The organism is Polyangium sp. y55x31 (assembly GCF_029946505.1).
Lineage (GTDB): Bacteria > Myxococcota_A > Polyangia > Polyangiales > Polyangiaceae > Polyangium.
The window spans coordinates 57,672-115,342 of sequence record NZ_JARZHG010000033.1 but is presented as its reverse complement, the minus strand read 5'-3'; the positions used below and the strand labels follow the sequence as shown (position 1 = coordinate 115,342).

44 protein-coding genes and 1 pseudogene (2 of these 45 cut by a window edge) are annotated in these 57,671 nt (G+C 69.1%); 22 read left to right on the top strand and 23 right to left on the bottom strand.

Features of this window, described 5'->3' with window-relative positions; genetic code table 11:
- The 5 genes from QHF84_RS38415 to serC all read right to left on the bottom strand — a co-directional run.
- Positions 1-341: the beginning of an MBL fold metallo-hydrolase gene (locus QHF84_RS38415; RefSeq protein WP_281318520.1), read on the bottom strand. It extends 403 nt beyond the left edge of the window; the window shows 341 of its 744 coding nt (coding positions 1-341); it begins with the start codon at positions 339-341; its stop codon lies off the left edge, out of view.
- Positions 342-500: 159 nt separating this feature from the next.
- Positions 501-983: a general stress protein gene (locus QHF84_RS38410; protein ID WP_281318519.1), complete on the bottom strand. Its 483-nt coding sequence runs from the start codon at positions 981-983 to the stop codon at positions 501-503.
- 1,335 nt (positions 984-2,318) lie between these two features.
- Complete coding sequence (locus tag QHF84_RS38405; RefSeq protein WP_281318518.1) at positions 2,319-3,374, bottom strand: hypothetical protein; 1,056 nt, start codon at positions 3,372-3,374, stop codon at positions 2,319-2,321.
- 52 nt (positions 3,375-3,426) lie between these two features.
- Positions 3,427-4,863 carry a serine/threonine-protein kinase gene (locus QHF84_RS38400; protein ID WP_281318517.1) on the bottom strand — a complete coding sequence of 479 codons (1,437 nt, stop codon included), beginning with the start codon at positions 4,861-4,863 and terminating at the stop codon, positions 3,427-3,429.
- A 174-nt stretch (positions 4,864-5,037) separates the two neighbouring features.
- On the bottom strand, positions 5,038-6,126 hold the full coding sequence (gene serC, locus QHF84_RS38395) for a 3-phosphoserine/phosphohydroxythreonine transaminase (RefSeq protein WP_281318516.1): 1,089 nt from the start codon (positions 6,124-6,126) through the stop codon (positions 5,038-5,040).
- 117 nt (positions 6,127-6,243) lie between these two features.
- Here serC and QHF84_RS38390 point away from each other — a divergent pair, with 117 nt between their 5' ends.
- Positions 6,244-7,359, top strand: a complete 1,116-nt coding sequence (locus QHF84_RS38390) for a pyridoxal-phosphate dependent enzyme (protein WP_281318515.1) — start codon at positions 6,244-6,246, stop codon at positions 7,357-7,359.
- Positions 7,360-7,381: 22 nt separating this feature from the next.
- Here QHF84_RS38390 and QHF84_RS38385 read toward each other — a convergent pair whose 3' ends face one another.
- The 4 genes from QHF84_RS38385 to QHF84_RS38370 form a co-directional block, all read right to left on the bottom strand.
- Positions 7,382-8,947: a hypothetical protein gene (locus QHF84_RS38385; RefSeq protein WP_281318514.1), complete on the bottom strand. Its 1,566-nt coding sequence runs from the start codon at positions 8,945-8,947 to the stop codon at positions 7,382-7,384.
- Positions 8,948-9,078: 131 nt separating this feature from the next.
- A complete protein-coding gene (locus QHF84_RS38380; protein ID WP_281318513.1) occupies positions 9,079-9,708 on the bottom strand; it encodes a hypothetical protein in 630 nt (209 codons plus the stop codon).
- Between the two features lie 5 nt (positions 9,709-9,713).
- Positions 9,714-10,856, bottom strand: coding sequence for an acyl-CoA dehydrogenase family protein (locus QHF84_RS38375; RefSeq protein ID WP_348652915.1), 1,143 nt, complete (start codon positions 10,854-10,856; stop codon positions 9,714-9,716).
- 143 nt (positions 10,857-10,999) lie between these two features.
- Positions 11,000-11,200 carry a hypothetical protein gene (locus QHF84_RS38370; RefSeq protein WP_281318511.1) on the bottom strand — a complete coding sequence of 67 codons (201 nt, stop codon included), beginning with the start codon at positions 11,198-11,200 and terminating at the stop codon, positions 11,000-11,002.
- Positions 11,201-11,291: 91 nt separating this feature from the next.
- Between QHF84_RS38370 and QHF84_RS38365 the strand changes: the two genes are divergently transcribed.
- Positions 11,292-12,503: a hypothetical protein gene (locus QHF84_RS38365; RefSeq protein ID WP_281318510.1), complete on the top strand. Its 1,212-nt coding sequence runs from the start codon at positions 11,292-11,294 to the stop codon at positions 12,501-12,503.
- Positions 12,504-12,509: 6 nt separating this feature from the next.
- Here the strand turns inward: QHF84_RS38365 and QHF84_RS38360 are convergent, their stop codons facing one another.
- Positions 12,510-13,571, bottom strand: coding sequence for a rhomboid family intramembrane serine protease (locus QHF84_RS38360; protein WP_281318509.1), 1,062 nt, complete (start codon positions 13,569-13,571; stop codon positions 12,510-12,512).
- Positions 13,572-13,679: 108 nt separating this feature from the next.
- Between QHF84_RS38360 and apaG the strand changes: the two genes are divergently transcribed.
- A complete protein-coding gene (apaG, locus tag QHF84_RS38355) occupies positions 13,680-14,066 on the top strand; it encodes a Co2+/Mg2+ efflux protein ApaG (RefSeq protein WP_281318508.1) in 387 nt (128 codons plus the stop codon).
- 62 nt (positions 14,067-14,128) lie between these two features.
- Here the strand turns inward: apaG and clpA are convergent, their stop codons facing one another.
- The 3 genes from clpA to QHF84_RS38340 all read right to left on the bottom strand — a co-directional run bounded on the left by clpA (position 14,129) and on the right by QHF84_RS38340 (position 19,440).
- The gene (gene clpA, locus QHF84_RS38350) at positions 14,129-16,453 is read right to left on the bottom strand and encodes an ATP-dependent Clp protease ATP-binding subunit ClpA (RefSeq protein WP_281318507.1); all 2,325 of its coding nucleotides are present in this window, start codon (positions 16,451-16,453) and stop codon (positions 14,129-14,131) included.
- 5 nt (positions 16,454-16,458) lie between these two features.
- On the bottom strand, positions 16,459-16,782 hold the full coding sequence (gene clpS / locus QHF84_RS38345) for an ATP-dependent Clp protease adapter ClpS (protein WP_272423647.1): 324 nt from the start codon (positions 16,780-16,782) through the stop codon (positions 16,459-16,461).
- 102 nt (positions 16,783-16,884) lie between these two features.
- Positions 16,885-19,440, bottom strand: coding sequence for a glycogen/starch/alpha-glucan phosphorylase (locus QHF84_RS38340; protein ID WP_281318506.1), 2,556 nt, complete (start codon positions 19,438-19,440; stop codon positions 16,885-16,887).
- A 114-nt stretch (positions 19,441-19,554) separates the two neighbouring features.
- Here QHF84_RS38340 and QHF84_RS38335 point away from each other — a divergent pair, with 114 nt between their 5' ends.
- The 3 genes from QHF84_RS38335 to QHF84_RS38325 all read left to right on the top strand — a co-directional run bounded on the left by QHF84_RS38335 (position 19,555) and on the right by QHF84_RS38325 (position 22,638).
- Positions 19,555-20,286: a hypothetical protein gene (locus QHF84_RS38335; protein ID WP_281318505.1), complete on the top strand. Its 732-nt coding sequence runs from the start codon at positions 19,555-19,557 to the stop codon at positions 20,284-20,286.
- Positions 20,287-20,413: 127 nt separating this feature from the next.
- Complete coding sequence (locus tag QHF84_RS38330; RefSeq protein WP_281318504.1) at positions 20,414-21,463, top strand: hypothetical protein; 1,050 nt, start codon at positions 20,414-20,416, stop codon at positions 21,461-21,463.
- A complete protein-coding gene (locus QHF84_RS38325) occupies positions 21,463-22,638 on the top strand; it encodes a hypothetical protein (RefSeq protein ID WP_281318503.1) in 1,176 nt (391 codons plus the stop codon). Before QHF84_RS38330 ends, QHF84_RS38325 begins: the two co-directional genes overlap by 1 nt.
- Before the next feature lie 92 nt (positions 22,639-22,730).
- Here the strand turns inward: QHF84_RS38325 and QHF84_RS38320 are convergent, their stop codons facing one another.
- Positions 22,731-23,399, bottom strand: coding sequence for an OmpH family outer membrane protein (locus QHF84_RS38320; protein WP_281318502.1), 669 nt, complete (start codon positions 23,397-23,399; stop codon positions 22,731-22,733).
- A 126-nt stretch (positions 23,400-23,525) separates the two neighbouring features.
- Positions 23,526-27,434: a serine/threonine-protein kinase gene (locus QHF84_RS38315; RefSeq protein ID WP_281318501.1), complete on the bottom strand. Its 3,909-nt coding sequence runs from the start codon at positions 27,432-27,434 to the stop codon at positions 23,526-23,528.
- A 150-nt stretch (positions 27,435-27,584) separates the two neighbouring features.
- On the opposite strand from QHF84_RS38315, the gene QHF84_RS38310 reads away from it, so the two are divergent.
- From QHF84_RS38310 to QHF84_RS38265, 10 genes are all read left to right on the top strand, one after another.
- A complete protein-coding gene (locus tag QHF84_RS38310; RefSeq protein WP_281318500.1) occupies positions 27,585-28,748 on the top strand; it encodes a DNA alkylation repair protein in 1,164 nt (387 codons plus the stop codon).
- A 67-nt stretch (positions 28,749-28,815) separates the two neighbouring features.
- Positions 28,816-29,625, top strand: a complete 810-nt coding sequence (locus tag QHF84_RS38305; protein ID WP_281318499.1) for a hypothetical protein — start codon at positions 28,816-28,818, stop codon at positions 29,623-29,625.
- A gap of 312 nt (positions 29,626-29,937) precedes the next feature.
- Positions 29,938-30,306 (top strand): hypothetical protein, encoded by a 369-nt coding sequence (locus QHF84_RS38300; protein WP_281318498.1) that lies wholly within the window; start codon positions 29,938-29,940, stop codon positions 30,304-30,306.
- Positions 30,307-30,398: 92 nt separating this feature from the next.
- The gene (locus QHF84_RS38295; RefSeq protein WP_281318497.1) at positions 30,399-31,565 is read left to right on the top strand and encodes a hypothetical protein; all 1,167 of its coding nucleotides are present in this window, start codon (positions 30,399-30,401) and stop codon (positions 31,563-31,565) included.
- Between the two features lie 14 nt (positions 31,566-31,579).
- The gene (locus QHF84_RS38290) at positions 31,580-34,660 is read left to right on the top strand and encodes a tetratricopeptide repeat protein (protein WP_281318496.1); all 3,081 of its coding nucleotides are present in this window, start codon (positions 31,580-31,582) and stop codon (positions 34,658-34,660) included.
- Positions 34,661-35,293: a hypothetical protein gene (locus QHF84_RS38285; RefSeq protein ID WP_281318495.1), complete on the top strand. Its 633-nt coding sequence runs from the start codon at positions 34,661-34,663 to the stop codon at positions 35,291-35,293.
- 80 nt (positions 35,294-35,373) lie between these two features.
- A complete protein-coding gene (locus tag QHF84_RS38280; RefSeq protein ID WP_281318494.1) occupies positions 35,374-36,228 on the top strand; it encodes a hypothetical protein in 855 nt (284 codons plus the stop codon).
- An 81-nt stretch (positions 36,229-36,309) separates the two neighbouring features.
- On the top strand, positions 36,310-37,506 hold the full coding sequence (locus tag QHF84_RS38275) for an efflux RND transporter periplasmic adaptor subunit (RefSeq protein WP_281318493.1): 1,197 nt from the start codon (positions 36,310-36,312) through the stop codon (positions 37,504-37,506).
- Entirely contained in the window at positions 37,503-40,613 is a 3,111-nt protein-coding gene (locus QHF84_RS38270; RefSeq protein WP_348652914.1) for an efflux RND transporter permease subunit, read from the top strand. Before QHF84_RS38275 ends, QHF84_RS38270 begins: the two co-directional genes overlap by 4 nt.
- A gap of 35 nt (positions 40,614-40,648) precedes the next feature.
- Positions 40,649-41,251 carry a hypothetical protein gene (locus QHF84_RS38265; protein ID WP_281318492.1) on the top strand — a complete coding sequence of 201 codons (603 nt, stop codon included), beginning with the start codon at positions 40,649-40,651 and terminating at the stop codon, positions 41,249-41,251.
- A 4-nt stretch (positions 41,252-41,255) separates the two neighbouring features.
- Here the strand turns inward: QHF84_RS38265 and QHF84_RS38260 are convergent, their stop codons facing one another.
- Positions 41,256-42,737, bottom strand: a complete 1,482-nt coding sequence (locus QHF84_RS38260; RefSeq protein WP_281318491.1) for a C39 family peptidase — start codon at positions 42,735-42,737, stop codon at positions 41,256-41,258.
- A 171-nt stretch (positions 42,738-42,908) separates the two neighbouring features.
- Between QHF84_RS38260 and QHF84_RS38255 the strand changes: the two genes are divergently transcribed.
- A complete protein-coding gene (locus QHF84_RS38255) occupies positions 42,909-43,280 on the top strand; it encodes a hypothetical protein (RefSeq protein ID WP_281318490.1) in 372 nt (123 codons plus the stop codon).
- Between the two features lie 34 nt (positions 43,281-43,314).
- Here QHF84_RS38255 and QHF84_RS38250 read toward each other — a convergent pair whose 3' ends face one another.
- Positions 43,315-43,764, bottom strand: a complete 450-nt coding sequence (locus tag QHF84_RS38250; RefSeq protein ID WP_281318489.1) for a VOC family protein — start codon at positions 43,762-43,764, stop codon at positions 43,315-43,317.
- Between the two features lie 391 nt (positions 43,765-44,155).
- Here QHF84_RS38250 and QHF84_RS38245 point away from each other — a divergent pair, with 391 nt between their 5' ends.
- Positions 44,156-45,013 carry an alpha/beta hydrolase gene (locus QHF84_RS38245; RefSeq protein WP_281318488.1) on the top strand — a complete coding sequence of 286 codons (858 nt, stop codon included), beginning with the start codon at positions 44,156-44,158 and terminating at the stop codon, positions 45,011-45,013.
- Here QHF84_RS38245 and QHF84_RS38240 read toward each other — a convergent pair.
- Complete coding sequence (locus QHF84_RS38240; RefSeq protein ID WP_281318487.1) at positions 44,988-45,668, bottom strand: TetR/AcrR family transcriptional regulator; 681 nt, start codon at positions 45,666-45,668, stop codon at positions 44,988-44,990. The genes QHF84_RS38245 and QHF84_RS38240 overlap by 26 nt on opposite strands.
- A gap of 113 nt (positions 45,669-45,781) precedes the next feature.
- On the opposite strand from QHF84_RS38240, the gene QHF84_RS38235 reads away from it, so the two are divergent.
- The gene (locus QHF84_RS38235) at positions 45,782-47,275 is read left to right on the top strand and encodes a TIGR00366 family protein (protein WP_281318486.1); all 1,494 of its coding nucleotides are present in this window, start codon (positions 45,782-45,784) and stop codon (positions 47,273-47,275) included.
- 481 nt (positions 47,276-47,756) lie between these two features.
- On the opposite strand, the gene QHF84_RS38230 is transcribed toward QHF84_RS38235, so the two are convergent.
- Together QHF84_RS38230 and QHF84_RS38225 are read right to left on the bottom strand one after the other, a co-directional pair.
- Entirely contained in the window at positions 47,757-48,875 is a 1,119-nt protein-coding gene (locus tag QHF84_RS38230) for a metallophosphoesterase (RefSeq protein WP_281318485.1), read from the bottom strand.
- Complete coding sequence (locus QHF84_RS38225; RefSeq protein WP_281318484.1) at positions 48,872-50,053, bottom strand: hypothetical protein; 1,182 nt, start codon at positions 50,051-50,053, stop codon at positions 48,872-48,874. Before QHF84_RS38225 ends, QHF84_RS38230 begins: the two co-directional genes overlap by 4 nt.
- Positions 50,054-50,144: 91 nt before the next feature.
- Between QHF84_RS38225 and QHF84_RS38220 the strand changes: the two genes are divergently transcribed.
- The 3 genes and pseudogenes from QHF84_RS38220 to QHF84_RS38210 all read left to right on the top strand — a co-directional run bounded on the left by QHF84_RS38220 (position 50,145) and on the right by QHF84_RS38210 (position 52,919).
- A complete protein-coding gene (locus QHF84_RS38220; RefSeq protein WP_281318483.1) occupies positions 50,145-50,492 on the top strand; it encodes a hypothetical protein in 348 nt (115 codons plus the stop codon).
- Between the two features lie 467 nt (positions 50,493-50,959).
- Positions 50,960-51,238 (top strand): annotated as a pseudogene (locus QHF84_RS50315) (hypothetical protein); the annotation flags it as partial.
- A gap of 418 nt (positions 51,239-51,656) precedes the next feature.
- On the top strand, positions 51,657-52,919 hold the full coding sequence (locus tag QHF84_RS38210) for a tetratricopeptide repeat protein (protein WP_281318481.1): 1,263 nt from the start codon (positions 51,657-51,659) through the stop codon (positions 52,917-52,919).
- A gap of 319 nt (positions 52,920-53,238) precedes the next feature.
- Here the strand turns inward: QHF84_RS38210 and QHF84_RS38205 are convergent, their stop codons facing one another.
- The 3 genes from QHF84_RS38205 to QHF84_RS38195 all read right to left on the bottom strand — a co-directional run.
- Complete coding sequence (locus tag QHF84_RS38205) at positions 53,239-54,993, bottom strand: hypothetical protein (RefSeq protein WP_281318480.1); 1,755 nt, start codon at positions 54,991-54,993, stop codon at positions 53,239-53,241.
- A gap of 43 nt (positions 54,994-55,036) precedes the next feature.
- On the bottom strand, positions 55,037-55,798 hold the full coding sequence (locus tag QHF84_RS38200; RefSeq protein ID WP_281318479.1) for a hypothetical protein: 762 nt from the start codon (positions 55,796-55,798) through the stop codon (positions 55,037-55,039).
- A gap of 438 nt (positions 55,799-56,236) precedes the next feature.
- On the bottom strand, positions 56,237-57,671 hold the 3' portion of the coding sequence (locus QHF84_RS38195; RefSeq protein ID WP_281318478.1) for a multicopper oxidase family protein. It continues 41 nt past the right edge of the window; the window shows 1,435 of its 1,476 coding nt (coding positions 42-1,476); the start codon falls outside the window, past its right edge; the stop codon is at positions 56,237-56,239.

Genomic DNA, 57,671 nt, shown 5'->3' with positions numbered 1-57,671 from the left:
TCCATCCCGCCCTTGAGGCGTGTCTCCCACAGCCCCGCGAGCACGTCCGGGGCCGCATGGAGCCGGGCGCGTTTCCCCGTCACGAACCGCCGATAAAAGAGGAGCTGCTCGAGGCCCCCCACGTGATCGCCGTGCAGGTGCGTGATGACCACGTGATCGATGTCGGCGAGCCCGATCGGCGGTCCCCCGCGCGCGCCGAGATCCCCGAGCGCCCGTCCGAGCGCGGGCGGCGCGTCCACGAGGATCCGCGTCGACCCGGCCTCGACGAGGAAACAGGCATTGAAATAACGCGTGGTGAAGGCGTCCCCCACGCCGACGACGCGCACGACGAGCGAGCTCACGACGGCCTCCCGCCGTGCGGCGTCGTTCCCTGGGTGTTCCGTGGAGACATGAGCATGGCGCGCCCCGATGGTGCCCCATCACGGCGAGCCGAGCCAGCGGCCTTCCGCGGCCCCACGCGAGGGGAGCGACGGGCGCCGCTCCCCCGGCGAACGATAGGGTCAATGGGTGCCGCGTGCCTCACCACCCTTGCGCCCAATCTGGGCCATGTGGGCCCGATCGCTCGACACGGCCTCGCCGCCCTTGCGGCCGATCTGCGCCATGTGCTCGCGGTCCTGGCTCACGCGCTCGCCGCCCTTGCGGCCGATCTCGGCCATGTGCTTGCGGTTCTGGCTGACGACCTCGCCGCCCTTCTTGCCGGCCTGGCGCGCCTCGTCGGGCGTGAATTCGTGGGCCGTGCCCTTCTCGTGCGCCGCTTTGCCGCCCTTGCTCGCGATGGCGCGCTGCTTGTCGCGCTCCATGGCCGCGAAGCCGCGCTGCGAGGCGGGCTTGCGCTCGGTCGTCGGCCCGAGGTCGCTCGAAGAAACCGGCCCCTCGTGCTCCTCCGCCGCCGATTCGGCGCGCTCCTGCGACGCCTCCGCCTGCTTCATGTCCTCGGCCTCTCCGCTGTTCCTCGCGGTCTCGTGCTGGTCCTTCTCGATCATTTGCCCCTCCTTGGTGACGCCCCGCTCGATGCTCCAGCCGGGCGCCGTGTTGCTTCGCGGATTGCTGTTGGGCCGCGCGAAATGACGTCAAGCTGCGCTCGGTAGCGCGTGTTCCCGCTGCAATGAGAAATGGTCGTGGAGCGAGCGCTCTCGTGCGCGCCGGCTCGGTTTGCGCGCACGCTCGTGTTTTGCCGCGACGAACGGCGGAGCTCGAGCATGGTGGAATCGGGCCGGACAGACGACTTCATCGGGTTTGGCAGAGCCTCATTCTCGATGCTGCTACACGCGGGGTCGCTCGCTCGCCCGGTTGCTTCGGGCGAGCGGACGATCTCGACGCCTCATGGAAAGGGTCTGTCCCGTCCTTACCCGAGCGAGCGCACGACGGCGTGCGGGCAAGGAGGTGCACACCCCTCCGGCGCATACGCTCGCCAATCAAAGAAGGGACCACACGGCTTCGCCGCGATGGACGCTTCTGCAATCGGGCGAGCGCGACGGCAATCTTCGATGCACGAGCCCGCCCATCGGCTTGCGCAAGCACGGCTTTAGCGGCCGCCCTCGGCCGTGAGGTTTTTCGCGGCAGATCAGGCGCGATACGCCAAACCCGCCCCACATTGCGCCAAGCGGGCCGGGTTTTTCGGCGATGTGGAGTAAGGCGAGGGCCTTACGCCCCCGAGCGGGTGTCTACGAAGCTGTGTGGGCCAGAGCGATGGTGTGGATATCCGCGGGGGCCCGCCGGACGTCGAAGGCTGTTCCTCGTGGATGTGATCCCTCCGTCGGCGGCGCGCCGACGCCCCCCCGAGACCGTGCCTGGACGCTCATCCACCGCGTCGGGCCCGTGGTTCGATGTGGACCAGGCTGCGCCGATGTCGGTCCCGGGAGCAGGCGCCGGCCGCGCAGCGCCCTCCGGGCCCCCTAGAGCGCGCGGGCGAGCGGCGCGGGCCATGGGGCCCTCGCGGCCCATGGCGACGCAGAAACGGCCGAGGACGCGGTCCACGGCGGAGCGGCCGAGCCCGGCGGCCCTGGCCAGGGTGCGTCGGGACGAGCGGCGAGCGCTCTCGGGCGTGACGGGGGCGTGCGTCGCGACGTACGCGACGTCATGGCCGTCAGCGCAAGCGAGCACGATCTTCGCACGCAGCGTCCGCCTGTGTTCGTGCGTGTCCTTCCCGGTGGGGGCCCGGGCGAGCGCTTCGAGCCCGAGCGTTCGTCGGGGCTTGTCTCCATCGGCGGGTTCGTTCGTCCCCCCGAGGGTGAACATGTGCCCAGCCCCCCGCACGTTCCGACGTTTTCGTCAGACGACCGAGCGGGACCTCGACGCCGAGCGTTCGGGCGAGGTCGTCAGAAGGTGCCGCGCAGGCCGACGCTGCCGATGCCGACCCAGGGCTCGACGCTCGCCTTGGTGGGGGAGGCGGGCTTGGCCTTGGGGGCCGTCAAGAGGAGGACGACCCCTGCCGTGAGGCCGACGCCGCCCACGACGAACAGGGCGGTCGAGAGCGTGGCCTTCGTGTCGATGCTGCTCCGGAGGTTCACGTAATTGCGAGGCGAGACGGGGGTGTCGTTCGTCTGGCTCTTGTTCGTGCAGGGAGTGTCCCCGTTGACCTCGCGCTCGCAGAAGGCCTCCATGTCGCTGCGCGTGGAGTAGGCGCTGATCAGCGCGCCGAGGCCGCCGATCGCGGCCGCGCCGCCGACGCCGAGGCTGACGTAGCCGATGAGCCGCTGCGTCGCGCCGGGCGGCGCCTTGGTCGGGCTTTCGCCGCCGCCGGGGGGCGTGACGATGTCACCGCCGCCGCCGGCCTCGGCGCCGGTCTTCGGCTTGAGCTCCAGCACGGCGCGGGCGGCTTGCTTCTCGTCGACCTTGAGATCGATCGCGGCCGACGACGCCGGCGTATCGGCCTCGACGCGGTGCACGCCGGGGTTCAACGGCGTCTTCACGCCGATGAGCGCGCGCGGAAAAACCTTGCCGTCGAGCATGACGGTCGCGAGCTCGGCGCCGGCGCCTTGCACCGTGAGCTCGATCGTGGGGATGCGCGGCGTGAGCGCGGCGAGCTCCTTCGCGGCCGTCTCCTGCGCGTCGCGGAAGGCTTCGGGGGCCTTGTCGTCGAGCTGCAGGATCGTGATCGAGCGATACTTCTCCGCCGCCTCGACGAGGCGTCCGAGCTTCTCCAGCGTCCGCGCCGCGAGGAGTTTCACGGTGGGCGCGTTGACGAGCGCATCGGCTCGTTCGAACTTGTCGAGCGCGTCGGCGTACTTGCCTTGATCGTAGAGCGCGAAGCCCTCGTCCGCGAGCGCGCGAGCGGCGATACGCACTTGATCGTTGATCGGCTGCGCCCACGCGGGCGAGGCGCAAAGAGCTGCGCTCACGAGCAGCGAGCCGATCCCCTTCGACAACCGCATCGTTTTCCTCACGCTCCTTCGAGCCGTACGCAAGCGGATGCGCCCGCGTACGTCAGATCCCCCAGTCGGGCTTCTTCTTGTTCGTCGTACCCGTTTTCTTGGTCGTCGTCCCGCCCTTGTTGATCGGGTACCGCGTGGTCGACGTCGGCGCTGCGCTGGTCGTGGGTGGCGTGTCGGTGGTCCCCGCCGCAGGCTCGCTCGTGGGAGGCGGCTCGGGCGTGGGCGCGACCGAAGCCGTCGTCGGCGCGGCGACCGTCTCCTTCGGAGGCTCTGCTGCGGGAGACGCGGAGGGCGGCGACGCCGAAGGGTTCGTCGCGTCCGTCGTCGCAGGCGGTCCGCTCGTCGAGAGCAGCACGACCACCGTCGCGGCGCCGATCACCACGGCCGCGAGCGCGCCCGCGATCACGGCGGGCCGCGTCTTCTTTTGCGGGGGCTGCGTCTCCGCGACGGCCGAGACGAGGCCGCGGTGGGTCATCGTCGACGCGTCGGCGCGCGTCTTGGCGAATGCCGAAGGCTCGGGGCCGGGGCTCGAGATGCGCGCCTGCTGTTGCGGCACGACGATGTTCGGCAGCGACGGGTGCGTCTGGTTCAGCTTCCAGATGCCCGATTGATCCGGGCAGAGGATCCAGCGCAGCGACTCGGCGAGCTCCTTCGCGGTCTGGAAACGCTCGTTCGGCTCGCGCGCGCAGGCCTTGGCGAACCACGCGTCGAAGCCATCGGGGACGGGCGCGGCGGCGGAGGGCACGGGCAGAGGACGCGCGCAGATCTGCACGATGAGATCGCCGAGCGCTTCGCTGTCGAACGGACGCACGCCGGTCACGCACTCGTAGGCGATGACGCCGAGCGCCCAGAGATCGGCGCGTTGATCGATCGTCTTGTTCCCGAGCGCTTGCTCGGGGCTCATGTAGCAGGGCGTGCCGACGACCGATCCGGTGCGCGTCGCGACGCCGCCCTGGCTGCCGAGCACGCCGCCGCCGATGGCCTTGGCGATGCCGAAGTCGAGGACCTTCGCGATCTCGTCCTCGTCGTTGCGCACGAGGAAGACGTTGCTCGGCTTGAGGTCGCGGTGGACGATGCCGGCCTCGTGCGCCTTGCCCACGGCGCGCGCGATGTGCGTGATGATCGTGGTGGTCATCAGCGGCGGCAGCACCCGCACGCGTTCGATGCGCTGCTCGAGCGTCTCGCCCTCGAGCATCTCCATCGCGATGTACGGCAAGGCTCCGTCGTAGCCGTGATCCTGGATCTGCACGACGTGCGGCGTGCGCAGCGCGGCGGCGGCCTTCGCCTCGCGGAAGAAGCGCTGCACGATCTCGCTGTTCTCGTTCGCCCCACTCGATCCGAGGAGATCGACGTCGATGAGCTTGATGGCGACGGGCGCGCCGAGCGTCACGTGCTCCGCGCGCCACACTTCGCCCATCGCTCCTTTGCCGAGGAGATCGATCAGGCGATATTTCCCGGCAATCACGGCTCCGGGGCCCAAGCTACTCATGCTCGTCCCAGCTTACTCCAAGTCACACCGAGCGTGGAAGGATCGTGCTTGCGGAAAAGTACGATGGCCCCGCGCGATCTACGCCTTCACGCGACCGTCAACGTCACGCCGGTCCTTCCGCGCGTTTCAGGGGGCGGACCTCGGGACCGGGGTCATCTGCGATCTACGTCACCGTCATCCCGCTAGCTTCGCGAAGTCCTTCATGAAGCGAACGAGCACTTCGACGGAGGCGAGCTCCACGGCGTTGTAGAGCGAGACGCGGATGCCGCCGGTGACGCGATGGCCGGCGAGGCCCACCATGCCTTGTTTCGCCGCCTCGGCGACGAACCGCTTCTCGAGCTCCTCGGTGGGGAGCCGGAAGACGACGTTCATCACGCTGCGGCTCTCGCGCTCGACCGGGGCCTTGTAAAACCCCGCGAGCTCGTCGAGCGTGCCGTAGAGCAAGGCCGCCTTCGCCCGGTTTTTCCGCTCGATCTCGGGCAAACCGCCCTGCTCCTTGGCGACCGCGAGGACGTTCCGCACGAGGTAGATCGCGAAGGTCGGCGGCGTGTTGTAGAGCGAGTTGTTCTCGGCGTGCGTCCGATACTGGAAGATCTTGGGGATGTCCTTGCGGCCCTGCTCGACGAGGTCCTTGCGCACGACGACGACCGTGACCCCCGAGGGCCCGATGTTCTTCTGCGCGCCGGCATAAATGAGCGCGTACCTTCGGACATCGATGGGACGCCAAAGGAAATCGCTCGACATGTCCGCGACGAGGGGGACGTTGCCCGTGTCCGGGACGTCGTGCCACTGCGTGCCGAACAGCGTGTTGTTCGTCGTGATGTGCACGTAAGCCGCGTTCGGATTGAGCGAGAGCTCGCTCTGTCGCGGGATGCGCGTGAAGCGCTTGCCCTCGGCCGTCGTCGCGGCCACGCGGACCGTGCCGATCCGCCCCGCCTCCTCGTACGCCTTCTCGGACCAGCCGCCCGTCAGGACGTAATCCGCGCTTTTCTCCGGGGGCAGGAGGTTCAGCGGCACCATCGCGAACTGGTGGCTCGCGCCTCCCTGGAGGAAGAGCACGTGGTAGTCGTCGGGGATCGAGAGCAGCTCGCGGAGGAGCGAGAGGGCCTCGTCGTGCACGCCCTCGAACGCCTTGCCACGGTGGCTGTGCTCGATGATCGACATGCCCGTGCCCTCGAAGTCGAGCAGCTCGCGCTGGGCGCGCTCGAGCGCGGCGAGGGGGAGCGCAGCAGGTCCGGCGTTGAAGTTGTGCACGCGAGCCATCGATCGGGTCTCCTCCACGAAGAAGACGCGCCGGGCGGCGCGCCTCGTGGCGCGACCCTATAGCACGAGGGCGCCTCCTGGCGGAGCCGCGCGCAGGGTGCTCTACTCGAACCGGCAATGAAAAACGACGCGGCAGTCGGGACGGCCCCGGCCGCACTCGCGGAAGGCCCCCGCGAGCCGCGGCTCTTCGCCGAGTTCCCCGCCCTCGCCCGCGAGGTGCCATGGCTCCCGCTCCTGTCCGGTCCCACGCCGGTCGAGCGCTGCACGGCAATCGCGCGTTACCTCGGGCGCGACGACGTGTGGATGAAGCGCGACGACCTCGCGTCGCCGCTCTTCGGCGGCAACAAGGTCCGGCGCTTCGAGCACATCCTGGCCGACGCGAAGGCGCGCGGCGCGCGCGAGATCCTCACCGTCGGCGGCCTCGCCTCGACGCAGGTGACCGCGACGATCCTGTTCGGCCGCGCGCTCGGCTTCGACGTGACGAGCGTGCTCTTCGACCAGCCCATCACCTCGTTCGCGCGCCGATCGCTGCTGCTGCAAGCATCTGCGGGCGGGCGCCTGATCCACGGCGGCGGCTACGCCCGCACGGCGATCCTCACGGCGAAGGAGCTCGCGCGGGCGCGCAAGGCGTACTTCGTGCCGCCCGGGGCGTCGGGGCCGATGGCGAACCTCGGCTACGTCGGGGCCGCGTTCGAGCTGGCCGATCAGGTCGAGCGGGGCGAGATGCCGCGGCCGGATCTGATCGTCCTGCCCGCGGGGAGCGGCGGCACGGTGGCGGCGCTCTCGCTCGGCATGATGCTGCTCGGCTGGCCGACGACGGTGATCGCCGCGCGGATCACCGAGCGCTTCGCCTGCAACCGCGTGACGTTGCGGCTGCTCGTCGAGGCGACGGCGCAGAAGCTCGCGCGCCACGCGGGACCACGCGTGCTCAGGCGAAACCTGCCGGCGCCGCGCTTCGAGGTCGATCACGGCGTCGCGGGGCGCGGATACGGGCACCCGACGCCCGAGGCGATCGAGGCCGCGCCCGAGGTGACGCGCCTGCTCGGCGTTCCGGGCGAGATCACGTACAGCGGCAAGGCGCTCGTGGGCCTGCGCCGCGCGTGCGTGGCCCATCCGGGCAAGACGATTTTGCTGTGGAACACGCTCTCGGCGACGTGGCCCGAGCCTTCGATCGGGCCGGAGGCGTTACCTCCGGCCTTTCATCGGTTTTTCGAGGGGGACGTCCCGATCTAGGCGCGGAACGGTCTTCCGCCCGTCACTGGAGCGGGGGCGGGTAGGGCGGGCCGAAGCTCTGCTCGGCGATGTCGTCGTAGGTGAAGAGCGGCGTCTTCGCGGCCTCGTCCGAGTAGAGCGGCTTGACCACGCAGCCGCGCGCGCCGCACTGGTTCGACTCGCGGAACGCCACGTCCGCGACAAGCCAGAAGCGGTTGCCGCCGGACAGGCCCTCGCCGTCGGTCGGGGTGAACGTGATGGGCGTCTCGGGGTCGTAATAACCCTTCGGCCCGAGCTCCGCGGTCAGCGCGCCGTCGCAGAAGATCTTGACCGTCGGGTGGACGTCGTAGGTCTTGTCGTCGTTGCTGAAGTAGTGGACGCCGACGCGGAACCACTGGTTCTTCGGCGGGAAGTCGACGTTCACGTTCTCGGGCGCGCAGAAGTCGGAGTCGTCCGGGTTCGAGAGCGTCGGATCACAACTGATGTTGTCGAGGTCGAGGCGCGGGTTGTGGCAACCCTGGCCGAGGATCTGCCAGTCCTGGCCCACGCCGCGCGGCGCGAAGTAGCAGGTGTTCTTCTCGAAGACCGGGTCGAGGTACCAGGACACGGGCTCGGGCGGCTGCACGTTCGCCGGGAACCAGGACGGCGCGTTGAACGAGGGCGGCGGCGAGAAGTCGCTGAAGACGCAGTTCGACCACGCGCAGTCCTGCGGCGCGCCCGAGACGGCCCAGGGCTGCGTGTTGTTCGGCTGGTGCAGGTGCAGATCGAGATCCACGCCGTCGCCGCCGAGGTTGTGCTCCCACTCGAGCTCGACGCGCAGGCCCGGCGCGCCGACGAAGAGCGGATACGTGCACGACGCGGTCCCGCCGCCGGCGACGCCCTTCGTGTACGTCACGGTGTACTCGCCCGACTGGAGCGGCTTGAAGTCGTCGATGGGGTTCGAGCCGGTCACGCCGGGGCAGGGGCTCACGCCCTCGGGGCAGGTGACGGTCCACGTCTCGGAGCCCGGCAGCGCGTCAGCGCTGTAGTTCCCCGTGCCGTCCTTGAGGTTCACGTTGACGAACGGCGCCGTCGTCATCGGGTGACAGGCGTTCGTGTCGTTGAGGAAGCAGAGGTCGGTGGCGTGGACGCCGCCGATACACGACGACCAGTACCCGTTCTCGCTGCACTTCATGGTGCCGTCGAAGCAGCCCGGCGTGCCGCGGTACGACGGGTCGCCCTTGAAGCACGGATGCGCCTGGCCCGCGGCGCAGGGGCAGTTCTCGTCCGCCTCGCCGTCGCAGTCGTCGTCCGTGCCGAGGTGGTCGGGGTCGCAGAGTTCCTCGGGCCCGCACTTCGTGCCGCAGGGGTTCATCGGGACGTCGATCGGCGCGTCGGTGCCGCCGTCGTCACCGGGGATGAAGATGCCGCCTTCGCCGCCCGTCCCGCTCGAGCTCGACGTGGGTGGGCGGCCCCCACCGCTCCCGCCGTCCCCGGTGGAGCCACCTTCGCCGGGTTCGAACTTGTTGCCGGTGGACGTGGCCGCGCAGCCGGCGGCGATGGCCGCGCCGCTGGCGAGGCCCGCGAGTACATAAAAAAGCGGTTTCAAGGAGCGGCGACGGCGACGCATGAGACTCCTTCCGCCCCAACCGGGGCGCGATGGCTGAACGAAGAAAACAGTCGTGTGAGGAAGCGCGCCGCGGCCGGGGTTCGGGCGGCGCGGCGCACACAAGTGTACCGCGCCGTGGGCTGCGTCGAGGGCTATTTGGCGCGCAGGCTTTCGACGAATTTGTCGAACGCGGGCTTCGCGGCGGTGACGGTCTTCTCGGGGCCCGTGAGCTTGAAGAAGGTCAAGGCTCCATCGGTCTCCACGATCGCGCCGAGCAGCGCCCATTTCGGCTTCGGACCGGCCGGCGCCGCGCCCGGCATGCCCATGCCGCCCGAGAACGTGCCGTGGATCTCGACGACGGTCACGGAGAGTTCACCCACCTTGCGATCCTGCCGCGACGTCGTGTCGTCCTTGCCGCGTTCGAACTGGCCCGACCAGCGCTGGACGTTCTGATCGATCGTGCCGCCCGCCTGCGTGACGCTCATCTCGGCGTCCTCGGAGTCGCCCTCGGCGCGCGGGATCTTGAAGGTCGCCTTGCGCATCGGGCTCGGGTTCTCGACCTTCTGCCAGCCCTCGGGGACGTCGTAAGCGACGTCGGTCGGGCCTTTGCGTTGCGGCGCGGCCGCGCCCGGGCTCGCGCTGCCCGTGGGCGCCGCGGGGGCGGGGCGCGCCTTGTCCGGCGCGCCGCTCGGGGGAGGCTCGGGCGTCTTCTCGCACGCCGTGAGGGCGAGGATCGCGACGGGCACGATCAGAGCAGCGAGGCGTCGATTTCGCGTTCCCATGGTGGCTAGTAGCCCTCCGTCTTGCAGATGATCTCGTTCATGATCCCGCGCGTCCCGCCGCCGATCGGGTAGAGCCGCGCGTCGCGATAGAGCCGCTCGACGAGCGTCTCGCGCATGTAGCCGTGTCCGCCGAAGATCTGGACGGCCTCGTCGCAGACGAACGAGCAAGCGTCCGTCGCGGTGTTCTTCGCCATCGCGGCGAGGCCCGTGACCATGTCGCCGCGCAGGTGACGCGCGATGACGTCGTTCATGAGGGCGCGCGCCGCCGCGATGCGCGTCGCCATGTCCGCGAGCTTGTGGCGCAGCACCTGGAAGCCCATGATCGGCTTGCCGAAGGCGCGCCGCTCGCGCGCGTAACGCACGGCCTCGTCGTACGCGAGCGAGGCGATGGCCACGCAGTTGCCGGCGAGCAGCAGGCGCTCGACGGCGAAGTTCGTCATGATCGGGATGAACCCGGTGTTCTCCTCGCCGATGAGGTTTTCCCGCGGGACGCGGCATCCGTCGAAGACGAGCTCGGCGGTGTCCGAGGCCCACCAGCCCATCTTCGCGAGCTTCTTTCCCACGGAAAAACCCGGCGTCCCGCGCTCGATCACGAGCAGCGAGATCCCGCCGTGCCCTTCGCCTCCCGTGCGCACGGCGGTGGTCACGAAGTCGGCGCGGCAGCCCGAGGTGATGAAGGTCTTGGCGCCGGTGACGACGTAGTGATCGCCGTCCTTGACCGCGCGCGTCTGGAGCGAGGCGACGTCGCTGCCGCCGCCGGGCTCGGTGATCGCGAGCGCCGCGATCTTCTCGCCCGCGAGCACGGGCGGGAGGAAGCGCTTCTTTTGCTCCTCGGTGCCGAAGTTCAGGATCGGCGGCAGCGCGATCGCGTGGCTGCCGAGGCCGACAGCCGTGCCCACGGACGTGCCGCCGACGATCAACTCCTCGGTCGCGGCGATCATGTGCGAGAGATCCCCGCCGGATCCGCCGTAGGCCTCGGGGTAACCGACGCCGAGCATGCCGGCGCGAGCGGCCTTCTCGTAGAGCTCGCGCGGGAACTCGTTCGCCTCTTCCCAGGCGTGGGCGAAGGGCGCGATCTCACGGCGCGCGAAGCGACGAATCTCGTCGCGCAGCCGCGCGTGCTCGGGGGTCTCGTGGAGCGAGGGCAGGGATGTCACGGGGCACGATCCGTTCCGGGCGACGAGCTCACGACGAGCGAGCTCGTGCCGCTTGCATGCGGATGTCGCAGGGGCGGAGGTGGGGTTCGAGGCAGGGGATTTTCAGGCTCCGGACCGGAGCCTCGTCAACCGCCTCAACCACCTCCACCGGGCGCGGGAGCCGCAGCAGCGCCGGGCTGCCCGGCAGGAGCCGCCGGAGCAGGCGGGGGCGCCGGAGCCGCCGCGGGTTCAGCCTTGATGGTGATCTCGTCGGGCCGCGTCAGGGACGAACAGGCTGTCGCCGAGAGCGAAAGAACCACGACCGCGAAGGCCGTGATGGATCGTCGGGAGAGCACGGGGGGACGTTACCACCCGACGGGCCCAGGGATCCATCCCACTTCGGCCCCCTGCCGCGACGCACCCCGCTCGTGCTACCAAGGAAAGCGCATGGATCCCGCCTTTCGCCGCGCCTACAACGCCGCCTTCGGACCCAATACCTACGCGGACTACCTCGCGCGCCTCGAGCGCCGGGTGGGCTCGAAAATCCCCTTCCGGGTGGCCGAGACGCCGCTCTTCTTGCCCGAGGGGCTCCGCAACTACCTCGCGAAATCGGCGACCGAGATCGTGCAGCAGATCTCGCGGCCGAACGTGATCGAGACGATGAAGCGCGCGATCCCCGCGCACCTCGACGCGCCGGGGATGGACCCCTTGCCGAACTGCGTGCAGGTCGACTTCGCGATCGTACGCGGGTCGAGCGGAGAGCTCGAAGGCCGCGTGGTCGAGCTGCAAGCGTTCCCCTCGCTCTACGCGCTCATGGTGCTGCAGGCCGAGGTCATGGCCGAGACGCTCCGCACGATGCCGGGGCTCGATCGGAAGTGGTCGATCTTCTTCGGCGGGCTCGATCGCGAGGCGTTCGTCGCGCGCCTGCGCAAGGCCGTGGTCGCAGGCGAAGATCCGGCGAACGTCGTGCTGCTCGACATCGATCCGCCGAACCAGAAGACGTATCCGGACTTCCTCGCGACGAAGGAGCTCATCGGCGTCGACGCGGTCTGCCCGACGGCGCTCGTGCGCGAGGGGCGCAAGCTCTTCCGCAAGGTGAACGGCAAGCTCGTCGAGGTGCGCCGCATCTACAACCGCGTGGTCTTCGACGAGCTCGAAGCGCGCAAGATCGAGCTGCCGTTCCGCTACACGGAGGAGCTCGACATCACGTGGTGCTCGCACCCGAACTGGTACTGGACGTGGTCGAAGTACACGCTGCCGTACATCGATCACCCGGCCGTGCCGCGCGCGCGTTACCTCTCGGAGCTCTCGGAGATCCCGAACGATCTCGAGCGCTACGTGCTGAAGCCGCTCTTCTCGTTCGCGGGCTCGGGCGTGAATGTGGATCCGACGAAGGAGGACATCGCGGCGATCCCCGCGTCGGATCGGCACGGCTGGCTCTTGCAGGAGAAGATCACCTACGAGCCCGCGCTGCAGATGCCCGACGGAGCGGGCGTGAAGGGCGAGGTGCGGATGATGTTCCTGCGCGCGCCCGACGAACCCGCGCCCGCGCTCGTGCTGAACCTCGTGCGGCTCTCGCGCGGCAAGATGCTCGGCGTCGATCAGAACAAGAATCTCACCTGGACCGGCGGCACGGTCGGGCTCTGGCCCGTCGACTGATTCGAATCAGAACGGCCAAACGAGTCGGTACGGCAAGGCCAAGCGCCACGCGCCGAGGATGAGCGCGACCGTGGCTCCGAAGAGCCCCATCTGGAGCCACGGCCGCGGCGAAGGCCGCGTCTTGCGCAGGACGAGCGCCGCGCCGAGGCCCACCACGACGCCCGCGACGAACCCGAAGAAATGCGCGCCGAGATCCGATTGCGGGCTCGCGCCGAGCGCGCCGAGCAGCGCGAGTCCGCCGACGATCGGCGCCGCGATCTCCTGCATCGAGCGCTTCCGCCCCGCCGCGTGATCCCGATCGAGCGCGAGCTGCGTGGCCGCGAGCAGCCCGATCGTCCCGAAGACCGCGGTCGACGCGCCGATCGAGCGATGCACGTCGTTTCCCATCGCGTGATACAGGGCCGCGTTCGCGACGTTGCCGAGCGTGCCCGCCGTGAGGATCGCGAGCGCGGAGCCGCCTGGCCCGAGCCTGCGTTGCACCGCCGACGCGAAGATCGCGCCCGAGATGACGTTGCCGATGACGTGCGACGAGTCCGCGTGCAGCGTGAGCGCCGTCAGCGCGCGCCAAGGCTCCGCGCCGAGGACGAGGTCGCTCTCGGCGCGGCCGCGCTGGAACCAGAACGAGTTGTGCGCGACGGGCCCCGTGACCAGGAAAAACAGGGCGAGAGCAGCGAAGAGGAGCGGCGCGACAATCGAGGGCGCGTGCCGCGGCCGCTCGCGGACCTTCTGCGGCGGCCAATCCCGATTTTCGGTCTCGTACCGATCGATCGAGGTCGACGCCTGATCGTAGTCCTCGTCCCGCACGACGAGGACCCAGCCCCGGAACGTCCAGCGCATCATGTGCCAGACCGACATCGACTGCAGGACGAGCGACCAATCCCGCGCCTTGCGCTCGTTCACCGGGCCGATGGCCGTGAGACCCGGCAGCGGGTCGACCGGCACGAGCCCGCCCGGCGTCGGGGGAGACGCCGCTCCCGTGACCCCCGCGAAGGCGGAAGGCGCGGCCAGGGAAGAGAGGGACGGGGCGTGGGCCGCGGTCTCGCCTGAATGGTCGTCGTTGTCGTTCACGGTTCGGGGAACGTGCGAACGAGCATGAGGGCTGTCAACACGGCCCGGGTTTCCGACACCTCCGAAAGTCCCCTTGTGGACGGCCCGGGCGCGTGGCACGGCAGGGGCGTGTCCACCGCCATCACGAACGGAATCCGCGTCAACGTCACGACCCAGTACGTTCCGTCGCAGTCCATGCCGAGCGCGAGGCGTTACGTGTTCGCCTACACGGTGCGTATCTCGAACGAGGGCAGCGAGGCCGCCCAGCTCCGCACCCGGCACTGGATCATCACCGACGGCAACGGGAAGGTCGAGGAGGTGCGAGGGCCCGGCGTCGTCGGCAAGCAGCCGACCCTCCGGCCCGGAGAGCACTTCGAGTACACGAGCGGCTGCGTGCTGGAGACGCCGCGCGGCACGATGCACGGCACCTACCAGATGTTCCCCTCGAGCGGCGGGCCCGCGTTCGACGCGGAGATCGCGCCGTTCACGCTCGCGATGCCGTATTCGCTGAACTGAAACGAAAACGGGGGCTCCTCCCGTGGGAAGAGCCCCCGCATCGTTTGCCTGCGTGCGTCGCGTCAGGCCTGTGCCTGTGCCTCGGTCTCCTTCGGCGTCTCGACCTTCTTCTCGTCGGCCGGCGGCTCGTTCGGAACGAACGAGAACGAGAGCGCGCCGTCCTTCAGCTCGACCACGGCCTTTCCGCCGTGCTCGAGCTCGCCGAAGAGGATCTCGTCGCCGAGGCGAGGCTTGAGCTCGCGCTCGATGACGCGCCCGAGCGGACGCGCGCCGAAGGCCGGATCGTAGCCCTTCTTGGCGAGGTACTCGCGCGCCTCGTCGGTGACCTGGATGGTCACGCCCTTGTCCCCCACGAGTGCTTCGATCTCGCGGATGAACTTGTCGACGATGCTGCCCATGACGCTCGGATCGAGCGGCTTGAACATGATGCGCGCGTCGAGCCGGTTCCTGAACTCCGGGCTGAACACGTTCTTGAAGGCGCGATCGTCGTCGCCGACGTTGCCGCGCTCGCCGAAGCCGAGGCGCGTCTGCGTGAGCTCCCGGGCGCCGACGTTGCTCGTCATGATGAGCACGACGTGCCGGAAGGAGCTCTTCTTGCCGTTGTTGTCCGTGAGCGTGCCGTGGTCCATGACCTGCAGGAGCACCTGGAAGATGTCCGGGTGCGCCTTCTCGATCTCGTCGAGCAGGAGCACGGCGTGCGGCGTCTTCGCGATCGCCTCGGTGAGCAGGCCGCCGCGATCGAAGCCGACGTAGCCGGGCGGCGCGCCGATGAGGCGCGAGACCGTGTGCCGCTCCTGGTACTCGCTCATGTCGAAGCGGAGGAACTCGATCCCCATGACCTTCGCGAGCTGCTTGGCGAGCTCGGTCTTGCCGACGCCCGTCGGGCCCGTGAAGAGGAACGAGCCAATCGGCTTCTCCGGCGAGCGCAGACCCGCGCGGGAAAGCTTGATGGCGCTCGCGAGCTGCGAGACGGCCTCGGCCTGGCCGAACACCACGCCCTCGAGCTCCTTCTGCAGATCCTTGAGCTGCGCGCGATCCGAGGTCGAGACCTGGCGCGGCGGGATCTGGGCCATCTTCGCGACGACGATCTCGATGTCGGGCACGTCGACCGTGTAGTCGTCGCCGTGGGCGAGGCGCGCGGCCGCGCCGGCCTCGTCGAGCAGATCGATCGCCTTGTCGGGCAGGCGCCGGTCGCGGAGGTAGCGGTCGCTGAGCTTCGCGGCCGCCTCGAGCGCGGCGTCCGTGAATTTGACCTTGTGGAACTCCTCGTAGTGCTTGCGCAGGCCTTCGAGGATCTGGCGCGTCTCGTCGACCGAGGGCTCGTTGATCTCGATGCGCTGGAAGCGGCGCGCGAGGGCGCTGTCGCGCTCGAGGTGCCCGCGGTACTCCTGGAAGGTCGTCGCGCCGATGCAACGCAGGCGTCCGGAAGCGAGCGCGGGCTTCAAGAGGTTCGAGGCGTCCATCGTGCCGCCGCTCGCGGCGCCGGCGCCGATGATCGTGTGGATCTCGTCGATGAAGAGGATCGCGCCCGGCTGCTTTTCGAGGGCCTTGAGCACGCCCTTCAGCCGGTTCTCGAAGTCGCCGCGGTAGCGCGTACCGGCGATGAGCGCGCCCATGTCGAGCGCGTAGATCGTCGCGCCCTTGATCGCGTGCGGGACGTCGCCCTTGACGATCTTCATGGCCAGGCCCTCGGCGATCGCGGTCTTGCCGACGCCGGCGTCGCCGATGAGCAAGGGGTTGTTCTTGCGGCGGCGCGCGAGGACCTGGATCGTGCGTTCGAGCTCGATCGTCCGGCCGACCAGCGGGTCGATGCGCCCGCTCTCCGCTTCCTTGTTCAGGTTCACGGTGAACGAGGCGAGCGGATCGCGGCGGCTCTCGCGGCCTTCGCCCTCGGCCTCGGCGGCGTCCGCGCCCTCGGTCGCGTCCTCGGGGCCGACCTCGTCGTCCTGGCCGTCCTTGGCGATGCCGTGCGACAGGAAGTTCACCACGTCGAGCCGCTGCACGTCGGCCTCGCGGAGCATCTGCACGGCGGGCGAGTCGCGCTCGGAGAAGACCGCGACGAGGACGTTGGCGCCCTTGAGCTCTTTCTGGTTCGTGTTCTGGACGTGCACGGCCGCGCGGCCCACGACGTTCTGGAAGCCGAGCGACACGACGGGCTCGCTCTCGACGTGATCGGGCAGCGCCTCGATCTCTTCTTCGAGGAAGCGCTCCAGGCGCTTCTTCAGCTTCGGTAGATCTCCGCCCGCCTTGCGGATCACGTTCGCCGTCTCCTCGTCGAACGTGAGCGCGTAGAGAAGGTGCTCGACGGTCACGTACTCGTGCCGTCGGCGGATGGCCTCGTGCGTGGCCAGCTTGAAGGCGATCTCGACCTCGGGGCTGATCTTCATGGTTCCTACTCGGGTTCGGCCGAAAGCCGGAGGGGCATGCCGTGTTGCCTCGCGAAGCTCTGCACCTGGGTGACCTTCGTCTCGGCGACGTCCTTGGTGTAGACGCCCGCGACGCCGCTGCCCTTGTGGTGCACGCTGAGCATGATGTGCGTCGCTTCCGTGTCGGTCTTGTGAAAGAACTTCACGAGCACGAGAACGACGAATTCCATCGTCGTGTAGTTGTCGTTGTGGAGGACGACCTTGTAGCGGCGGACCTTCTCGACCTTGCGCTTCTTCTGGGTCGCGAGATCGCCCTCGTGGTCCTCTCGTTCACGCGGATCGTTCGCCATACGTCTGGGGGGGCCGAACAGAATAGCAAGCCAGGGCCCGGCGCGCCGGTGGTCGCGCGCGGGGAATCGATATGCTCGGGGCGGGGAGCGGGCGGCGAAGCCCTACTCGGCGGCGGGCTCATCGGGGGCGAGCCGGATGGGGCAGGGCTCGATCCCCCAGATTTCATTCGCGTATTCGCGCACCGTGCGGTCCGACGAGAAGCCGCCGACCCGCGCGATGTTGAGGGCGGCTTTGCGCGACCAGGCCTCCTCGTCGAGGAACGCCCGCTCGACGTCCTTCTGGGTGTCGGCATACGCGCGGAAATCGCTCATCACGAGGTAACGGTCGCGGCCGAGCAGCTCGTCGACGAGCGGGTGGAAGGCGTCGGGCTCGTCCGGCGAGAAGAAGCCGGAGCGGATGAAATCGATCGCTTCGCGGAGCTCCGGATCGGCCTCATACGCGGCGCGGCCGGGCACGCCCGACGTGAGGCGCGCCTCGACCTCCTCGGCCGTGAGGCCGAAGAGGAAGAAGTTTTCGGCCCCGACGGCCTCGCGGATCTCGATGTTGGCGCCGTCGTAGGTGCCGATCGTGAGCGCGCCGTTCATCGCGAGCTTCATGTTGCCGGTGCCCGAGGCCTCCATGCCGGCCGTCGAGATCTGCTCGGAGAGGTCGGCCGCCGGGATGATCTTCTCGGCGAGCGAGACGCGGTAGTTCGGCAGGAACGCGACCTTGAGCTCGGGGACGCGGCTGTCGCCGTTCACGACGGAGGCGATGGCGTGGATGAGCTTGATGATGAGCTTGGCCTGCCGATAGCCCGGCGCGGCCTTGGCGCCGAAGATGAAGAGCCGCGGGTGCACGCGCTCGCCGCGCTTGGCGCGCAGGTAGAGCGTGACGATGTGGAGCGCGTTCAAGAGCTGGCGCTTGTACTCGTGCAGGCGCTTGATCTGGACGTCGAAGATCGCGCGGACGTCGACCTCGAAGCCGAGCTCGCGCTTGACGATGCGGGCGAGCGCCTCCTTGTTCGCGCGCTTGATCGCCCGGAGCTCGGCGAGGAACGAGGGATCGTCGGCGCACGGCTCGAGCTCGGCGAGGCGCTCGAGCTCGGTGACGAAGCGCGGGCCGATGCGGGAGGTGACGAGCCGGGAGAGCCTGGGGTTGCAGGCGAAGAGCCAGCGGCGCGGCGTGACGCCGTTCGTCTTGTTGCTGAAGCGATCGGGCCAGAGCTCGTGGAAGTCGCGGAAGAGCGAGGTGCGCACGAGCTCGCTGTGGAGCTTGGCAACGCCGTTGACCGAGTGCGAGCCGACGACCGCGAGGTGCGCCATGCGGACCATACGCTCGGGGCCCTCCTCGAAGATGCTCATGCGCCGGGCGCGGCCTTGATCGTAGGGGAAGGCGACGGTGACGGCGCGGAGCAGGCGGCGGTTGATCTCCTGGATGAGCTCGAGGTGCCGCGGCAAGAGGCGCTCGAAGAGCGCGACGGGCCAGCGCTCGAGCGCCTCGGGCAGGAGCGTGTGGTTCGTGTAGCCGAACGCGCGCACGGTCTGCGTCCAGGCCTCGTCCCAGGAGAGGGCGTGCTCGTCGACGAGCACGCGCATGAGCTCGGCGATGGCGATCGCCGGGTGCGTGTCGTTGAGCTGGATCGCGACCTTGTCGCCGAACTTCGAAAAATCGTCGTGCGTCTTCGTGTACCGCCAGACGATGTCGTGGATCGAGCAGGCGACGAAGAAGTACTCCTGCCGGAGCCTTAGCTCCTTGCCCTTGTCGAAGTTGTCGTTCGGGTAGAGGACCTTCGAGATGACCTCGGAGGCGTTCTTCTGCTCGACGGCCTTGACGTAGTCGCCCTCGTTGAACAGGCCGAAATCGAAGTCCTCGTGGGCGCGGGCCGCCCAGAGGCGCAGCGTGTTCACGGTGCCCGAGCCGTGGCCCGCGATGGGCGTGTCGTAAGGGACGCCGAGCACGTGATCGGCCGGATGCCAGACGACGCGGAAGCCGCCGCGGCCATCCTGCACCATCTCGGTGCGGCCGCCGAAGCCGACGGTGACGGCGTACTCGGGGCGCTCGATTTCCCAGGGATTGCCGAACTTCAGCCACTCGTCGGCGCGCTCGACCTGGGCGCCGTCGCGGATCACCTGCTCGAAGATGCCGAACTCGTACCGGATGCCGTAGCCCTGGCCGGGCAGCTCGAGCGTGGCCATCGACTCGAGGATGCACGCGGCGAGGCGACCGAGGCCGCCGTTGCCGAGGCCCGCGTCGTGCTCCTGCTCCATCATCTCGTCGAGGTCGATCCCGAGCTCGCGCAGGACCGAGCGGTAGGTGTCCTCGACGCCGAGGGCCTGCAGGTTCGACTGGAGCGCGCGGCCGAGGAGGAACTCGGCGGAGAGGTAGTAAGCGCGCTTGATGTCCTTCTCGTAGTAGGTGCGCTGCGTCTGCGACCAGCGCTGCACGAGGCGATCGCGGACGGCGAGCGAGAGCGCGACGAAGCGGTCGAAGCTCGTCGCGGTCTCGAAGTCGCGGGCGCGCGAGAACTGCACGTGATCGGTGAACGCGCGGCGGAGAGCGGCGGGGTGCATGCCCGTCCTGTCATCCTCGACGCGGACGCGCGAGGCCGCGAGATCTCGGGTCGAGGGGGGAGAGGCGCCGTCGGGCGGCGCGGAGGGGCCCTGGAAGAAGGAGGTCATGGGGCGTGCATCATAGCGAACCTGCCGAGCCGCGCCGCAGGAGCTTGTCCCTCGGCGGCCGGGCTGTGGTAGACGGACCTAGGCCCGTGCTCTCGCGCGGCCAGATGAGGAACCATGAGCAAAACCCGTGGGGCGAAGGTGGGTGGGGCGCTGCGAGGCGGGGCGATGATCGCGCTCTTCCTCGGACTCGGGGCCGTTGGCTGCGGGCTCTTGAAGCAGGAGGAACCCGAGAAGAAGGCGTTCGGCGTGGCCTGCACGAAGGACACGGACTGCGCGTCGCTCCAGTGCGCGGCCACCGGGAGCATCTGCACGAAGAGCTGCACGTACGACAGGGACTGCGGCGACGGGCTCGTGTGTCGCGCCAAGGACACGGGCTCGGGGATGGAGTGCAGCAAGGCTCAAGGGTCCAAGGTCGGCGCGAGCTGTACGGCCGCGACGGAGTGTGATCACGGCTTCTGCCTGAAGAAGGCCGACGCGCCGAACGATCCGGGCTTCTGCTCGGCCACGTGCCAGGGCCCCGCCGAGTGCCCCGAGGGCTACAAGATCTGCGACACGCTCACGGCCAGCGACACGACGAAGATGTGCATCCTCGGCGACGACCGGATCCCGATCGGCGAGCGGCCGAAGTTCACGGCGCCCACGACGACCGTGAAGACGACGACGACGGCGACCTCGACGGCCACGGCCACGGCGACCGCCACGTCGACGGCGAGCGCGACGCCCACGGCGACGACGACGGCCACGACGACCCCGTCGGCGACGGCGACGGCGACGGCGACCGCGTCGGCGACGACGTCCACGGGGCGGCCGCGCATCAAGCTCGACCTCGGCAAGACCAAGAAGTGATGTTTGCCCTGCGGAACTCCCGCGCCTTCACTGCGCGGGAGTTCCGGCGCGCGCGGGGGTCGGGTAGAATCGAGAGCGCTCGCTGCCTCGAGGGGATCGCGGGCGTCGGGAGCAGAGCTCGATGAACATGTCTCAGCGAAGGGCGCGTCGCGCGGCGCGCGTGGCGATGATGGCCGGTGCCGCGGCGATCGCGCTCTTCTCGCAGGGGGATGCCTCCGCGCAGACGAAGGAGGAGCTCGACAAGGCGCGCACACTCTTCCGCGAGGGAATCGCGCTGAGCGCCGCAAACAACTGCTCCGGCGCGCTCGTGAAGTTCAAGGCCGTCGCCGCCGTGAAGATGACCCCGCAGGTCGCCTTCAACATCGCCGAGTGCGAGGAGAAGCTCGGCAAGCTGCTCTCGGCGCTCGGGAACTACAGGCTCGCGGCGAGCGCGGCCGCGGGCGACAAGAAGGCCGCGGACGTCGCGGCGGCGGCCACGCCGAAGATCGCGGACATCGAGGGGCGTTTGCCGAAGCTCACGATCGCGCGCGGCAAAGGCGCAGAGGCGGCCGTCATCGAGCTCGACGGCACCGAGCTCGGCGCGACGCAGGTCGGCGTGGAGATGCCCGTCGATCCGGGACCGCACTACATCGTGGCGAAGCTCGGCAACCGCGAGATCTGGAAGGACTCGATCAACGTCCCCGAGCGCGACAAGAAGACCGTGGAGGTCGTGGTCAAGGACGAGCCCGCGAAGTCGGACGGCCCGCAGGAGAACGAGAAGCCGCCTCCGCCGCCTCCGCCGCCCCCGCCGCCTCCGCCGAGCGGGCCGAGCATTCCGGGGATCGTGCTCACGGGCATCGGGGTCGCGGGCATCGGCGCCGGGCTCGCGCTCTTCTTCGGCCCGCGACAATCGACGATCAACGACCTCGAGGATCTCTGCGGCGGCGACACGTCGTGCCCGCCGTCGGCGAAAGAGACCGCGGATCGAGGGCGGCTGTTCACGGGGATCGCCGAGGCGGCCGTGGGCGTCGGCGCCGCGAGCTTGATCACGGGCGTCATCCTGCTCGCGACGAGCGGTTCGAAAAAGTCTTCCGCGCCGGCGCAATCGGCCTCGGCGGAGACCGAGCGTGGCGCGCGGTTCATCGGCGCTGCGCCCGGCGCGACGCTCGGCGGCGTGAGCCTCGTGGGGAGGTTCTGATGGCGCGTCGAACACGTTCGTCCGTGTGGCTGGCCTCGTGGCTCGTCGTCGCGGGGCTCGGCGTCGTCGTGATGCCGACCGCGTGCCTCTATCCGGCCTACACGTTCGACGAGCCCGAGCCTTCGGGCAGCGGCGCCTCGGGCGGGCAGGGGGGCCAAGGCGGCGAGGGCGGCGGCGGCATGGGCGGGCAGGGCGGAATGCCCGGCGTCGAGGACTGCCTGAACGGCACCGACGACGACGGCGATACACTCGTCGACTGTGCGGACGACGATTGCACGGCGGGGTTTTCCTGCGTGCCCGACGCGCCCGTCGGCTGGAACGGGTTCGCCGCGCTCTTCGAGGGCGCCGAGGCGCAGGAGCCCGCGTGCCCGACCGCGTTCGCGTCGACGCCGTACACGGGCAACCACACGCTGCTCACGGCGGCCCACACCTGCACGCCCTGCTCGTGCGGCTCGCCCACGGGACAGAGCTGCGACTTGCCAGACGTGATCACGCTCTCGGACAAACCCTGCGGACAGGCCGCGGGCGTGAGCAACCCGTTCAACCCGCCCGCGAACTGGACGGGCGCCTGCTTTGCGCAGGCCGGCTACGCGATCGATCAGGTCTGCGGCGGCGTCCCTTGCAACCCGTCCGTGAGCGCGCCGAAGCCCACGGTCGTGGGCGGGAGCTGCGACGCTGCGGGTGGCATGGCGAACCTGCCGCCTGAGAGCTGGGCGTTCCTCGGCAAGGCGTGCACGAACACGCCCAAGGGCGGCGGCTGCGGCGCGGGCGAGGTTTGTCAGCCGAGGGCGCCGCTGCCGTTCCTCGGCGGGATCTGCGTCTTCAAGGGCGGCGACAATAGCTGCCCCGACGGGCAGTACTCCGACCGGCACCTCTTCTACGAGGACGTCGCGGACACGCGCGAATGCACCATGTGCACCTGCGGCTCGCCCACAGGCAGCTCGTGCGACGCGACGGTCCAGGTCTACAGCGACACCGGCTGCAGCACCGAGCTCGCGAGCCTCACGGCGGGCCAGTGCGCGAACCTGCCGAACAACTTCGCCACGATCCTCGGCCGCAAGGCCGCGATCACGAACCCCCCGAGCGGCGGCGGCTGCGCCGTCTCCAGCGGTGGACAACCGACGGGCGCGCTCACGCCGCAAAACGCGACCACGTTCTGCTGCCGCGCCCTCTGATCGACGGTTTCGAAAGAACGAAGCCGGATCCGGCGCTCCTCGCGCCACGGATCCGGCTTTCGTGATGTCGACTTCGCCCGTGGGCGAGCCGCTTACTTCTTCTTCGGCGCGGGCGCGGGGGCCGCCGGCGGAGGCGCCCCGGGGGACGCGGGCTTGCCCGGCTGCGTCGTGGCGCCCGGTTTGGCCGGGGCTGCGCCGCCGCCCGGACGGCTGCTGTTGTACATCTGGATGGCGCGATCCGTGATCTCCAGGTCGGCGCGCGCGTAGGGGACGGCCGTCTTCTCCAGGATCATCTCGAAGCCGTCCTGGGCCGCGATCCGTTTCACGATCTCGATGATGCCCTGGTAGATCGGCGTCGTCGCCTTCGTCTCCTCGCGCTGCATTTCGCGCTGGTACTCCATCGCGATCGCCTGGAGCTCGGCGGCCTGCTTCTGCAGGGTCTCGAAACGCCGCTGGAGCTGCTCCTGCGGCACCTTCTTGTTCTGCGCGTCCTTCTCCAGCGCTTCCTTCTCGGCCTGGAGCTTCTGCTGCTTGGCGTCGAGCTCCACCTGCCGGCTGTCGAAGAGCTTCTTCAGCGTCGCCTGGACACGCAAGCCCTCCTCGGTCTCCAGCATCGCGCGACGCACGTCGATCACGGCGATCTTCGACTGCGCCGCGGCCGTCTCCTCCGCCGCGAAGAACCCGCCCACACCCGCGACGAGGGCGGCCGCGAGCACGGGGGCCCGCAACCCCGCGAGCCAAGACGAACGCCGAGGACTCACGAAACCAGTACGATCTGCACGCATCACTCCGGGGGACTAACCCCGAAGCCGTGTCGATGCAACGTTTTCTTGCGTGCTACCGAACGAACCTTCCGCGTTCGAGCGCAGAAGCGTGTCGCGCGCGGATCAGGTGCCTGCCTGAAAATACCGGCCCAGGCGGTGGTAGGCATACTGGACGATGCGATAGACCTCTTCGTTGCGTCGCACGAACGCCTCGCGATGGTGGGGCATGCGGATCGTGCGGACGCGCTCCTGGAGCGCGGTGAACGCGGCGTCGAGGACGGCGTTCGCCTCGTCGTCTTCGCCCACCGAGAGCAGGGCTTCGATCAGCGTCACGCGGATGCCCTCTTCCCACTCCTCGACGGGCGCCGAGGCGAGGCGCGCGTTCGCGTCGCGAGCGGTCTCGACCGCGGCGTCGACGGCGCGCCGGGCGAGCTGGACGCGGGAGAGCGCGAAGAGCGCGAGGACTTGCAGGGCCGGCTGCGCGCGTGTCTCCTCGATCGCCCAGCGGGCCAGGCTCAGCGCCGTCGCGAGGTCGCCCGGGGCGCCGCGCCAGACGAGGAAGATCGTCTCGTAGATGCGCGTGTTCACCCGCAGGCGCGCGGCGTTCGTCTCGTCGGCGATACGCGCGGCCTGGCGCTGGTGGTCGATGCCGAGATCGAGGTTGCCGAGGCGCGCGTAGCTCATGCCGAGGTTGTGCAGCGCGAAGGCCTCGAGGATCCGCATGCGGCGGGCGCGGGCGTCGAAGAGCGCGCGCTCCAGCATCGACTGCGCCTCCTCGAACATGCCGAGGTGGTTCAGCGCAGAGCCCACGTTCAGGCGGCCGCGCGTGGCGAAGGCGATGTCGCTGATGCTCTCGGCGACCTCGATCAACGAGGCGCCCGTGGTGACGACCTCGGAGGGGTCGTTCATGTGGGCGATCGCGAAGAGCCGGGCATCGAGAGCGCGCACGAGCGCGTCGCTCGCTCCGGAGGCGCGGGCCGCTTCGACGGCGTCGTTCGCCACGCGCATCGCCTCGCCGGGCTGCAGGCGATCGACGAGGCCGCGGACGCGCACCGCGAGCAGGCTCGCGCGGATCGGCGGTGAGAGCGTGTTCGCGTAGGGCGGCGTCAGGGCCTTGGCCGCGCGATCGTCGCCCTCGGCGGCGCGGCCCGATTCGATGAGCGCGGCCGCGGCGAGCCGCTGCGCCTCGCCCCACATGTCCGAGCCGCCGCGGGCGAGCTGCGCGGCTTCCTCGGCCGCTGCGATGCCGTCGAGCAGCCGGCCCATGAAGATCGAGAACTGCGCCCGCGCGACGAGGAGCTGGACACGCACGTCGCCGGCCGCGCCGCACGCGAGCCCGCGGTTCGCGAGCTCCAGCGCCGTCTCGAGCTGCGCGCCGTTCGTGTAGGCCTGCTTCGTGGCCCGCGCGTAGAGCCTCGCCGCACGATCGTGCGCGCCGCCCGCGTCCGCGTGCCGCGCGATGAGGCCCGCGTCCACGTCGCCCACGGATTCGAGCCAGTTGCCCGCGGCGAGGTGCAGCGCCGCGCGATCTTCGTCGAGGATCGCCTCGTATGCGGCGTCCCGCACGAGCGCCTGCCGGAAGATCCACTCGTCCTCGCCCGCGATCCGCGACTCCGGCTGGCGGGCCACGATCTCCGCCGCGTAGAGCTCGGACAGCTCGAGGCCCACGCTCCTGCCGACGAGCGCGGTCACGCCGCCGGTCCAGAACGACTGGCCGAACACCGAGGCCGCGCGGAGCACCTCGCGAACCTTGGAGGACATACGATCGAGCCGGAGCTGCACCACGGCCTGCACCGTGAGCGGCAGCTCGTTGCGGCCCTCGGCCGCGCAGCGGACGAGCTCCTCCAAGAACAGCGCGTTTCCGTCGGCGCGCTTGACGAGGTTCGCCCGCGTGGCCGCGTCCATGCCCGGCAGCGCCGCCGAGACCAGGCGATCGGCGGCGAGCGGCGAGAGCGGCGCGAGCCAGACGCGCGTGATGTTGCGGCGATCCCAGAGCGTGCGGAGCCGCGTGGCGAGCTCGGTGCGGCCGAAGGCGAAGACCGCGAAGCGCAGGTCCGCGCAGCCGAGCAGCCAGTCGACCATTTCGAGCGTCGTGTCGTCGGCCCAGTGCACGTCTTCGAGCACGAGCACCTGCGGCGCGCGATCCGCCTCCGCGCGGAAATACGCTTCGAGCGCCATGCGCAGCCGCGATTGCATGAGCTCGGCGCTCGCGCGCGCGGCCCGGAGCGGTTCGTCGTCGTGATCCGGGAACGTCACGCCGACGAGCTCACCCAGGAAGCCCGCGACGAAGCGTTGTCCCGGCGGCAGGCGCGAGGCCACGTGCCTGCGCACCTTCAGCACCTGCTCGGCCGGCGCCTCGCCGTCCTGCAGGCCCATCACGGCCCGGAGCGCGCGTCCGAGCGCGGACAAGCTCGACGTCTGGCTGAGTGAGTCGCCGCGGCAGATCAAGAGCTCCGGGCGCACCGGCGCCACTTCGAGCCGCTGCACGAGCTCGCTCCGCACCCGGCTCTTGCCGATGCCCACCGCGCCGAGGACGAGCGCGCCGCGCGGCGTCGCGTCCTCCAGGAGCTCGCCGTAAATGCCTTGCAGGAGCGCGATCTCCTTCTCGCGGCCCACGGTCGGCGTGGGACGGCCGAGGAGCTGGCGCGCGACGAACCCGCTCGTGTCCTCGCGCAGGAGCACGCCTCCGCGCGCGTCGGGCTGCAGGACGAACCGACCTTCGAGCGCGCTCGCGGCGTGCGAGTCGACGCGCACCGTGCCCGGGCTCGCGAGCTCGATCTGCCCCACGGCGCGCTCGAGCGCCTGACCCGCGAGGTTCGCCCGACCGCGGATCGCGAGGCCGATCGCCACGGCGGCGCGCGCCGTCGGCAGCGCCTGCGTCACCACGAGCGCGGCGCGCGCGGCGCGCATCACCTCGTCCCCGCGTGAGTGCTCCACGCCGAGCACGGCCACCATCTGCTGATCGAGCAGCGGTTCGAGCCGCGTGTCGTCCCCGAGCACGTCGCGCAGCTTCTGATGCACGTCCGCGCCGAGGCGCGCGCCGGCGAGATCGAAGAGCACGGAGGCGACCACGCGACGCTCGGCCGATCCGGGGCGCGAGGCGGGCACGGGCGGCGCGCCGGCGTCGGTGATGGTGATCGGCTTCTGGCCGGGGACCGCGCGGATCGCCGAGGCGCTGCTGCGATCGGCCGCGGGCGGATCGTTCCCGAGCTGGCCGACGCGGGCGAGGGCGCGGGCGAGCTCGCCGCTGTTTTCGAAGCGATCCTCGCGGTTTCGCGCGACCGAGCGCAGGATCACCTCGGCGAGCGCTTCGGGCACGTCGAAGCGGATGCTCTGCGGGTTCGGCGGATCTTCCAGCACGAGCCGACCGAGCAGCGCGATCACGTGCTCCGTCTCGAAGACGTTACGTCCCGTGACGAGGCGGAACAGCACGGCGCCGAGCGAGTACACGTCGGCGCGCTCGTCGATCGGCTCGCCGCGGGCCTGCTCGGGGGCCATGAAATGCGGCGTGCCGATGATCGTCCCGCGCTCGGTCTGGTACTCGTCCGGCACGGGCGGCTTCACCACGCCGAAATCGATCAGCTTGATGGCCGTGCCCTTGCCGCGGACGAGGAAGATGTTCGAGAGCTTCAGGTCGCGATGAACCACGTTTCGCGCGTGGATCGCGGCCATCGCGGCGGCCGAGCGCCTGACGACCTCCACCGCGTCGCGCATGCCGAGCGGCGCGCGACGCTGCCGCTGGCCGAGGTCCTCGCCGTCGAGCCATTCCATCGCGAAGAACAGCCGCCCGTCGTTCCACGTTCCGTGCGTCACGTACTGGACGATGTTCGGGTGGCGCAGGTCCGCGAGAATCGCGATCTCGCGCATGAACCGCACGCGCTCCTGCGGCGTCGCGCTGTCGCGCAGGATCTTCAGCGCGACCTCTTGTCCCGTGAGCTGGTCGGTCGCCTTGTAAATGTCCCCCATGCCGCCGCTGCCCGCGCGACCTTCGATGAGGAACCGGTCCGACGCCTGACTGAACTCCGGGACCACTGACCGTACAGGCTACGCGAGGTCCTGCGCGCCTGGGTAGATTTCCGAACCAAAAAGGGGGGCGCCGCCACGCCCCGCGGACCATTTTTTCTACCCGGGGCGCCCTTGGCCCTTTCCGCCAGGGCTCCCACGTGTCATCGGGGCGCCTCGATGGCCGAGCCGCTGAAAATTTTCTTCGACGAACGCCTCGTCCGCCGCATCGCCGCTTCGATCCAGGCCGCCTGGCCCGACTTTCCAGCGCGAACGTTCATCGCCGAAGCGTCGGCCGGGCTCGACGACAAGGAGCTCAAGGCGCGCGGCCGCCACATCGCCGCGGCGCTCGGGCGCGCCTTGCCGGCCGACTTCGAGCGCGCCGTGGACATCCTCCTCCGCTCGCTCGAAACGCCCGCGTCCCGCGGCGAGGGCGCGATGTCGAGCTTCTTCTACCTCCCGCACCTGACCTTCGTGGCGGAGCGAGGCCTCGATCACTTCGAGGCCTCGATGCGGGCCCAGCACGCGCTCACCCAGGTGTTCACGGCCGAGTTCTCGATCCGGCCCTTCCTCCTCCGCGATCCTGCGCGCACGCTCGCGCGGCTTCGGACCTGGGCGACCGATCCGAGCGCCCACGTGCGCCGCCTCGTGTCCGAGGGCACGCGCCCGCGTTTGCCCTGGGCCGAGCGCTTGCCCGCGTTCATCGAGGACCCCACGCCCGTCCTCGAGCTGCTCGAGCTCCTGAAGGACGATCCCGAGGCGTACGTTCGCAACAGCGTGGCGAACAACCTCAACGACATCGCCAAGGATCATCCGGATCGGGTCGTCGCCTTGTGTCACCGGTGGATGGAGGGCGCGGGGCAGGGCCGCAAGTGGATCGTCCAGCACGCGCTCCGCTGGCTCGTCAAGCGCGGCCATCCCGGCGCGCTCGCGTTTTTCGGCGCCTCGGCCGCGCCGGAGGTCGTGCTCGAACGGGCGAGCGTCACGCCGCGAAAGGTCCCGCTCGGCGAGGAGGCGCTCTATTCCTGCGAGCTCGTCTCGCGCGCGGGCGCGCCGCAAACGCTCGTCGTCGACGCGGTGATTCATTATCCCGGCGCGACCGGAAAACCCCGCCCCAAGGTCTTCAAGCTGCGCAAGATCGAGCTTTCGCCGTCGGGGCGGGAGCGGATCGAGGGTCGCGTAAAACTCGTCGATTTGACGACGCGCCGCCATTACCCGGGCGAGCACCGGATCGAGCTCCGGATCAACGGCGTGGATTTTTCGCTCGGCCAGTTCGTGGCGATTGCATCGAAACCGGTACAGGGGGGCAATCAAGCTGCTTCGCCCCGTCGCAGCCGGACGTGACCCCGACGATCCACCCGCGCGGCGGTTTTGCGTTCATTCTGTGAGCGATTCGTGGCAGGATCCGGACATGCACCGGATCCGCGTCTCGTCGCTCGTGCGCTCATTATCGCCGCTCGTCCTCGTCACCGTCGTTTGGGGCTGCTCCGCGGACGCGAAACCCGGGGGCTCCTCGGGCGACGGCGGCGCGGGTGGCTCCGGCGGCTCCGGCGCGGGCGGCTCGGGCGGCGGGAGCAGCAGCAGCTCGGGTGGGGCCGGCGGCGGGAGCAGCAGCAGCAGCAGCGGTTCGGGCGGGGGAGGGGGCGGGCTCGTGATGCCCACGTATTGCGTGGAGGCCTGCCAGAGCGCCGCCGATTGCGCCGAGGGCTTGACGGGATCGGCCCACGACGCGGACAATTATGCTTGCAACGGCGGCGCCTGCGAGTACACGGGGTGCAAATCGGACGCCGAGTGCAAGGCGTCGTTTCCGAACCTCGGGTACGTTTGCAGGGTACTGGTCGCCGGCTCCCCCGCGATCTGCGTGGAAGGGTGCCAGGTCGCCGCGGATTGCAGCGCCGCCGGTCCCGGAACGGCGTACGACGCCGACAACTACGTGTGCAAGAACGGCGGCTGCGAGTACACGGGGTGCCATTCGGACGCGGAGTGCGAGGCCACGTTCCCGAACGAGGGATCCGCCTGCAGGGAAACCGTGGTCGATTTCCCCGCGAGCTGCCAGCCGACCTGCCAGACGTCGGCCGATTGCGCGCAGGGCATGGCCGGCACGGCGTACGATTCCGACAACTATGCCTGCACGGATGGGGTGTGCGTCTACATCGGTTGCAAATCGGACGCGGAGTGCGCGGCCTCGTTCCCGAACCTGACGTACGTCTGCGGTCCGTGACGCCGTCCGAGTCCGTCCGCGCCTGGGGCCCGCTGCGGCTCTGACAAGGGACGGACGAGCGCGAAGCACGGACACGTCCATGTCCGTGATCCCGTTTCGGGATCTGGCGCGTCGAGGACGTCCCTGTGGCAGTTTCGCAGCAAGGGTGGTATCTTCGCCTCGATGTCGTTCATCCTCAAGTCCACGCCACCTCCGGCACCGCCGAGCAGCGGTCGTGCTTCGGTGGCTCCTCCTCCGGGAGGCCTTTCGGCTCCGCGCGACACGGGCCGTCTCGCCTCGCTTTCGGGAGGTCAGGGCGTACTCGAGGGGGGGGTGCTCGACGTGTCGCGCTGGCCGCTCGTCGTCCTGGTCAATCACCCACGCGCGAACGAGGCGCAAACCGAGCAGTTCGTGAAGAACCTCGCCCTCGTCCTCCGCAGCCGGGCCGGGAAGTTCGCGCTCTTGCACGATTACCGCGGGACGAAGGAGCTCTCGCCCAAGCAACGCAAGACGATGGCGGACCACCTCGCCCAGAACCTCGACGTCTATCGGCGCTGTGCCTCCTGCGCCTTCGTCGTCGACGCGTCCTTCCCGAAAGGCGCGCTCACGGCGATCTTCTGGATGACGACGCCGCCCTATCCGTACCGCATGTTCCCCGACGTCGAGTCGGCCGAGCGCTGGGCTTTGGGCAGCCTCGGCTGACGAACCCGGCATCCTCGTAAAACGAAGGCGCGGACGCGGGAAGGGCTGCTTTCCCGTTGTCCTCGCGTCGAGGTCGTGCGAGCGTCCCGGGCATGGGTCTACCCTCGCACTGGTGGAAGGATCAAAAACCTTTCCTCGACGCGCTCTTCGCGGAGACTGCAGGGGATTCGGGGCAACCCGGCAAATCGGGCTGGGTGTGGCTGAGCGAGCAGCAGAGCCGCGAGGCGTCCGAGCGGATCCGGAGCGCGGAGGAGAGCGAGGCGCCGCTCGGCGCGTGGATGCCCCCGGAGGCGCACGAGGCTTGCGTCGAGATGCTCGAAGGCGTCGTCCCGCTGGCGACGCGCGGGGATCTGCGCGCGGATCGCTGGATGCGGAAGATCCACAATCCCATGTTGTTCGCGGACCCCGCGCGGCCGGATCAGCTCTGGATCGCGCTGCACGAGAGCGCGCCGCCGCCACTCTGGATCCCCGCGGGCACGACGGCCGATTCGCTCGCCGCGGCGTTTGCGCCGTACGCGTGGCCCGAGACGCAGGATCCATTGCCGTCCGTCGTCGGTTTGTCCCGGAGCGTCCGGATCTTCATCGGCACCGAGACGGGGATGGGCGCCGATTTCGACACGATCGTGCGTTTCTTCCAGGGCATGCCCATGACCGACAGTCTGCCCTGGGGAACACGTTTTTCCGAGGATCCGTGGCCGGATCGCCCCACGGGAATCGCGCTCATCGGGGCCGGGTATCGAATGGCCGAGAACATGGCGCAGGCCGAGGGGGCCGTGCCGAGCATCACGATGCGATCGCGCCGCCTCGGTGCCGCGCTCTCGGTCAGTTCGATGGAACAATTCTGCGTGCTCGAGGTGCGTTATACCCCCGTCGCGCACGAGAGCATCCTACCGCTGCTCACGCAGCTCCTGCCGGGTTTGCCCAAGGGTTTGCCCTCGGACATGCCCGTCGATGCGCTCGCGGTCGTGGCGCGTTGTCGTGGCTATCAGGCGGATGCGCTCCTCGAATTCGTCCGGGACCCCGAGGAGGTGTCGTCGCTCGGCTATCACGCGATGGGCTGCCTCGCGGTGATGGGAGACGACGGCGCCGCCGTGCGGACCCTGCTCGCCGAGCTCGGCGGCCGCGACGATCCGCGGCAGCGGAGCCTCGGCTACCATGTCGCTTCCGTCGCGCGGCACAAGCGATTCCTCCACGAGGCGCTGCTTCGCGAGACGGACGAAAGCAACGTGCAGACCTTGAAGAACGCCCTCCGCCCCTGAGCTTCGAGGAAACCATGAGCGAACAAGTCGTGTATTTTCTGCGCGAGGACGTCTCGCTGCGCTCGATCTTCGAGGGCGTGGCCCGCGAGGGTTTTCAGGTCGTCCGGCGCGCGCCGCGCCGGGGAGACGCGGCGCCGTTCTTCAGCGTCGACATGGGCGAGGGGCGGTACATGCTGCTCGTCGATTCCGCGCTCCTCGGCGTCCGGCTCATCGATTGGAAGAGCGGAAAGCCGATGCCTGCGTGGCTCGAATCCTCGGTCGTGCGTCGCACCGCCGACGAGCTCGCGGCGCGGGCCCGGGACGCGAAGACGCCCGAGGAGAAGATCGCCACGCTTTGCGAGGCCGTCGTGGCGCTCGCGCCGAACCTGCCCGACGGCATTCGCGCCGTCCTCGCGGCGAGGCTGCGTGATTCCGAGGAGGCCGTCCGCTGGATGGCGCACAAATCGGTCGTGACGCTGTCGGACGCGTCGCTCGAGCAGACGCTCGGTGAGATGCTCGCGGGCGGGCCCGTGCCCGAGGACATGGAACCATGGGCGCGGGAGCTCCACGAGCTCGCCGTCAGGGCCGTGCGCGGCGATTACATCGACGATCTCGCCACGGACAACGAGGATTACCTGCGCGACGCGGTCCGGCGGGACCTGACGGAGAAGAAATGGCGCCGCGTGGAGGTCGCAGCGGCGCGGCTCCTGTGGAAGGAGATGCCGCTCTACGAGCTCGAAGCCGCGGCTGCGTGGGCGAAGGCAATGGCGGCGACGGGGCGCGTCTGGAAGGCGTATTTCGCGGCGCTGCTCGTCTCGGAGATCGAGCGCTCGCGGGGCCAGGAGGGCCTCGCGGCCGTGGTGCGGGCCGAGATCGAGCCGACGCTCGCCGCGCGCGAGGATCTGCCGGCCCGGGAGGACCTGCACCCGGTCCTCTGGATCATCCGGGACCGCTTGAACGACGATTACACGGCGGCCTGCGATCGCGCCCTCGACGCCATGGACGCGCACGTAAAAAACCTGGAGGCCGAGCGGCTCCTCTTCCGGGCGATCTCGCTGCGCAATGGTCCCGAAGGCCGGCCCCTCGCGAAAAAGCTCCGGGAGCTCTTGCCCGGCGCGATCACGCCGCTCGCGCTTCTCGCATATCTGCACGGCTCCGACGACACGGGGGACGAGGCGCTCGCGGACGCCGAGGCGCTCGCGGCGGCCATGGCCCAGCGCGAGCTTGCGGCGGAAGGAAAGGCCGAGCCGCCTCCGCCCGAGATCGCCTCGTTCGACACGTGGGCCGAGGGGATCCTCGCGTACCAGGCGCGCAGGCCGAAGGATCTCATCCGCGAGCACATCCGGATCCTGCAGAAGCGCGGTGATTACGAGGGCGCCCTGCGCGCCGCCGAGCGCGCGATCGCGGCCAAAGACACGGCCCTCGCGTGGATGGACAAGGGCTTCATCCTCACGTCGATGAAGCGCCACGCGGACGCGATCGCGGCGTACACCGAGGCGATCGCGCGTGTCGACAAGGACGGGCAGGTGCTGCTCGGCGGCAGCTACGACGTCCTGTGGTTCAATCGCGCCTGCGAGCGCGCGATCTCCGGCGAGCACGAGGGCGCGCTGCGGGATCTCGCCATCGCCGTCGAAAAAGACGAGAAGTGGATCGAGAAGGCGCGCGAAGACGATTATTTCGATTCGATCCGCGAGGACCCGCGCTTCGAGGGGATCCTCACGAAGACGTACGAGCTGCCGCCGGAGAGCTCGCCGTTCGATTGGAAGACGCTCGCCGATCGCGCCAAGGGCCTCTCGTTCCTCGGGCGGTACGAGGAGGCGATCGCGGCCGGACGCGAGGCCCTGCGCAAGGCCGAAAAAGCGCTCCCGCCCGAGGATCCGGGCATTGCGACGTGCCTCGAAAACCTCGGGTTCGCCGCCACCTGGGGTGGTGATCCGCAGCAAGGCGCGACGGCGCTCCGCCGCGCCGTCGCCATTCGCGAGCGAATCGACGCCGACTCGCGTGAGGCCGGGGAGGCCTATCATCACCTCGGAAGCGCCCTCGGGATGACCGGGGACGGCGCGGGGGCCGAGCTCTATTATGGCAAGGCGCTCGCGCTCCGCGAGAAACACGACGGCGTCGAGAGCGCGATGGCGGCGAAGAGCTGGGGCGACATGTCCGGCCTCTCGCTCGGCGCGGGCCGGAGGGACGAGGGAATCGAGCGTCTCCGCCGGGCACGATCCATCCTCGAAAAGGTGATCGCCGGATTCCAGGCCGAGGGGCGCGCAGCCGACGACGACTCGCTCGTCGAGGCGCGCGCGGATCTGCTCACGGTATGCGGGAACCTGCTCCTGACGCACGCGCGGGGCGGCGAGTACGAGCCCGCGATCGAGGCGGCGCGGGGCGCGGTCGCAGAGGCAGCGCATCTCGGCACGCGAATCAACCCGAATCTCCGGAGCTCCATCGCGCAGACCTTGCAAGCGCTCGCGGAGCAGGGGGCCCCCGGGGCGCTCGAGACCCTCGCGGCCCTGGCCGACGCGGTCCTGCCCAAGGAGCCGCCGGAGGTCATCGAATCGCGTGTCCGCTGGTCGCGCATTCGTGCCGGGCTGGAGGCGCTGCGCGACGCCGGCTTCGGCGACGATTTCATCCTGGCGCGCCTCAAGGACGCATTGCGGGGCGAGCCGCCTCCGCCCGCGGTGGCGCGCGTCGCTGGCGCGACCGAGGCGCTCTCCGGGTTCGTCCAGGAAATCGCCACGACCCAGGGCACGAACATCGTGGTCACGATCATGGCGCTGCAAACGGCCGAGGCCGGCGGGCGCACGCTCGACGAGACGTTGCACGACCTGCAAGAGCTCGCCATCGCCTCGGTCGGCGCTTCCGTCGAGAACAAAGGGTCACAGAAAGAGCAGGGCAAGCCCTCGCCGGCGAAGAGCGACGAGCCGCCGCCCTGGGAGCGCGACCCATTCGGCAATCCATACCTTGACAGCGAGATGAATCGGCGTCTCGGTTACGGCGACGAGGACGACGATTCCGGATACGACGATTCCGAGTACGACAATTCCGGCGAGGACGACGAGGGCGAGAGCGACGAAGACGGGTACGACGACGAAGACGAGGGCGACGACGAGGACGATTGAATGAGCGAGGGCCCGGGGAACGACATACGCGCGACGCGCCGGCCGTACCTGGCCACGGCTTTCGTGCTGATCATGGGCAGCCGCATCGTCGGGGCCGCCCTGTCGCCGGTGCTGTTCGCGCACGCGCCGCTCGCGCTGCTCGCGCTCTCCCCGGTCCCCGCCCATCTCGTGCTCGTCGCGGGGGTCTCCTCGCCGATCGTGTACTGGGCCGTCGCATTGCCGATCTGCGCCGGGCAATGCCTGCTCGCATACCTGTTCGGGCGCTCCGAGGGAACACGCGCCCTGCGCTGGCTCGTCGCACGGGGCATCGCCTCCGAGGGGCGCGTCGAGCGTCTCGTGAAGCCAGTGCGGATGAGCGCGCCCCTCTTCGTGCTTGTCATCCCGGGCCCCATCGCCAGCACCCTCGCAGGCGCGTTCGCCGCCCCGGCGCGCCTGCTCGTGCCCGCGATCGTCATCGCGCAGACCCTCTGGGTCGGCCTCTGCCGCTTCTTCGGCGAGGCGCTCCTCGGCTGGATCGCCGCGCTCCGGCAGGAGGTCGTCGCGCACGCCGTGCCCCTGACGATCGTCACCGCAGCGATCGCGGCGGGTTTCCATTTCCGCAAAAAATGGGCCCAGCGCGCGGAGCGGTCGTGACTTAGGCTTGACGAGGGCGCCCTCTTCACCCGACGCTGCATGCTGCCGCGCCATCCCGCGCCCCCCCGAGCAAACCATCGATGGGACGAACCGTCCGAGGACAAAAGGGTTTTTCCTACACGTACGTGGAGGACGAGCAGCCCGTGAACCTGCTCTACCTCGCAGCCGTCTCCGGCGCGGGGATGTCGCTCGTCGTGCCCGAGCTCGTAGGTCTCGTCCCCGGGGACGACACGCCGATCGCATGGAGCTGCCTCGCTCTCGGGCGCGATCTCGTCGAGCGCGGCAAAGCAAGCCGGCAAGGCGAGCTCGGCGCGCTGCTGCGCAAGCTCGACGGCGACTTCCTCCGCGTCGACGATCCACACCACGTCCCGCTCGAATTCGTGCAAGACGCCATGGCGGAGAACGTGGTCGCGATCCTCGAGCGCATCGACGCCACGTCAGAGCGCCCACTCCTCGAGCTCACGCTCGCAGGTAAATCCGGCTACCGTCTGCCGCAGGCCGACTGGCCCAAGATGCTGCTGTTCGTCAACGAGTCGCTCCCGCGCACGAAGCGGCTCGACATGAGCATGCTCCGAGAAGCAGCAGGCAAGGGCCCAGGAGCACTCGGGCCGCAATGGTCGTCGCTGCGCGGCAAGATCGAGTATCTCCCATTCATGGGCCTCTCGGTCCTTTGCCACGCAGTGGAGCACGATCTCGAAAGCCTGCTCATCTGCGAGGACGAGCCCGAGGTCTACGCCGAAGGCTTCTGGGATCTAGCACTCGCCTGGCACGATTGGCTCGGCGACGCGTCCGAACCATCCGATCCGAGCATCCTCTTCGCACGCGCACTCGTCTCACATTTCGCAGGCCGCAAGCTCGACGCGCGCCGCCTGCTCCTGGCCTGCGCAGACGCAGGGGACAGGCGCGCGGCAAGGTATCTCTCGATGGTTCGGTGAGGTTTCGCGCAGAGCGCCCCGACGCGCTCGCCCGTCCGCGCATCCGAACCGTCCGGCGCGGCATCGGACTCCGTGCGAGCCGTGATCTCCCTCCATCTCCGCGCGTATGCCGTGCGAATGCGAGCGTTCCTGCTCGTCCTTGCGGTCGTCCTCCTCGGCCCTGCTTGCTCGGGTGAGCGGAAGGGGCCTGCCGAGCCGCCGAAGGCGCCTGTTCGCGTGGCATTTTCCGAAGTGGCGACCGTGCCCATCGAGCTCTCTGCCATTGGCACGGTCGAGCCGTCTGCGCGCGTCTCGCTGCGGCCGCGGGTGACTGGGCTCGTCACGGCCGTGAAATTTCAGGAGGGCGCGGACGTGGCCGTGGGGGACGTGCTGTTCCTCCTCGACAAACGGCCCTTCGAGGTCGCGTTGCGCGAGGCGGAGTCGAATCTGGAGCGGAGCCGCACGCAGGCGGCGAATGCGGCGGCGGAGGCTGCGCGATACGAGGAGCTTGCGAAGGCGGGCGTGGCGACCCGGCAGGACGCCGAGCTCCGGCGCGCCGAGGCGCGGGCTGCGGCGGCGGCGGTCGATGCATTTCAGGCGGCCACGGTCGCGCGGCGGCTCGACCTCGAATACACGACGATTCGCGCCCCGATCGCTGGACGAACGGGAAGCATTCTCGTGCGCGAGGGCAACCTCGTGCGGGCGAACGAGACCGTGCTCGTCGAGATCGTCCGGCTCGCGCCTGCGTTCGTCTCGTTCGCCATTCCCGAGGCGAGTGTGCCGACCTTGCAGCATGCAATGTCGAGCTCGTCCGGGCCGCTGCCCGTCTCCGCGGCGGCGGCGCCGTCGGGCGACGCGGGGGCTCCGAGCAATGGCGAGCACGGTACGCTTTCGTTCATCGACAGCACGATTGATCGTGCGACGGGGACCTTGCGCCTGCGGGCGACGTTCGAGAATACGTCGAAAACCCTCTGGCCGGGGCAATTCGTGCAGGCGACCGTGCGCCTCGGCGTGCAGGAGGGCGCGGTGGTCATTCCGTCGGAGGCCTTGCAAACGGGGCCTTCGGGCACGTTCGTCTTCGTGGTCGGCGCGGACGAGACCGCAGAGATGCGGCCCGTGCAGCCGGGCGAACGTGTCGCCGGTGGTCGGATCATCGTGCAATCGGGGCTCTCGGGCGGCGAGCGCGTGGTCACGGATGGGCAATTGCGTGTTCAGCCGGGCGCGAAGGTGACCATCGTGGGCGAGGGGCCGGCGAGCCCTGCGGGCGCGGCGCCGGCGCCGGGGCAGGAGGCGCGATGAACGTCTCCCGGCCTTTCGTCATGCGGCCCGTGATGACTACGCTCTCCATGCTGGCCATCGTGATCTTCGGCATCGCAGGCTTTCGCGCGCTGCCCGTGAGTGATTTGCCGAATGTGGATTTTCCGACCATTCAAGTGAGCGCGTCGCTCCCGGGCGCGAGCCCGGAGACGATGGCCGCGGCGGTCGCGACCCCGCTCGAACGGCAGTTCTCGACCATCGCGGGCATCGACTCGATGACCTCGACGTCGGGCCTCGGCACCACGCAGATCGTGCTCCAGTTCGATTTGTCGCGCGACATCGACGCGGCGGCGCTCGACGTGCAATCGATGATCTCCCGCGCGGCGCGGGATCTGCCGCCGAGCATGCCCACGCCGCCGAGCTTCCAGAAGGTGAACCCGGCCGAATCGCCCATCATGTACCTCGCGCTGCACGCCGAGACGTTGCCACTGTCCGAGGTCTCCGAGTATGCCGAGACCACGATTGCGCAGCGCGTCTCCATGATCCGCGGCGTCGCCCAGGTCCTCGTCTTCGGCTCGCAGAAATATGCGGTGCGCATTCGCCTCGACCCGCAGGCGCTCGCCTCGCGGGAGATCGGCATCGACGAGGTCGCCACCGCCGTCGCGCGTGAAAACGTGAATCTGCCGACGGGCGTGCTCGAAGGGCCCGCGCGCACGTACGTCGTGCAGGCGAGCGGCGGGCTTTATCGGGCGAGCGCGTTCCGGCCGATCATCGTGGCGTATCGCGACGGGGCGCCCGTCCGGCTGGAGGAACTCGGCACGGTGCTCGACAGCGTGGAGAACGACCGCGTCGAGAGCCATTACGACGGCAAGCGGGCGATCGTCCTCGCGATCCAGCGGCAGCCCGGGACGAACACGGTCGCCGTCGTCGACGCCGTGCGCGCGCTCCTGCCCCAGCTCCGCGCCGAGATCCCCGCCTCGGTCGAGGTCGCGACGCTTTACGATCGCTCGATCTCGATCCGCGAATCGGTCGCCGAGGTGGAGCACACGCTCCTCATCACGATTGGGCTCGTCGTGCTGGTGATCGGCATCTTCTTGCGGGATCTGCGCTCCACGATCGTCGCGAGCGTCGCTTTGCCCGTCTCGCTCATCGGCACGTTCGCGGGGATGTGGGCGCTCGACTACAGCCTCGACAACCTCTCGCTCCTCGCGCTCACGCTTTGCGTGGGGTTCGTCGTGGACGACGCGATCGTGGTCCTGGAAAACATCTTCAGGCACATCGAAATGGGCAAACCCCCGCTGAAAGCTGCGCTCGACGGCGCGGGGGAGATCGGCTTCACGGTCGTATCGATGACGACCTCGCTCGTCGCCGTGTTCGTCCCTGTGCTCTTCCTCGGCGGGATCGTGGGGCGGCTGCTCCGCGAATTCGCGGTGACCATGAGCATCGCGATTCTCGTTTCGGGCGTGGTCTCGTTGTTCCTCACGCCCATGCTGGCGAGCCGTTTCTTGCGGCTGAAGACGAACGAACACCCAAAAAAGGACGCGGCGCACGGCGAGCCGTCCGGGCGGATGGATCGCGCCTATACGAGGAGCCTCGGCTGGGTGCTTCGGCATCGCTTTGCCACGCTGATGGCCTCGTTCGTGCTGTTCGGGGGGACGATCGTGCTCGCCGTGATCGTGCCGAAGGGCCTCTTTCCGAGCGAGGACACGGGGCAGATCTTCGCCTTGACGCGCGCCGCGCAGGGGACGTCGTTCGAGGCGATGAGCCGGTATCAAGCGGCCGCGGCCGACCTCGTGCGCGCGTATCCCGACGTGGCCTCGGTGATGTCGAGCCACGGCGCCGGCGGGCCGAGCGGTGCGGGCAACACGGGCCGGCTCTTCATTCGATTGAAGGATCGAGACCAGCGCGACGGCAAGAAGCCCGAGCAGATCATCGCCGAGCTCCGGCCGAAGCTCGCGAAGATCCCGGGGCTCGAGGTGTACTTGCAGAACCCGCCGCCCATTCGCCTCGGCGGCCAGCTCTCGCGCGCCCTCTATCAATTCACGCTCACGGGCGCGAACGTGGACGAGCTCTACGACGCGGCGACGGATCTGGAAAAGGAGATCCGCGCGATCCCGGGGCTCATCGACGTGACGAGTGATCTCGAACGAAGGACGCCCGAGGCCACGCTCGTCATCGATCGAGATCGCGCGGCGACGCTCGGCGTGTCGGCGCAGAGCATCGAAGAGGCGCTTTTCTCGGCCTATGCGGGCAGGCAGGTGTCGACGATTTACGCGCCGACGAACCAGTATCGCGTGATCCTGGAGCTCGATCGGCGCTTCACGCAGGATCCGAGCGCGCTCGGGCTCTTGTACGTGCGAGCGGCGAGCGGCGAGCTCGTGCCGCTCTCGGCGGTCTCGCGGACCGAGGAGGGCGCGGGGCCGCTCAGCGTCAATCACCTCGGGCAATTGCCCTCCGTGACGATCTCCTTCAACCTCGCCCCGGGCGCGCCGCTCGGGGAGGCGGTCGCGCGCGTGTCGACGCTCGCACGCGAGCGATTGCCCGACACCATCGGGACGCAGTTCCTCGGCAGCGCCGAGGTATTCCGGCAATCGGTCGGCAACCTCGGGCTTTTGCTCCTGCTCGCGATCCTCGTGATCTACGTGGTCCTCGGGATCCTCTACGAGAGCTTCGTCCACCCGATCACGATCCTCTCGGGTTTGCCCTCGGCGGGGTTCGGCGCGTTGCTCGCGCTCTTCGTCCTCGGCCAGGAGCTCAACGTCTATTCGTTCGTCGGGATCCTCCTGCTCGTGGGGATCGTCAAGAAAAACGCGATCATGATGATCGATTTCGCGCTGGAGGCGGAGCGGCGGGATGGAAAGCCGGCGGCGGAGGCGATCGTGCTCGGGGCGCGTATTCGTTTCCGGCCGATCATGATGACCACGATGGCGGCGCTCGCGGGCAGCTTGCCGATCGCGCTCGGGTTCGGCGCGGGTGCCGAGTCGCGGCGGCCGCTCGGCATTGCGGTCGTCGGCGGCCTCGTGGTGTCGCAGCTCCTCACGCTCTACATCACGCCCGTGATCTACACGTACCTCGACGCGGCCGAGAAGCGGGGGCGCGAGGCGCTCGCGCGGCGGCGGGCGCGGCGACTCGCGCGAACTTCGCCTTGACGGGCGGACGCGGGTCGGGCGAAGTGGCAAGCATCATGAGAGCCATCACGCTCGCCGCCGTCCTCGGCCTTTGTGCAGGTTGCGCAGACGGAAAACAGCTCCGCGCGGAGTATGCGGTGGAGGCCCAGAAGAGCCTTCAGGAATCGCTCGCGCATCAGTACAAGCGGCGGAGCCTCACGCCTGTCACCGCGCAATTCATCGGCTACGGGGCGGATTCTGGCGGGCACGAGCCCGCGTACACGCCCGAAGGGCAACCGAAGCCCGAGCCGCCGTACAAGGAGCGCTTCCTGCCGAACGCGGGCGGGCTCGTGCAACGGAGGCCCGGCGATCGCGTTCAGTTTCATGGGTCGTATTGCTTGATCGGATCGAGCTGCGGCTGTGAGCAGGAGATGAAGTATCATTTCGCCACGAAGCCCGACGGGAGCGTCGTGGTCCTGGTGCCGGAGCCGCAAAAGGAGGTCCACACGATCACCCGCTCGGGGACGTGCTCCGAGGGCTGCGGGCAGCCGAGCATGAGCCCGACGTCTTCCATCTGGGAGCTACCGACCACCGACATCGATCACGTGACCGCGATCGTCGTGCCCTACGAGCTCCACATCGTCCGTGAGACGTGCTCGAACCCGCTCCCCGCGCCGTGATCCTTCACGGGAACGAGAGCCCGAGCACGTAGGTCTCCCAGCGCTTCTTGAAGGCCGCCATGTCGTCCTCGCCGAGCACGCGGCGGAGGGTGTCGTAGCCCGTCGGGTCCTTGGCCCGGTTCTCGCGGAACGCGTGGTAATAACGGACGAGCAGGCCCTTGTCCTGAAGGTAATGCAGCAGGTAACGCGAGGCGGCGTAATGGACGCCGTAATCGCCCTCGTAAAACGCGTCGTCGTTCATCGCGGTGAGCGCGCGGATCGAGGGGACGCGGTTCTCGGCGATCGCCGATTGCAGGCCGCGCAGGCGCCAGTTCGTGTAGCCGTAGATCCGGCCGTCCTCCTCGCCGCTCTGCTCGTAGAGCGAGCCGAGGCCCTCGTTGAACCAGGGCGGGCAGTCGGGGAAGTTCGCCTCGATGAACGGGTGCACGATCTCGTGCACGAGCGTGCCGCCGCCCGTCGCGATGTTCATGACGAGGGCGCCGTGTTTCGAGGTGTAATACCCGTACGGCGTCGTCGGCTTCTCGCCGAAGAGCGTGATGGCATTGCGCTCGTAGCTCGCCGCGTCCTTGAAGAGCCACACGACGAGGATGCGCGACGGGTCCTTGGTGAAATAGTCTTTCTTGAGTTTCTCGGTCGCCCAGCGGACGGTGCCCTCGGCGCCCCTGCGCACGTGGGGCTCGGGGCCGTCGCCGACGACGACGAACGGGGGCTCGACGAGGACGGTGAACGTGCCGCGCAGGCGCGAGGTCTTCGCCTTGACCTCCATCACCTTTTGCGCGTAATCGGCCGGGGAAAAACCGGCTTTGCGCGGCGCCGCCTTGGCGAGCTCGAGATCACGCGGGGCGAGGCGCAGCCGGATCGCGGTCCACGCGTCCTTGTTGTATTTGAGCGGCCAGAGCGCGAGGAACCGCGACCGCGACATGCGGCGATACGCGCCCGCGTCCTCGGCGGGCTCGTGATAGATGATTTCGTCGCGCGAGGAGTCATAGCCGACGACGAGGCGAAAATGCTCCGTGGTCGTGGGCGTCTCGTCGTAATGCATGCAGACGATCGAGGGGATGCCTTTCTGGAGATCGGCGTGGAGCGCGGCGAGCTCGGCCCCGAGCGCTTCGTCGGCCTTCGTGGTGTCGATGCGGATCCAGACGGGCCCCGGGTCGAAGCCGACGGCCTCGACGGCCTGCTTGAGCTCGGCCGTGTAGGCGCCGCGGCCGAGCGCAGGATCGAGGCCGGTCCTCGCGAAGATTTCGTCCTGATCGAGCGGGCGACCGAGCCGCGCGAGGGCCATGGAGACGCAAGCCTCGCCGCAGAAATCGGGCTTTTGCCGTACGTGCGGGACGCCTTCGAGGAGGACGGTTTCGAGGTTCTGGCGCGCGAGCCCGAGCGGAGCCGGGGCGGCGACTTGTTCGGGGGGCGGGGGCGCGGAGCTGCGGTTGCAGGAGACGACGAGGAGCGGGGCGAGGAAGGCGAGCAGGCGTGCGGGCGGCATCGAGGGACTCCGAGCGTGGTTGGACGCCCGAAGTTCCCGAGACTTGGATCACGGCCCGTCGCGCGTCACGCTTTTTGGAGGCGGAACGCGCGGGCGACGAGCACGACGAACATTAACGTTTTTTCATTGACAGGAGGTCGGTGTCCTGGTTCCCCGGAGACGGGGCAAACGATGACACCTCCGGCTCACCTCTCTCCATGGCTCGGCGTTTTTCTTGTCGCGCTCACGTCCTGCGCCCAGCCCACGACGCCGGCGAGCACGTCGACGAGCCCGTGCTCGAAGAGCGGTCTGAGCCGGCTCGCGCCGATGCCCTCGCTCGGCCATGATCCGGAGCCCTTCCGGCTGGAGGTGCGAGCGTCACGCGGCATGAAGGTTGACAAGGACAAACGGACGAGCGAGCGGCTCGGGCTGCCTTTCCGCGTCGATTTTCACGGCGTCGTGTTCGAAGGCGCCGACGGCTTTCTGGTGGGCGATGACGGGACCATCGTGCACCTCGCCGTGGATGGGCTCGGGAGCGAGGTCTACGAGCTCGTGAGGCAGTGAGGTTTCCCCATGTCCGAAGAGCTGCAGGGCGCGGTCAGCGAGGGAATTTGTCCGAAACCGCGGCGCCTGGGACCTCTTCCGTGACGCCGTGCAGCGGGGACGACGGATCGCTGCCGTACGGGCGGGTGAACGCCTCCATGCCGTGGCCCGAGGGATCCAGGAAATAGACGCCACGCCCGCCGTCGTTGCGGTTGATCCGGCCCGGCTCCTGGCCGTGCGGATCGGCCCAAATGGGGACCTTTTGCTGCACGAGGCGGGCGAGGATCCGATCGAACTCTTCCTCGGAGACGAGGAAGGCGTAGTGCTGCATCGGGATGTCGGTGCCGACGGTCAGGAAATCCAGCGTGACACCATTGGCGGTGACGACGGGCAGGAACGGCCCGAACGGCCGGCCCACCGAAAGTCCGAGGATTTCGGCCAGGAATTGAGCGGATTTCTCACGGTCGCGCGAGAGGATGATGGTGTGGTTGAATTGAACGGCCACGTCTTGCTGCCTCCAGCTCGAAGGCAACGTGCCGCACAGGGGATACGTTGACAAGCCGAACGTTCGCCGCCTCATGCGGGCGTGCTCGGGTCATGGGGGCTGGGGCTGGGCCCGTCGGTGCGGGCGAGTGTTCGCCGGGTATCCTAAAAGTTGACCGCTAGGTCAATTTATTAATCGACTGGACAATACGCGCCCGCTGGCTCATGATTGGCGTCGTCGACGGATCGGAGGACGTCGTGTCCTTTCGGCGCGCGGCAAACGTGCGTGCCGTCGTCGACGCTGCATCCGCATTCTTTGGTCAGACGGCTCGAAATTCGCTTTCGGGTGATGGCGTCGTGCGCGCGCGGCACGCGTCCGGGACGCGCCGGACCATCTCCTTGGGAGGATCCTTATGTCGAAAATCTTGCTGCTTGTGTTCACGGTCGCTGCTTCTTCGCTGCTCGGTTGTACCGTCGAAGACGCGGACGAACCGGAGCCCCCGCCGATGTCGAGCGAGCCGGTCGATCACTCGTTCACGGCGAGCGACGGTGTCGAGCTGCATTACGTGGAGTATGCAGGGACCGGTTCCCCCGTCGTGCTCTTGCACGGCTTTCTGGGCTCGGCGCAGGGGAACTGGATTGCGCCCGGGATCTCGAGCGCGCTCGCGTCGCGTCATCGGGTCGTGCTGCTCGATCAGCGGGGGCACGGCCAGAGCGACAAGCCGAAAGACGCTTCGGCGTACGGCGAACGCATGTTGACGGACGTGATCGAGCTGCTCGATCACCTCGACATCCCTCGCGCCCACATCGGCGGCTACTCGATGGGAGGAGCGATCACGATTGGATTGATGCGCCGCGCGCCGGATCGATTCCTCACGGCGACGATCGGCGCCATGGGCATCGAGGAGACGGATGAGGCCCTCCGAGCGGCGGCCGAGGCGATGGACCCAGAGGGGACCGATCCCGAAGAGGAAAAGCTCCTCGAATTGGCAGGAGCAGGCGATCCGCCGGACCCGCTCGTCGTGGAAGCGATCGTGACGGGACACGGCACGTGGTGGCCGCCGTCGATCGATCTGCGCGCAATCGAGTTTCCGGTCTTCTCGATCATCGGACAATTCGACAAGCCCTACTCCACCACGTCGCGGCTCCGGCGGGAGCTACCGAACCTCGAGACCGTGATCGTGCCGGGTCGGACGCATCTCACGACGATCATCGACCCGATGCTCCGTGATGGCATCTCGACGTTCATCGACGCCCACGACGCGCCTTAGGCGGCGGCGCGGCGCTCGTCGGGCGTGGCCCCGAAACGTCTCGCATCGCCGCGTCGAAGAGCGCGACGAGTTCGCGCGCGGCTTCGCGTAGGTCGACCTTGTCACCATAAGCGACCCGCTGGAGCAAGACGCAGTCGATCGCGCCGCGGATCGCGAGGGCCATGATACGCGGCACGAACGGGCGGAACTCACCGTCTTTCTGGCCCTGGCGCATGATGCCCTCCAGGAACTCGAGGCCCGGCTCGTGCGAACGAGCGTCGAAGGCAGGACGGCCCTCCGGCGTACGCAGGCCGTTCCAGATCTCGAGCAGCGCCGTGGCATGCGCCGCGTGTGTCTCCACGAACGCGATGCTGCCCTCGATGTAAACGCGCAGCTTGTCCGACGCGCGTACCTCCGTCGCCACCGCAGGCAGGACGAGCTTCGTGACGAGCATCATCGTCTCGGCGTGCACCTGCGCGATCAGGTCTTCTTTCCCATCGAAGTAATACGAGATGACGCCCTTGCTGATCCCCGCCCGCTCGGCGATCGTCGCGAGCGACGCGTGCGCGTACCCGTGGCTGGCGAGCACGGCGATCGTACACTCGATGATCTGGGCGCGACGCGCCTCCTCGATGAAGGTGCGCCGCTCGCCGCGGGGCTTGCCTGCCGATGCCATCGGCAGATTGCTCGCACGTCGCCGGCGCCATCGTCAAACGGAAGCGCGACGCGAACCACGGAACCGCGGGAAGAACAGCGACATCCACGCACGAGGCGAGTACCCTGCGCCGCATGTCCGGTGCCGAGCTGCCGAGCTCCCTCGACAAGCCGAAAGCTCCTCTGCCGTCCGACGGAGAGCCGCCCGCGGGCGCGCTCGAGCGGGTCGCGGCGCGGTTCACCGCGTGGGCCGAGCGGTGGATCCCCGACGCGTTCGTGTTCGCGCTCGTGGCCACGTTCCTCGTGGTGATCGCCGCGTGGGTGAGTTTGTCGCAGAAGCGGGGCGCGGCGAGCGCCGCCGCAGAGGTCGCGGCGATCTGGGGCGGCGGGTTCTGGGAGCTCATCCCATTCACGCTGCAGATGGCGCTCGTGATCATCACGGGGTACGTGGTCGCGACGACGCGGCCCGTGTACCGGCTCATCCGCGCGCTCGCCTCCGTGCCGCGTTCGCCGCAGGTCGCGATCGCGTGGGTCGCGCTCTTCGCGATGCTCTCGTCGTGGTTCAACTGGGGGTTTTCGCTGATCTTCAGCGCGATGCTCGCGAAGGAGACGGCGCGGCGCGTGCGCGGCGTCGATTATCGTGCGGTGGCCGCGAGCGCGTTCCTCGGGCTCGGGAGCATCTGGGCGCAGGGGCTCAGCGGGAGCGCGGCGCTGCAGATGGCGACGCCGAGCGCGATGCAGCCGGCGACACGCGCGATCGTGGAGGCGGGCGGGAAGGTGCCGGGCGGCGTGATTCCGCTGTCGAGCACGATTTTCCTGTGGCAGAGCCTCGTGTCCGTCGTGGTCGAGATCGTCGTCGTGACGGCGCTCGTGTATTTCTACGCGCCGTCGGCCGCGCGGGCGCGGAGCGCTTCGGATCTCGGCATCGATCTCGGGCAATCCCCGCTCGAAGCCGACGAGCCGCCGCGGAAGGCGACGCCGGGGGAGTGGCTCGAACATTCGCCCATCCCGAGCGTGCTGTTCGTGCTTCTTTCGGGCGGCTACCTCGTGGGGTACTTCGCGTCGAGCGGGCAGGGGCTCAATGCGCTCAACCTCAACACGGTGAACCTGATCTTCCTGACGCTCGGGGTGCTCTTGCACGGGACGCCGGCGCGGCTGATGCGCGCGGTGAAGGAGGCGACGCCGGGCGTGTGGGGCGTGATCCTGCAGTTCCCGTTTTACGCGGGGATCGCGGCGTTGATCGTCAAGACGCACCTCAACGAGGCGATCGCGGGGTTTTTCGTGGGGCTGTCGACGCCCCGGACGTATCCGGCGATCGTGGCGGTGTACTCGGCCGTGCTCGGGGTGTTCGTGCCGAGCGGGGGGTCGAAATGGGTGATCGAGGCGCCGTACGTGATGCAGGCGGCGCACGATCTGAAGGTGCACCTCGGGTGGATGGTGGCCGTCTACGATCTCGGCGAGGCGCTGGCGAACCTGGTGCAGCCGTTCTGGATGTTGCCGATCCTGGGCCTGTTCGGTCTGCGAGCGCGCGACGTGATGGGCTACACGTTCATCGTATTCCTCGTCCTGTTCCCCATTGTGCTGCTGCTCGTGACCGTGCTCGGCGCGACCTTGCCGTATCCGCTCTGAACGGCTGCATTCCTCATGACGCGGGGCGATAGAACACGTTGGAATCCTGCTATTGGTGATAACAAGCACGTTCTGCCAATGCAGAATTGATCGCCGTGGATTGCAGAATTGCGATGCATGGGGGGTGGGTGGTAGGTAAGTATCGGAAAGGACGAATCGATCCCATTGGCCCAAGGGTTGCTCCTAGGGATGGGCGAGCGCCTGCTCCGGTCCCCCCCCCACCGTCGAGTAGGCGCTCTTTTTTTATCCATCGTCAGATAATGTAATCAGCATTGCTGACGTTTGGCCGGGGCGAGGACGCCTCGCACGGATGCAACGCATCCTTTCAAGATTGCGATGCCGCGAGGTCGATCCGGCGCGGATCTTCGCGGATCAGGAGGATCCCGAGGTTGGTATACGGGTTGCTCTACTCCTACGCGAGCGCCTGCTCCGGTTCCCCCCCCCGCCGTCGAGTAGGCGCTTTTTCTTTTTGTTCGCGCGATCAATCGACGCGAACGATGGCCACCTGCTCGAACACGCCCGGCGGGATCACGTCGACCGTGAGGAAATGCCGGCCGATGCCATCCATGCGCTCCGGGATCGCGCCGCCGCCGCCCGTGATGTGCGCCGGGATGCCCGCGTTCTCGAACGCGTAATACGAATGGATGTGCCCATAAAACGTGAGGTCGACCCCGCCCCGCGCGAGCTGTGAGAGGAGCTTGTCGGCCTCGGCCCGGCTCGCAAACGAGCCGTTGCGGGAGCCAACGGGATCGATGGGCACGATGTGCATCGTGACGACGTGCAAACGATCCCGGCTGCCCTCGAGCCATCCGTCGAGCCACGTGTAGACCAAGGGATCGAGCGTGGCGCTCGCCGAGTCGAGGAGCGTGAAGCGAACCCCCCGGAAATCGAAGGTGTAGTTCCCGCGGCCGAAATACTCGTGGTAGAGGTCGTCCCGCGTGCCGAGCTCGTGGTTGCCGAGCGTCGAGTAACAAGGGAAGGCGAGGGCCTTCATCTCGCGCTGGAAGGTCTCGAGCTGCTCGACCGTGCCCTGCGAGGTGAGATCGCCGCTGATGAGCGCGAAGCGGATGTTCGGCGTCGCGTTCATCTTCGTGTAGATGTCCTGGACGCCGTCGATGGCCTCCTGGACGTCGGCGAAGACGGCGAACCGCCATGGCGTGAGCAAGGCCCGATCGGGCGCGCGGAGGGAGAGCGTGATCTCGTCGTTCGCCGGGAGCTCGAGGCGGAAGGTGCGCTCCGTGGGGAAAGGCGTGTCGGCGATCGCGACGTCGAGGGGCGCGCCGGCCTTCGTTTCGGCGACGAGCTCCGCGTCGGGGAGGAGGTTTTCGATACGAACGTTCCACGTGCCCCCGCCCGCGGCGCCCGTGGTCAAGCGGATCGAGAGCGTGGGCGCGGAGGCCCAGAGGTGAAGCTCGCGGGCGCCGAGGCGACGAACGGCCGCGAGGCCCTCGGCGACCTCGACGCCGACGTCGCCCTGCGCGGCGCGGCCGACGTCGAGATCACGGCGGGCGCGGCCCTCGGCGACGTCGAGGCAGGAGGTGAAGAGCGGCGCCGCGGAGGCGAGGAGGAGCGCGGCGAAGAACGATTGCGTGGGCTTCACGGGTTGCCTCCGTACCGGAAGAGGAGCGAAGCGCGGCCGACGAGCGCCGAGCCGCCCTGCACATCGAAGAACGCGCCCCAGCGGGGCGTGAAGAAGAGCCTGGTCTGGGCCCCGAAAGCCCCGGCGATGCCGCTGCCGAGGCCAGGGACCTTCAGCCCGCCGGCCAAGCCGTCGTGGCGGTGCTCGTAATAAGCCATGGCCTCGCCGCGCGGATATCCGCTGTGGCCGAGGTACATGCCGAACGCCATGCGCGGGGTGAGCAGATCGTTCGCCTCGACGCCGATGCCCGGATACCGATGCGCGGCATACGCGAGGCCGAGGCCGAGCTCGGCGAAGGAGCCGCGTAGCGTGGGGCCGATGCGGGCGAGATCGAGGCGGCCGAGGAGGTTCACCTCGCCCGTGGTGACGGAAAAACCCTCGGTGCCGTAGCTGTGGTTCGTCAGGGCGAACTCGACGTCGAGGTACGAGCCGTCGCGCGCGCACTCGCTCGTCCGGGGGCGCGGGCCGAAGAAGCGATACGCGGCGGCGATGCGCGTCCGGGTGTTGGTGTCGTCGAGCGCGAAGAAGCCGAGCGCGGAGAGGCGAAACGAGCCCGCGCGGAGATCGGCGCCGGGCGTGAGGAAGGCGTTGTAGGCGAAGTTCGGGTCGTGGACGAAGGTGACGCCGAGCTGGGTCTCGACCCAGGGGAGGTAGACCGGTGGGCTGCCGGTGCCGCCCTCGGGCGCGAGGACGCCGTAGACGTCGGCGAGGGCCGAGAGGAAAAAGAACGCGGCGCCGGTGACGGTGCCGAGGATGATCGGGCCGATGAACCTGCGGGTGGCGCCGGTCACGGCCGCGCCGCCGAGCCCGGCGACCATGAGCCCAACCCCGACGCCCTCGGTGCCGAGGAGCACGAGGCCGGTGCGGGTATGGCCGAGGACGAGGTGTCCGGTGCCATGCACGAGCGCGCCGGGGACGAAGGATCCCGCGACGGCGAGGCCTTTGCGGGTGCTCGACGGCGGGGGACGCGGCGAGGCTTCGGGGGCGGGCGGCGCGTCGGTTTTCGTGGCGGCCGGCGCGTCGGTGTTTCGGGGGGCGTCGGCGGCGGCGGCAGGGCACGCGGCGAGGAGGAGGAGGGCGGCGGCGAGGGCCGAGCCGGGTATCGGTGGCCGCCTCGAGGGAGCGATGAACCCTGTCACGAAGGCGGAGCTTAGCTGAAAATCACGCTTGTCTTTCCAGTCTGAACGGCTGTTTAATGCTCACCCGGAGGCGTTCACCGCGAGGCCATCCATGAACCGGATGAAACACGGGGCTCTCTATCTTTCGGCGCTGCTCCTTTTGGGGATGGTCGCGGCGTGCGGCGACGGCTCGTCCTCGACGACGCCCGGATCCACGGCGGGCACGGGCGGCGGCGGCGGCAGCGGCGGCACCGGAGGCGACGGCGGCGCCGGCGGAAGGCCTCCCGTCCCACCAGGGCCTCCCGGCAACGAGACCGTGAGCGCCGGCGACGTGATGAAGAGCCCGAGCTACAGGATGGTCTTCACGCTCGGGCAGCCCACGCAGAACCAGTCGAAGACGACATCGCCCAGCTATCGGATGCAGGGCGGACTCATTGGAGCGAACGGGAGCTTGCCATGAGCAACGGGATGATCACGCGCCTGATCTCGGCTTCGGCCTGCGCTTTCGCGCTCGCTGCCGGCGCCCTCACCGCAGAGGCCGCGGTGCCGCAGACCGTCACCCACCAGGGGCGGCTCTACGACGCCGACAATGCCCCGGTGAATGGCACGCTCAAGGTGAAGTTCGCCCTCTATGCCGAGCCCGAGGCGGTCCAGCCGATCTGGTCCGAGTCGCACGAGATCACGTTCGAGGAGGGGTATTTCTCGGCCAACCTCGGGACGATCACCCCGTTCGACAAGGTGTTCGACGGCTCGGTGCGTTATCTCGGCGTGACGGTCGGCGACGATCCCGAGATGACGCCGCGCGCCCCGGTACAGAGCGTGCCCTACGCGATGGTCGCAGGAGACGCGGTCGGCGACATCCACCCGACGTCGGTCTGGGTCAACGGGACGATCGTGATCGACGGGACGGGCAAGTGGGTCGGCGATCCGACAGGGCTCGTGGGTCCCGAGGGTCCACAAGGTCCAGTCGGCGCGACGGGCGCGACGGGTCCGCAAGGCCCCAAAGGTACGACGGGCGCGACGGGCGCGACGGGTCCGCAGGGTCCGAAGGGCGATACCGGCGCGATGGGCCCACAGGGTCCAAAGGGTGATACCGGCGCGATGGGCCCACAGGGTCCAAAGGGTGATACCGGCGCGACGGGTTCGCAGGGTCCAAAGGGCGATACCGGCGCGACGGGTCCGAAGGGCGCGACGGGCGCGACGGGCGTCGTGTCGATCACGAGCCTCGACGCGTCGGGCATGACGGTCAACGGGAGCTCGCTCGCATTCGCGTGGGCCGCGACGCCGGTCAGCGTGACCGTCGCCGCGGGGCAGCGGATCACGGGATCGGCGGTGGCCATCCTCGGGACGAGCTCGGGCTCGGCCACGTCGGTGGGTTTTGGCCTCTGTTACCAGTCCGGCGCAGGCCCGCTCGTCACATTCTACCCAGCCTCGTACACCTCCGCCGCGAGCATCTCGGCGCGCGCGCCCTATGCCGCAGCGGGCACGGTGTCGGGCCTCGCGGCAGGGACGTACAACGTCGGGTTCTGCGTGCGAAACGTGTCGGCCACCGCGCTGAACTCGAACGACGCGATCAACGGCTGGGTCATGGTGACCAACTGAACGACGGGCGCCCTCGTTCGTCGTGTCCATCCTTTCGATCCTCGTAGAAACGATCACGCGCGCGGCGCACGCGTTCGCCCTGGCGATCGCGCCGCCACTCTTCGCACCCGAGCCCGCGCCCAGCTCGATCGCAAGCGCGCTCGTCGCGGCCGTCGTGCTCGCCACCGTGGTCTTCGGCGCGCTCCGCCTCGCCGCCCGCGTCCGCTCGCCCGAAGCCAGAATCGCGGCCGGCGCGCTCGTCCTCTCGGTCGTCGTGTCCCTCGTCGTCGGCGCGTACTTCCGCGGTCCCCGCGCGCCGCTCGGCCGCGGCGTGCTTTTCGTGGCCGTGCCCTTGTGGACGGGCCTCGCCGCGTGCGCCGCCCTCGTGGCTCCGCGCAAGAACGAGCGCCTCGTCGCGTCCGCCGTCGTGGCGCTCGGCGTCGTCCTTTTCGGCGCTTCGGCCGAGTGGCTCTTCTCGACGCCGCAAATGTGGTGGCAGACCGTGCTCCGCGACGGCGACGCACGGCGCGCCCTCGACATGATCACCGAGCCCCACGCGCGCGCACGGGATCACGCCGCCGCGCTCGCCGTCGTCGATCGATGTCTCACGCTGAAGCCCACGAGCTGCGCCTGCGCCTCGCGCCGCGTGTTCGTCATGCTGCACCTGCGAGACACCCCCCGCGCGCTCGACGCCGCGCAGGCCGCAGTGGGCACATGCCCGGCCGATGCACTCGCGCAAGCCGCGCTCGCCGCCGCACTCGCATCGAACGGCGAGGGGAAACGAGCCGAGGAAGTCGCACGCGCGGCGCTCGTGGACGGGAGCGAGCCGCTCGTCGACTACGCACTCGCACTGGCGCTCGATCAGCAAGGCCTACCATCAGAAGCAGTCGCCTCCGCCCGGCGGGCACACGATCGCGGCGTCGGTCGTGACGCAGCGGTGCTGCTCGGCGCGCTGCTCATCCGCGAGAACGACCTCGAAGGCGCAGAAAAGGTCCTCGCGCCAATCCCCAAAGAAGCCCCGAACGACGCAGAAGCGCTCTTCGATCTAGGGATCATCGCGGACAAGAAAAACGACTACAACCGCGCCCGCGAGCGATACCTCGCCGCACTACGCGCCGATCCAAACCTCACAGCCGCGCGCCGGAACCTCGCCCTCCTGACGATGCGCTTCGGCATCCTCGAGGAAGCAAAGCACCACGCCCGCAAGCTCGTCGACGCCACACCAGGCGATACACGAAGCGTGGAGCTCTTGCGAGCCATCGAGCTCGCCGCCGTCGAACGCTCCGCGCGGCCGCCCGCGCCCTGACGCGCGGCTTTGCCACCACAGCGTCGCGCCGGGGTTTCACCCCGGACCCGAGCAGGGGCTGTCCGCCCCTGCACCCGGACCAGCGCAAGCGCTGGACCCGTGGCGACAGCGCGCGATGCGCGCTGTCGACAGGGAAGACGCTGCCACCAGGCACCGCAGCGCCGCCGTCTCGCTTGGCAACGCCGCGTGTGGTCTTGCCACCGGCCCGTCGGAAGAACTGCGCATCGCGCAGTTCTTCCGCCTTCGGTCCAGGCCGTGCCTGGTCCGGGGTGCAGGGGGCGGACAGCCCCCTGCTGGGGTGCGGGGCAACGCCCCGCGCTCAGCGGTACGGCCCGAGGCTCGTCGCACCCGAAATCGCAGCCACTGCGGCGGCGAATGCGTCGGCTGTGGCGAGCACCTCCTCGGGGTCCTGCACGAGTGGCAGGCGAATGCCGAGGCGGGTCGCTTCGAGCAGGGGCTCCCGCCCTGTGGCCTTTGTGAGCGTCTCGCTCCAGGAGGCTGGTAGATCTCGCTCGGGGCGCGGTGACCAGAGCCGGGACTCGGCGGGATGGGCTTCCTCCCAGCGGTGATCGAGCGACATTGCGATTCCTGCGCGGGAGAAGCCTTCGAGTGCGAGATCGCCGACCCGGAGACGCGCGCCGCGTTGCTCGGCGAACTGCTGGTAGGCGGGCAGGGCTGGGGCGAGCGCGGCGGGCGGGAGCATTGTGGAGAATGCCTTTGCCAGGCGGTGGGCGAGCATGTGGGCCCGTGCGAGGAACCGTTCGAGGCCTGAGACCTGGTAGACGCCGCCTTTTTGCACGACGACTGCGTGCTCGTCGTCGAGTGCTGCCTCGTCGAAGACCTCGATTGCGTCGCGCACCTCGGTGCCGAGCAGGCTCGTCGCTTGCGAGGCCTCGCGCGCCCGCACGGTGAAGCGCTTTGCGAGACGGCTGTCGAGGCCTGGCAGTTTTGCGCCGAAATCGGTCCATCGACGCTCGGCGAGCCGTAGATCGAGGCCGAGTGACGGGAATGAGAGCTCGGCGACGACGCATGGGCCGAGCCCCTCGCGGTGCTCTTCTGTGACTTCGACGTGGATGCCTCGCACGTCGAGGACGAGCACCGCTTGATCGGGATCGAAGTCGACCACGGTGTATCCTGCGGCGCGGGCTGAATCGGCGCATGCGCGCCATACCGACAGGTGCCGCTGCTTGCCGACGAGTGGAAGACCCTTCGCTTCTGGGCGCTCGCCGTGCTGGCGCTCGATTCGGACGGGCACGCGCAGGGAGAGATCGCGGCCGAAGGCGACGACGGCGACGACCTCGACGGCGTGGTCCACGAGGATGTAGGGCGAGACGAAGGTGGGCGGGAGATCCTTGGGGATGGCGATGCGGAAGGGGAGCGATGCGCCTTCTTCGGGCGTGCCTTCGAAGAGCTTGAATGTGCGCCGCTCGATCTCGGCGGCGGCGGCGTCGCTCTCGACCATGGGCGTCTCCACGCTGCTCGTCGCGACCTCGACGCGCCGGAGCTTGCGATTGCCGAGGCCCGTGATCGCGACGGCGCCTGCGAGGGAGCCTCCGAGGGGCAGGCATTGATCTTCGAGGGAGAGCTCGATCACGGGATCTTCGCCGCGATGCTCGCCGGCCTGGCTCGTGAAGACCTTTGGCTGCGGGGCTCTTGCGGGCGCGGCGGGGAGACGGACCGGGACGACGTAGGTCTCGTGCCGATCGGGCCACCAGGGGATGTGCACGTGGACGGAGAGGTCGTACTCGATCGTGCTGTATGCGCTGCGGAAGGTGGGCGGGATGTCGGGGGGCAGCGGGAAGTCGATTGCTTGCTCCCACGTCCCTGGTTGGAGGACGCCCGCGGGAAAACGTTTCCCGAGCCTCAGGCTCTCGCGGCGATGGTATTTGCGGGTGGAGGTCTTGCCGGTGTTGGCCGTGCGCTTGTAGCGCGACTCGCGGCCTACGAGCTCGACGTCGATCGCGTCGAAGGGCGTCTCGGTCTTGGATTTCAGTTGAACGTGGACGCGGAGTGTGTCGCCGGTGCTCGGCTGGGACGGGTCGAGGTACACGGTGACGTCGGGGCGGCTGCGCATCGGTGCGAGCCATCATCCACGAGGAGACGCCTGAGGCACAAGCTCAAGGCCGTGGGCCTGTGGAGACGAGCCAGGCGTGATAGGTGCGATAGGCTGCGTGCCATGCGGCGTGTTTCGATGCGTCTCTCTGGACGAGGCGCTCGTAGTGCCGATCGAGCTCGGATTTTTGCTCGGGCGTGATCCGGTATCGCGCGAGGATCTCGGCACGTTTGTCCGGGGCCATGGCGAGCTCGACGGTCAAGGATGCGTGTTGTTCGAGTGTGAGCGCGGGGGGCGGGAGGCGCGGCTCGGGCTCGACGCGGGGAGGCGGAGCGGGGACTGTGGTTGGGGGCTCGGGGCGCGCGACCTTCGGGGGCACGAGGATGGGCTCGGCCGGCCGGACGGCGGGCAGGGCGCGGGGCGGGCCGTCGGCGGCGAGGCGCGCGGCGCGGTCGCGGAGTGCGGGGGCGGCGTCGAGGCGGCGCGCCCAGAGGCGGCCGAGGCGTGAGAGATCGGGCAGGGCGAGGCCGAGGTCGCGGAGGAGCGTGAAGGGCGCAGGATGGGCCGCGTAGGCGGCGAGAAAGGCCACCCAGGCTTCGAGGTTTTCGTCCAGCGGGGGTACGCGTCGGGTGAGGCGATCTTCGGCCTGCGCGAGCTCGATTTCGTATGTGGCGCGGAGGGCAGCGTCCCCGGCGAGCGTGATTTTCCACTGGGTGAGCGCGGGCCGGAGTTTGTTCTGGTCGAGCCCTTGGGCCGTGACGATTGCGGCCTCGGAAAAGCCCTGCGCCCGCGCGGCCTCGAACGCGGCGAGCTCCGGGAGCGACATGCCCGCGCGGCGCATTTCAGTGGCCCGTGTGGGAGCGGCCTTGCAGATCGAGCATGCCCATCATCCGAGGGGAGCGAGGTCCGCGCATCGAGGTCGAACTTACCACGCTTGGACAGGGGTCCCCGGTTTTCGTCGACGAAGTCGTCGGGAGGGGTCGACGAAGTCGTCGTCGGGTGTCGACGAAGTCGTCGGGAGGGGTCGACGAGGTCGTGGAGGGCGCCGACGCGGTCGTGGAGGGCGCCGACGAGGTCGCGGAGGGCGTCGACGAGGTCGTGGAGGGCGCCGACGCGGTCGTGGAGGGCGCCGACGAGGTCGTGGAGGGCGCCGACGAAGTCGCGGAGGGCGCCGACGAGGTCGCGGAGGGCGTCGACGAGGTGGTGGAGGGCGCCGACGAGGTCGTGGAGGGCGCCGACGAAGTCGTGGAGGGCGGCCGGCCCGTCAGTGCGAAGAAGAGCCGGATCCGCCTTGCAGATCGAGCACGCCCATCATCCCGGCGTCGGCGTGATCGAGGATGTGGCAATGAAACATCCACATCCCCGGCCGATCATCGTATCGCACGGCGAAGCGGCCCGTTCCGTCGACGGGCACGTTGACCGTGTCTTTCCACTCCATCGGGTGGAGCGGGGCGAGCGACGCGTCGAGCGGCTGGAAGAAGAAGCCGTGCAAATGGAACGGGTGGGCGAAATCCATCGTGTTTTTCACGGTCCACACCTGCGTCTCGCCCACCATCCCCGGGATCGGCGCTGCCTCCCACGAGGGCACGCCGTTGATGCCCATCACCATCTTGCCGTCGATCTCGCCTTGCGTGAGCTCCAGCGCGACGGGCGTGGCGCCGGTGAGATCCAGCGGCGTGATCACGCGATCCGTCTTCGGCCGCGGCGTCTCCGTGACCGCGGCCTCGTCCGAGAGGTGCACCCGGAAGACCTCTTCCTCGGGCCGATTGAACGTCGTCCCATAGCCGCGATCGTAGGGCACCCAGCGCACCGAGAGCGTCGATCCGGGCGCGCCGCGCGGCACGACCATCACGTCGGCGCGTTCGCCCGGCGTGAGCACGAGGGCCGCGGACTCCACGGGTTTTTCCATGAAGCCGCCGTCGCCGCCGATGCGCGTGAACGTGTGCTCCTTCATCGCGAGCTGGAAATATCGGCTCTTCGCGGCGTTCACGATCCGCCAGCGCTGCCTTCGACCCGCGCGCGCCTCGATCACCGGGTTCTTCTTCCCATTCACGAGCAAGAGATCCCCCTCGCGCCCGAAGAGCGTGCCGAAATCGAGGCCCGTCTGCGGATCCTGGAGCGAGCCGTCGTCTTTGATCGCGATGTCCGAGAGCACGAGGACGAGCTCGTCGCCGATGTCCGCGGGCTCGGTCGGGTCGTCGACGAGCAGCCCGCCGTAGAGGCCGAATCCGAGCTGCGCGGCCGAATGCACGTGCGGGTGGTACCAGTACAGGCCCGCGTCCGGCAGCACGAAATCGTAGGTGAACGTCTCGCCCGGCTGGATCTCCGGCTGGCTGTGCCCCGCCGCCCCGTCCATCGCCGCCGGGATTCGCAACCCGTGCCAGTGGATCGTCGTCGGCTCGGGCAGTGCGTTGCGGAAATGCACGATCAGCCGATCGCCCACGTTCGCCCGCACGAACGGCCCCGGGATGCTGCCGTCGTAGGTCCACGCGGGCGTCTTCGTGCCGGCGCGCAGCTCGAGCTCCTCGATGCGCGCTTCGAGGTCCATCTCGAACGTCCGAGGGTCGGCGTTCCTGTCGACCGCCGGGCGCATCACGACCGCCGAATCCCAGCCCTCGGGTTGCGCGCCTGGGTCCGGGCCGCCGCACCCGGCGAGGCCGAGGAGTCCGAGGAGCACGAGCGGCGCTCGGCCGCAGGGG

Excerpts from the sequence above, each read along its gene's own strand:
- QHF84_RS38310 (WP_281318500.1), top strand. The coding sequence starts at position 27,585 with ATGGCCGAGCCGCTGAAAATTTTCTTCGACGAACGCCTCGTCCGCCGC.
- QHF84_RS38365 (WP_281318510.1), top strand. The coding sequence starts at position 11,292 with ATGGATCCCGCCTTTCGCCGCGCCTACAACGCCGCCTTCGGACCCAAT.
- clpS (WP_272423647.1), bottom strand. The coding sequence starts at position 16,782 with ATGGCGAACGATCCGCGTGAACGAGAGGACCACGAGGGCGATCTCGCG.
- QHF84_RS38270 (WP_348652914.1), top strand. The coding sequence starts at position 37,503 with ATGAACGTCTCCCGGCCTTTCGTCATGCGGCCCGTGATGACTACGCTC.
- QHF84_RS38240 (WP_281318487.1), bottom strand. The coding sequence starts at position 45,668 with ATGGCATCGGCAGGCAAGCCCCGCGGCGAGCGGCGCACCTTCATCGAG.
- QHF84_RS38340 (WP_281318506.1), bottom strand. The coding sequence starts at position 19,440 with ATGACCTCCTTCTTCCAGGGCCCCTCCGCGCCGCCCGACGGCGCCTCT.
- QHF84_RS38285 (WP_281318495.1), top strand. The coding sequence starts at position 34,661 with ATGAGCGAGGGCCCGGGGAACGACATACGCGCGACGCGCCGGCCGTAC.
- QHF84_RS38325 (WP_281318503.1), top strand. The coding sequence starts at position 21,463 with ATGGCGCGTCGAACACGTTCGTCCGTGTGGCTGGCCTCGTGGCTCGTC.
- QHF84_RS38205 (WP_281318480.1), bottom strand. The coding sequence starts at position 54,993 with ATGCGCAGCCGCCCCGACGTCACCGTGTACCTCGACCCGTCCCAGCCG.
- serC (WP_281318516.1), bottom strand. The coding sequence starts at position 6,126 with ATGGCTCGCGTGCACAACTTCAACGCCGGACCTGCTGCGCTCCCCCTC.
- clpA (WP_281318507.1), bottom strand. The coding sequence starts at position 16,453 with ATGAAGATCAGCCCCGAGGTCGAGATCGCCTTCAAGCTGGCCACGCAC.
- QHF84_RS38200 (WP_281318479.1), bottom strand. The coding sequence starts at position 55,798 with ATGTCGCTCCCGGAGCTCGCCGCGTTCGAGGCCGCGCGGGCGCAGGGC.
- QHF84_RS38290 (WP_281318496.1), top strand. The coding sequence starts at position 31,580 with ATGAGCGAACAAGTCGTGTATTTTCTGCGCGAGGACGTCTCGCTGCGC.
- QHF84_RS38385 (WP_281318514.1), bottom strand. The coding sequence starts at position 8,947 with ATGCGTCGCCGTCGCCGCTCCTTGAAACCGCTTTTTTATGTACTCGCG.
- QHF84_RS38265 (WP_281318492.1), top strand. The coding sequence starts at position 40,649 with ATGAGAGCCATCACGCTCGCCGCCGTCCTCGGCCTTTGTGCAGGTTGC.
- QHF84_RS38235 (WP_281318486.1), top strand. The coding sequence starts at position 45,782 with ATGTCCGGTGCCGAGCTGCCGAGCTCCCTCGACAAGCCGAAAGCTCCT.
- QHF84_RS38255 (WP_281318490.1), top strand. The coding sequence starts at position 42,909 with ATGACACCTCCGGCTCACCTCTCTCCATGGCTCGGCGTTTTTCTTGTC.
- QHF84_RS38220 (WP_281318483.1), top strand. The coding sequence starts at position 50,145 with ATGAACCGGATGAAACACGGGGCTCTCTATCTTTCGGCGCTGCTCCTT.
- QHF84_RS38245 (WP_281318488.1), top strand. The coding sequence starts at position 44,156 with ATGTCGAAAATCTTGCTGCTTGTGTTCACGGTCGCTGCTTCTTCGCTG.
- QHF84_RS38405 (WP_281318518.1), bottom strand. The coding sequence starts at position 3,374 with ATGCGGTTGTCGAAGGGGATCGGCTCGCTGCTCGTGAGCGCAGCTCTT.
- QHF84_RS38380 (WP_281318513.1), bottom strand. The coding sequence starts at position 9,708 with ATGGGAACGCGAAATCGACGCCTCGCTGCTCTGATCGTGCCCGTCGCG.
- QHF84_RS38305 (WP_281318499.1), top strand. The coding sequence starts at position 28,816 with ATGCACCGGATCCGCGTCTCGTCGCTCGTGCGCTCATTATCGCCGCTC.
- QHF84_RS38400 (WP_281318517.1), bottom strand. The coding sequence starts at position 4,863 with ATGAGTAGCTTGGGCCCCGGAGCCGTGATTGCCGGGAAATATCGCCTG.
- QHF84_RS38335 (WP_281318505.1), top strand. The coding sequence starts at position 19,555 with ATGAGCAAAACCCGTGGGGCGAAGGTGGGTGGGGCGCTGCGAGGCGGG.
- QHF84_RS38330 (WP_281318504.1), top strand. The coding sequence starts at position 20,414 with ATGTCTCAGCGAAGGGCGCGTCGCGCGGCGCGCGTGGCGATGATGGCC.
- QHF84_RS38260 (WP_281318491.1), bottom strand. The coding sequence starts at position 42,737 with ATGCCGCCCGCACGCCTGCTCGCCTTCCTCGCCCCGCTCCTCGTCGTC.
- QHF84_RS38280 (WP_281318494.1), top strand. The coding sequence starts at position 35,374 with ATGGGACGAACCGTCCGAGGACAAAAGGGTTTTTCCTACACGTACGTG.
- QHF84_RS38295 (WP_281318497.1), top strand. The coding sequence starts at position 30,399 with ATGGGTCTACCCTCGCACTGGTGGAAGGATCAAAAACCTTTCCTCGAC.
- QHF84_RS38410 (WP_281318519.1), bottom strand. The coding sequence starts at position 983 with ATGATCGAGAAGGACCAGCACGAGACCGCGAGGAACAGCGGAGAGGCC.
- QHF84_RS38390 (WP_281318515.1), top strand. The coding sequence starts at position 6,244 with ATGAAAAACGACGCGGCAGTCGGGACGGCCCCGGCCGCACTCGCGGAA.